At 52.8% G+C, this 57671-nt stretch carries 51 protein-coding genes (2 of these 51 only partly in view); 37 read left to right on the forward strand and 14 right to left on the reverse strand.

Translation table 11 applies throughout. The annotated features are described in order from the left end of the window. The 13 genes from I2D83_RS01720 to I2D83_RS01780 all read left to right on the forward strand — a co-directional run. Positions 1-615: the end of an alkaline phosphatase gene (locus tag I2D83_RS01720; protein WP_181845260.1), read on the forward strand. The gene continues 1131 nt to the left of window position 1, outside the view; only the last 615 of its 1746 coding nucleotides appear in the window; its start codon lies off the left edge, out of view; the stop codon is at positions 613-615. Positions 616-627: 12 nt separating this feature from the next. Then, the gene (locus I2D83_RS01725) at positions 628-1107 is read left to right on the forward strand and encodes a hypothetical protein (protein WP_015842016.1); all 480 of its coding nucleotides are present in this window, start codon (positions 628-630) and stop codon (positions 1105-1107) included. A gap of 8 nt (positions 1108-1115) precedes the next feature. Continuing rightward, positions 1116-1808, forward strand: coding sequence for an ABC transporter ATP-binding protein (locus I2D83_RS01730; protein WP_015842015.1), 693 nt, complete (start codon positions 1116-1118; stop codon positions 1806-1808). Beyond that, positions 1805-3238 (forward strand): FtsX-like permease family protein, encoded by a 1434-nt coding sequence (locus I2D83_RS01735; RefSeq protein WP_181847934.1) that lies wholly within the window; start codon positions 1805-1807, stop codon positions 3236-3238. The genes I2D83_RS01730 and I2D83_RS01735 overlap by 4 nt, the downstream gene beginning before the upstream one ends. A gap of 404 nt (positions 3239-3642) precedes the next feature. Next, positions 3643-4377, forward strand: coding sequence for a carbapenem biosynthesis transcriptional regulator CarR (gene carR / locus I2D83_RS01740; RefSeq protein ID WP_181830560.1), 735 nt, complete (start codon positions 3643-3645; stop codon positions 4375-4377). A gap of 180 nt (positions 4378-4557) precedes the next feature. Then, positions 4558-6069 carry a carbapenam-3-carboxylate synthase gene (gene carA / locus I2D83_RS01745; protein WP_205947439.1) on the forward strand — a complete coding sequence of 504 codons (1512 nt, stop codon included), beginning with the start codon at positions 4558-4560 and terminating at the stop codon, positions 6067-6069. A gap of 2 nt (positions 6070-6071) precedes the next feature. After that, positions 6072-6824, forward strand: a complete 753-nt coding sequence (gene carB, locus I2D83_RS01750) for a carboxymethylproline synthase (protein ID WP_180779322.1) — start codon at positions 6072-6074, stop codon at positions 6822-6824. Between the two features lie 14 nt (positions 6825-6838). Further along, positions 6839-7660: a TauD/TfdA dioxygenase family protein gene (locus I2D83_RS01755; protein ID WP_205947440.1), complete on the forward strand. Its 822-nt coding sequence runs from the start codon at positions 6839-6841 to the stop codon at positions 7658-7660. Positions 7661-7714: 54 nt separating this feature from the next. Beyond that, positions 7715-8845, forward strand: a complete 1131-nt coding sequence (gene carD / locus I2D83_RS01760; RefSeq protein ID WP_180779320.1) for a carbapenem biosynthesis protein CarD — start codon at positions 7715-7717, stop codon at positions 8843-8845. Further along, a complete protein-coding gene (locus I2D83_RS01765; RefSeq protein WP_180779319.1) occupies positions 8845-9123 on the forward strand; it encodes a 2Fe-2S iron-sulfur cluster-binding protein in 279 nt (92 codons plus the stop codon). Before carD ends, I2D83_RS01765 begins: the two co-directional genes overlap by 1 nt. 41 nt (positions 9124-9164) lie before the next feature. Beyond that, positions 9165-9983, forward strand: coding sequence for an SUMF1/EgtB/PvdO family nonheme iron enzyme (locus tag I2D83_RS01770; RefSeq protein WP_241007261.1), 819 nt, complete (start codon positions 9165-9167; stop codon positions 9981-9983). Continuing rightward, the gene (locus I2D83_RS01775) at positions 9973-10506 is read left to right on the forward strand and encodes a carbapenem self-resistance protein CarG family protein (protein ID WP_180779310.1); all 534 of its coding nucleotides are present in this window, start codon (positions 9973-9975) and stop codon (positions 10504-10506) included. The genes I2D83_RS01770 and I2D83_RS01775 overlap by 11 nt, the downstream gene beginning before the upstream one ends. After that, complete coding sequence (locus I2D83_RS01780; RefSeq protein ID WP_180779308.1) at positions 10503-11057, forward strand: carbapenem biosynthesis protein CpmH; 555 nt, start codon at positions 10503-10505, stop codon at positions 11055-11057. Before I2D83_RS01775 ends, I2D83_RS01780 begins: the two co-directional genes overlap by 4 nt. A 93-nt stretch (positions 11058-11150) precedes the next feature. On the opposite strand, the gene I2D83_RS01785 is transcribed toward I2D83_RS01780, so the two are convergent. The 5 genes from I2D83_RS01785 to I2D83_RS01805 all read right to left on the reverse strand — a co-directional run bounded on the left by I2D83_RS01785 (position 11151) and on the right by I2D83_RS01805 (position 18106). After that, the gene (locus I2D83_RS01785; protein ID WP_180779307.1) at positions 11151-12200 is read right to left on the reverse strand and encodes an asparaginase; all 1050 of its coding nucleotides are present in this window, start codon (positions 12198-12200) and stop codon (positions 11151-11153) included. Positions 12201-12498: 298 nt separating this feature from the next. Continuing rightward, entirely contained in the window at positions 12499-13335 is an 837-nt protein-coding gene (gene kduI, locus I2D83_RS01790; RefSeq protein WP_015842012.1) for a 5-dehydro-4-deoxy-D-glucuronate isomerase, read from the reverse strand. A gap of 12 nt (positions 13336-13347) precedes the next feature. Next, positions 13348-14304 (reverse strand): 2-keto-3-deoxygluconate transporter, encoded by a 957-nt coding sequence (gene kdgT, locus I2D83_RS01795; protein ID WP_181830556.1) that lies wholly within the window; start codon positions 14302-14304, stop codon positions 13348-13350. 451 nt (positions 14305-14755) lie between these two features. Next, positions 14756-15544 (reverse strand): IclR family transcriptional regulator, encoded by a 789-nt coding sequence (locus tag I2D83_RS01800; protein ID WP_015842010.1) that lies wholly within the window; start codon positions 15542-15544, stop codon positions 14756-14758. A 228-nt stretch (positions 15545-15772) separates the two neighbouring features. After that, positions 15773-18106, reverse strand: a complete 2334-nt coding sequence (locus tag I2D83_RS01805) for a Tex family protein (protein ID WP_205947442.1) — start codon at positions 18104-18106, stop codon at positions 15773-15775. 397 nt (positions 18107-18503) lie between these two features. Here I2D83_RS01805 and I2D83_RS01810 point away from each other — a divergent pair, with 397 nt between their 5' ends. After that, positions 18504-19811 carry a citrate synthase gene (locus tag I2D83_RS01810; RefSeq protein ID WP_194431221.1) on the forward strand — a complete coding sequence of 436 codons (1308 nt, stop codon included), beginning with the start codon at positions 18504-18506 and terminating at the stop codon, positions 19809-19811. Positions 19812-19879: 68 nt separating this feature from the next. Here I2D83_RS01810 and I2D83_RS01815 read toward each other — a convergent pair whose 3' ends face one another. Together I2D83_RS01815 and olsF are read right to left on the reverse strand one after the other, a co-directional pair. Next, entirely contained in the window at positions 19880-21547 is a 1668-nt protein-coding gene (locus tag I2D83_RS01815; protein WP_194431220.1) for a methyl-accepting chemotaxis protein, read from the reverse strand. A gap of 295 nt (positions 21548-21842) precedes the next feature. After that, positions 21843-23558, reverse strand: coding sequence for a bifunctional ornithine lipid synthase OlsF (gene olsF / locus I2D83_RS01820; RefSeq protein ID WP_181847930.1), 1716 nt, complete (start codon positions 23556-23558; stop codon positions 21843-21845). 173 nt (positions 23559-23731) lie between these two features. On the opposite strand from olsF, the gene greB reads away from it, so the two are divergent. After that, a complete protein-coding gene (greB, locus tag I2D83_RS01825) occupies positions 23732-24211 on the forward strand; it encodes a transcription elongation factor GreB (protein ID WP_180779285.1) in 480 nt (159 codons plus the stop codon). An 84-nt stretch (positions 24212-24295) separates the two neighbouring features. Here the strand turns inward: greB and I2D83_RS01830 are convergent, their stop codons facing one another. Next, positions 24296-25177 (reverse strand): HpcH/HpaI aldolase/citrate lyase family protein, encoded by an 882-nt coding sequence (locus I2D83_RS01830; protein WP_180779278.1) that lies wholly within the window; start codon positions 25175-25177, stop codon positions 24296-24298. A 250-nt stretch (positions 25178-25427) separates the two neighbouring features. Here I2D83_RS01830 and I2D83_RS01835 point away from each other — a divergent pair, with 250 nt between their 5' ends. The 10 genes from I2D83_RS01835 to envZ all read left to right on the forward strand — a co-directional run bounded on the left by I2D83_RS01835 (position 25428) and on the right by envZ (position 38616). Next, positions 25428-27329 carry an IucA/IucC family protein gene (locus I2D83_RS01835; RefSeq protein ID WP_194431218.1) on the forward strand — a complete coding sequence of 634 codons (1902 nt, stop codon included), beginning with the start codon at positions 25428-25430 and terminating at the stop codon, positions 27327-27329. An 82-nt stretch (positions 27330-27411) separates the two neighbouring features. Next, positions 27412-29616: a TonB-dependent receptor gene (locus I2D83_RS01840; protein WP_205947443.1), complete on the forward strand. Its 2205-nt coding sequence runs from the start codon at positions 27412-27414 to the stop codon at positions 29614-29616. 41 nt (positions 29617-29657) lie between these two features. Then, positions 29658-31061, forward strand: coding sequence for a Y4yA family PLP-dependent enzyme (locus tag I2D83_RS01845; RefSeq protein WP_205947444.1), 1404 nt, complete (start codon positions 29658-29660; stop codon positions 31059-31061). A gap of 13 nt (positions 31062-31074) precedes the next feature. Further along, positions 31075-32091 (forward strand): PLP-dependent cysteine synthase family protein, encoded by a 1017-nt coding sequence (locus I2D83_RS01850; RefSeq protein ID WP_015842000.1) that lies wholly within the window; start codon positions 31075-31077, stop codon positions 32089-32091. A gap of 10 nt (positions 32092-32101) precedes the next feature. Then, entirely contained in the window at positions 32102-33259 is a 1158-nt protein-coding gene (locus I2D83_RS01855; RefSeq protein ID WP_205947445.1) for an NAD/NADP-dependent octopine/nopaline dehydrogenase family protein, read from the forward strand. Positions 33260-33296: 37 nt separating this feature from the next. Further along, positions 33297-34547 (forward strand): MFS transporter, encoded by a 1251-nt coding sequence (locus tag I2D83_RS01860; RefSeq protein ID WP_181830548.1) that lies wholly within the window; start codon positions 33297-33299, stop codon positions 34545-34547. Next, entirely contained in the window at positions 34540-35700 is a 1161-nt protein-coding gene (locus I2D83_RS01865; protein ID WP_205947446.1) for an ABC transporter substrate-binding protein, read from the forward strand. The genes I2D83_RS01860 and I2D83_RS01865 overlap by 8 nt, the downstream gene beginning before the upstream one ends. 62 nt (positions 35701-35762) lie before the next feature. Next, on the forward strand, positions 35763-36173 hold the full coding sequence (locus tag I2D83_RS01870; protein ID WP_205947447.1) for a ParB N-terminal domain-containing protein: 411 nt from the start codon (positions 35763-35765) through the stop codon (positions 36171-36173). 365 nt (positions 36174-36538) lie between these two features. Then, on the forward strand, positions 36539-37258 hold the full coding sequence (gene ompR / locus I2D83_RS01875) for an osmolarity response regulator transcription factor OmpR (protein WP_005969424.1): 720 nt from the start codon (positions 36539-36541) through the stop codon (positions 37256-37258). Next, positions 37255-38616 (forward strand): two-component system sensor histidine kinase EnvZ, encoded by a 1362-nt coding sequence (gene envZ / locus I2D83_RS01880; RefSeq protein ID WP_015841995.1) that lies wholly within the window; start codon positions 37255-37257, stop codon positions 38614-38616. Before ompR ends, envZ begins: the two co-directional genes overlap by 4 nt. 339 nt (positions 38617-38955) lie before the next feature. On the opposite strand, the gene pckA is transcribed toward envZ, so the two are convergent. The 5 genes from pckA to I2D83_RS01905 form a co-directional block, all read right to left on the reverse strand. Next, the gene (gene pckA, locus I2D83_RS01885; RefSeq protein WP_015841994.1) at positions 38956-40575 is read right to left on the reverse strand and encodes a phosphoenolpyruvate carboxykinase (ATP); all 1620 of its coding nucleotides are present in this window, start codon (positions 40573-40575) and stop codon (positions 38956-38958) included. 196 nt (positions 40576-40771) lie between these two features. Beyond that, a complete protein-coding gene (hslO, locus tag I2D83_RS01890) occupies positions 40772-41641 on the reverse strand; it encodes an Hsp33 family molecular chaperone HslO (RefSeq protein ID WP_015841993.1) in 870 nt (289 codons plus the stop codon). Between the two features lie 100 nt (positions 41642-41741). Further along, on the reverse strand, positions 41742-42152 hold the full coding sequence (gene hslR, locus I2D83_RS01895; RefSeq protein ID WP_015841992.1) for a ribosome-associated heat shock protein Hsp15: 411 nt from the start codon (positions 42150-42152) through the stop codon (positions 41742-41744). Positions 42153-42164: 12 nt separating this feature from the next. Beyond that, complete coding sequence (gene yrfG, locus I2D83_RS01900; RefSeq protein WP_181847921.1) at positions 42165-42851, reverse strand: GMP/IMP nucleotidase; 687 nt, start codon at positions 42849-42851, stop codon at positions 42165-42167. A 127-nt stretch (positions 42852-42978) separates the two neighbouring features. After that, a complete protein-coding gene (locus I2D83_RS01905; RefSeq protein WP_205947448.1) occupies positions 42979-45126 on the reverse strand; it encodes an intracellular growth attenuator family protein in 2148 nt (715 codons plus the stop codon). A 436-nt stretch (positions 45127-45562) separates the two neighbouring features. Between I2D83_RS01905 and nudE the strand changes: the two genes are divergently transcribed. Further along, on the forward strand, positions 45563-46120 hold the full coding sequence (gene nudE, locus I2D83_RS01910) for an ADP compounds hydrolase NudE (protein ID WP_015841988.1): 558 nt from the start codon (positions 45563-45565) through the stop codon (positions 46118-46120). 85 nt (positions 46121-46205) lie between these two features. Here the strand turns inward: nudE and mrcA are convergent, their stop codons facing one another. Further along, on the reverse strand, positions 46206-48761 hold the full coding sequence (gene mrcA, locus I2D83_RS01915) for a peptidoglycan glycosyltransferase/peptidoglycan DD-transpeptidase MrcA (protein ID WP_015841987.1): 2556 nt from the start codon (positions 48759-48761) through the stop codon (positions 46206-46208). A gap of 111 nt (positions 48762-48872) precedes the next feature. Between mrcA and pilM the strand changes: the two genes are divergently transcribed. The 11 genes from pilM to I2D83_RS01970 all read left to right on the forward strand — a co-directional run. Beyond that, complete coding sequence (gene pilM / locus I2D83_RS01920; RefSeq protein WP_180779261.1) at positions 48873-49724, forward strand: type IV pilus biogenesis protein PilM; 852 nt, start codon at positions 48873-48875, stop codon at positions 49722-49724. A gap of 1 nt (position 49725) precedes the next feature. Then, complete coding sequence (locus I2D83_RS01925) at positions 49726-50295, forward strand: PilN domain-containing protein (RefSeq protein ID WP_205947449.1); 570 nt, start codon at positions 49726-49728, stop codon at positions 50293-50295. Continuing rightward, positions 50288-50875: a hypothetical protein gene (locus tag I2D83_RS01930; protein WP_205947450.1), complete on the forward strand. Its 588-nt coding sequence runs from the start codon at positions 50288-50290 to the stop codon at positions 50873-50875. The genes I2D83_RS01925 and I2D83_RS01930 overlap by 8 nt, the downstream gene beginning before the upstream one ends. Beyond that, a complete protein-coding gene (locus tag I2D83_RS01935; protein ID WP_182100805.1) occupies positions 50872-51249 on the forward strand; it encodes a DNA utilization family protein in 378 nt (125 codons plus the stop codon). Before I2D83_RS01930 ends, I2D83_RS01935 begins: the two co-directional genes overlap by 4 nt. A 79-nt stretch (positions 51250-51328) precedes the next feature. Next, on the forward strand, positions 51329-52603 hold the full coding sequence (gene hofQ, locus I2D83_RS01940; RefSeq protein WP_413232273.1) for a DNA uptake porin HofQ: 1275 nt from the start codon (positions 51329-51331) through the stop codon (positions 52601-52603). A gap of 350 nt (positions 52604-52953) precedes the next feature. After that, entirely contained in the window at positions 52954-53475 is a 522-nt protein-coding gene (aroK, locus tag I2D83_RS01945) for a shikimate kinase AroK (protein WP_005969451.1), read from the forward strand. A gap of 52 nt (positions 53476-53527) precedes the next feature. Beyond that, positions 53528-54613: a 3-dehydroquinate synthase gene (aroB, locus tag I2D83_RS01950; RefSeq protein WP_015841981.1), complete on the forward strand. Its 1086-nt coding sequence runs from the start codon at positions 53528-53530 to the stop codon at positions 54611-54613. Positions 54614-54780: 167 nt separating this feature from the next. Further along, positions 54781-55797 (forward strand): SPOR domain-containing protein, encoded by a 1017-nt coding sequence (locus I2D83_RS01955; protein ID WP_205947451.1) that lies wholly within the window; start codon positions 54781-54783, stop codon positions 55795-55797. Positions 55798-55876: 79 nt separating this feature from the next. Continuing rightward, the gene (gene dam / locus I2D83_RS01960; RefSeq protein WP_180779247.1) at positions 55877-56689 is read left to right on the forward strand and encodes an adenine-specific DNA-methyltransferase; all 813 of its coding nucleotides are present in this window, start codon (positions 55877-55879) and stop codon (positions 56687-56689) included. A 120-nt stretch (positions 56690-56809) separates the two neighbouring features. Beyond that, positions 56810-57487: a ribulose-phosphate 3-epimerase gene (gene rpe / locus I2D83_RS01965; protein ID WP_015841978.1), complete on the forward strand. Its 678-nt coding sequence runs from the start codon at positions 56810-56812 to the stop codon at positions 57485-57487. Further along, a protein-coding gene (locus tag I2D83_RS01970) for a phosphoglycolate phosphatase (RefSeq protein WP_180779245.1) crosses the window boundary here: on the forward strand, positions 57480-57671 show its start. It continues 513 nt past the right edge of the window; only the first 192 of its 705 coding nucleotides appear in the window; its start codon is at positions 57480-57482; the stop codon falls past the right edge of the window. The genes rpe and I2D83_RS01970 overlap by 8 nt, the downstream gene beginning before the upstream one ends.

Consider the following 57671-nt stretch of genomic DNA (forward strand, 5'->3'; position numbering starts at 1 on the left):
GAATCCGCGCTGATCGACAAAGCCTCTCACCCGCTGGATTGGGAGCGCGCGTTTACTAACACCATCATGCTGGATCAGTCTGTCGCGATCGCCAAGAAGTTCGTGGAGAACAACCCAGATACGATGATTATCGTAACGGGCGACCATACACATGGCCTGTCTATCATCGGTACGGTAGATGACAGCAAGCCGGGTACCGAGATGCGTGAGAAAGTCGGTGTGTATGAAGATGCAGGCTATCCGAACTATAAAGACGCCAACAAAGACGGCTACCCGGATGACCTGAACGTTTCCAAGCGTCTGGCTGTGTTCTTCAACAACTACCCAGACTATTACGAAACGTTCCGTCCGAAGCTGGATGGCCAGTTCGTTCCTGCTATCAAGAACGAAAAAGATGAATACGTTGCCAACAAAGCCTACGAGAAAGTGCCGGGTGCGGTATTCCGTGAAGGGATCCTGCCACGCTCTTCCGATACCGGCGTTCATGCTGTTGACGATATGGTGATTCAGGCTAGCGGCCCAGGTGCAGAACGTATCCGTGGTTACATGGAAAACACCGACCTGTTCCGGGTCATTGTGGACGCGCTTGCGGTGAAACCGCAGGACAAAAAGTAATCCTACGACGCTATGAATAATGCGAAATGCAGCAAAGCGGGGGCAACCCCGCTTTTATTCTCCTGGCTGCGTGCGGTGCTGGTGCTCCTCCTCCTCGGTGGTATCGCCCCGGTGCAAGCCGCGCAGTCTGAACTCTCCTTCGATAAGCTGTACGCCTCTTATGGCGTTCTGGGTCTGGAATTCTCCAATGACGTCAAAGCGCTCTCCGGTAAACGGGTAAAGATGCGCGGCTTCATGGCACCGCCGCTCAAGGCGGAGTCACAGTTCTTTGTCTTAACCAAAATGCCGATGGCGCTGTGCCCCTTCTGCTCGTCTGATGCGGACTGGCCTGAAGATATCGTCGTCGTCTATCTCGCCAAGCGTCAGACCTTCGTACAGAACAACACCATGATTGAGGTGGAAGGTGTGCTGGAGCATGGATCGTGGACCGATCCTGAAACGGGTTTTGTCAGCCTGCTGCGACTGCGTGAAGCCACGTTCGATACCCTTTAGGAGCGCTGATGGCGGAGTTATTGATTCAACATCTGAGTGTGACCTTCCCCGATACGTCCGAGGCTGTTCTGGATATTCCTGCGCTGTCGATTCGTTCTGGCGAACGGGTCGCGGTGATGGGGCCTTCCGGTTCCGGTAAAACCACGCTGGTGAATGCCATCACCGGGATGGATCACAGTGGAACGGGTCATGTGCAGTGGGAAAAGCAAGATATCTGGCAGATGAACGAAGCGGAACGCGACCGCTGGCGGGCGCAGCATATCGGGCTGGTGATGCAGGATTTCCACCTTTTTCCCGGCCTGAATGCGCTGGAAAATGTCTTACTGCCTGCGCAGTTTCACCACTGGCGGATACCCGCGTCGCTCAGGCAGCGGGCGGCGGATTTGCTGGCACAGGTGGGGCTGAATACCGCGAAACGTCCGATTGAAGTGCTATCACGCGGCGAGAAGCAGCGGGTTGCCGTCGCAAGAGCGCTGCTCAGCCAGCCCGACATCATCGTTGCCGATGAACCCACGGCGAGTCTGGACGCGCATAGCGGTGAGCAGATTGCCGATCTGCTGGTGACGCTGGCACGCGAGAGTCGCGCCACGCTTATCGCGATTACGCACGATGCACGTTTGGCTTCGCAAATGTCGCGCTGTATTCAACTGGAAAAAGGACGCCTCGTGGCGGACACGCCGTATCAGGAGGATCGTACATGATTCCATGGCGTCTTATTTGGGTCGACTGGCGTCGGCTCTGGCCGGGTGTGCTGGTCGTGGTATTACTGATCGCGATGGCGACAGCGTTAAGTATTTCGGTGAGTTTGCAGGAAAGAGCGCTGCGCATGGGCAGTGCCAAAGCCGCAGATCGTTTCGATCTGGTGATTGGTGCGCCGGGGAGCGAAACGCAACTGGTGCTGTCGTCCGTGTTCCTGCAACCGTCTGCGCTGACGTTGATTCCCGCGCAGGTGCTGACCGATTTGGAAAAGAACCCGCTGGTTGCCTGGGCGGCTCCGGTCGCGTTTGGTGATTTCTATCAGGGGATGCCGATTGTCGGCACCACGCCGCCGCTGGTCACGGATAACGGTAAGCGGCAGCTCACCGCCGGACGTGTATTTAACGACGGTTTTGAGGCCGTGGTAGGCGCGCAAACGGGGCTGACGGTGGGGAGTACATTTAGCCCGATTCATGGTCAGGTGGGAACAGAAGGGGCGCACGCGCACGATGATGTTATCTACACCGTGGTCGGCGTACTGCCTGCCGACGGCAGCGCGTGGGATAAAGCGATTCTGGTGCCGGTGAACGCGGTATGGCGAGTACACGGTATCCATCCACCACATGGTGCGGATGATGTGCACCATGATGACCACGACCATGACGAGCATGCCGATCATGATCATGGCGCACATGAGCACGAAGGTGAACATGACGGCCATGCGCATGATGAAATCGCGCAGGCGGACGGCGAACAGCACGCTGATGAACATCACAACGAAGCCCATCCTACGGAAGGTGCTGCAAGTGATGATCATCACGCTGATGCCGCTCAACCGGTAACGGCTTCACATGCCGACGAGCATGGTGAGGAAGCAGCGCACGGGCACGCACATCAGGCGGGGTTGCCTGCTATCGTGGTTAAGCCGAAAACGATCGCAGGTGCTTATCAACTGCGTTCGCTGTATCGCAGCAACACGACGCTGGCGGTGTTCCCCGGTGAAGTGCTGGTGAAGCTCTACTCGATGCTGGGCGATATTCGTGAACTGCTGACCTATATCTCGCTGGGGACGCAGGGACTGGTGGGCGTCGCAGTGGCGATGGTGGCGGTGATCCACCTGCGGCAGCGACAGAAACAGATTGGCGCACTCCGTGCTTTTGGCGCGCCGCGCTACGGCATTTTCACGCTGATTTGGAGCGGGCTGATGTCGCTGGTGAGCGTCGGCGTGCTACTGGGCGTTGGTCTGGGCTACCTTGCCGCCCGCGCAATTGCAGTGGTCATGAGCGAAAAAAGCGGCTTTGTCCTGCCGGTAACGCTGGAATGGGAAGACATCCACTTCGTCCTGCTCCTGTTGCTGGTCGCTGCTGTTGTCCTGACGATCCCGGCGATGCTGTCCTACCGTCAATCTCCTGCTACGGCGCTGCGTGGGGAATAATGGGATAACTTGCTAATCTAGCCGCCTCACACCGGACGCGTTGTTTTGCGTCCGGTGCTATCTTTCCTTTCTTCCAGCTTGCACATACGCCCCGGCTCCTTCACGAAGGAAAATTGACTGCACCCATGCGATAGGCGATCTGCTCGTAGTGTGTAAATAACGAGCTGTAGCCGTATTACTATTATTTTTCTACAAAATAATCCCGATGATTATAATAATCATTTTAATTATTAAGGTTTTAGTTTTTGTATATAAAATGTTGACTGTTTGTATATTAATTGATAGCTTTCGACCTTGTTAAATCTTAGTGATTATATCTGATATAACTAAATATAATTATATTTACTCTCTGGGAGATAGTTGTTTTTTTTAATCGTTGAGCAAAGTCGGTAAGAGGGGTTAATATGGACCGTGAAATCCATTCCTTTATCAAAAGGAAGTTGAAAGGCGTTGGTGATGTCTGGTTTTCTTATTTTATGATGAGTAAAAACTCTACCAATCAGCCTTATATTATTTCGAACTATCCAGAAGCATGGATGAAGGAATATATAAAAAAAGAGATGTTTCTGAGTGACCCTATAATTGTTTCTTCATTAGCGCGTATTACGCCGTTTTCCTGGGATGATAACGATCTGGTTACGCTAAGAGCCAAGAATCAGGATGTGTTTATTTCTTCGGTACAACACGATATAAGTTCAGGTTATACCTTTGTTTTGCACGATCATGATAATAATGTGGCGACGTTGAGTATCGCAAACCATTTGGAAGATGCGAATTTTGAAAAATGTATGAAGAATCATGAAAATGATTTGCAGATGCTGCTAGTGAACGTACATGAAAAAGCGATGGCCTATCAGCGAGCTATCAACGTTCAAGACAAACCCCCCGATAACTCAAGAAATGCCTTACTCTCCCCGCGTGAAACCGAAGTACTTTTCCTGGTTAGTAGTGGGCGAACTTACAAAGAAGTTTCTCGTATATTAGGTATTAGTGAGGTCACCGTTAAGTTCCACATTAACAACTCAGTCCGTAAATTGGATGTTATCAATTCCCGCCATGCTATAACTAAAGCACTTGAGTTAAATCTTTTCCACTCCCCTTGTGAACCTGTAATGATGAAGCATATTGATGCCCGTTAGTCTGTATCAATCATTGCCAATAGGGAGGAACCTATCCAAAAGAATAGTTACTCCCTATCTAAAAGAAATCGATTAGCTGAACTTTTACACGGTTAATATTTATCTTTGCCTTTTCTATGATATGTGACGAATTCAAACGTTATTTTCTCTCATGTTGTTATTAAGGTAAGGGTTATTACTGTGAGCAATAGTTTTTGCGTTGTTTATAAAGGTTCTTATGCCGATATAAATAATATCCAACGCGACTTCGACGGAAAGGGCGAAGCATTATCTAATGGCTATCTTTTTATCGAACAGAATGGCCATTATCAGAAGTGTGAGATGGAAAGAGGGTCGGCCTACCTGATAGGGTCGCTGTACAATCGGACGTTTCTGATCGGATTGGCCGGGGTGTGGGAAGGCGGGGCTTATCTGGCGAATGATGCCGAGCTGCTGGCGTTGCTGTTTACTCGTCTGGGAGCGAATGCGCTGGCGTTAGCTGAAGGTGACTTCTGCTTTTTCATTGATGAACCAAACGGCGAATTGGCGGTGATTACCGAGTCGCGTGGTTTCTCACCGGTTCATGTCGTTCAAGGAAAAAAAACCTGGGTCACCAACAGCTTGAAACTGGTGACTGCGGCAGAAGGTGAGAATGCGCTGTGGTTCGAAAGTGAGGAGTTGGTGTGTCAGTCGCTGATGCGTGCGGATACGTATACGCCAGTGAAAAATGCGCAGCGCCTCAAGCCAGGGGCCGTACATGTCCTTACGCACGACAGTGAAGGTTACCCCTTCGTTGAAAGCCGTACGCTGGCCGTTCCTGCCAGCAACCAACTGCTAGCGCTCCCGCGTGAACCGTTGCTGGCGTTGATTGAGCGTTACCTGAATGCATCGCTTGAAGATTTAACGCCGCGCTTTGATACGGTGGGGATTCCGCTGTCCGGCGGTCTGGATTCCAGCCTGGTAACGGCGCTCGCCAGTCGTCATTTCAAGCAGTTGAATACGTATTCGATTGGTACGGAAATCAGCAATGAGTTTGAGTTTTCTCAGCAGGTTGCCGATGCACTCGGGACGCACCATCAGGTGAAAATTTTGTCCGAAACCGAAGTGATCAACGGCATCATCGAATCCATTTATTACAACGAAATATTTGACGGCTTATCCGCTGAAATCCAATCCGGGTTGTTCAACGTCTATCGTCAGGCCGAGGGACAGGTGTCCTGTATGCTTACTGGCTACGGTTCCGATCTGCTCTTTGGCGGCATACTGAAACCGGGGGCGCGGTATGACAATCCGAATCAGCTGCTTGCCGAGCAAGTGTACCGTACGCGTTGGACGGGGGAGTTTGCCACACACGGAGCTTCCCGCTACGGCATTGATATTCGCCACCCCTTCTGGAGCCATTCTTTAATCACGCTGTGCCATGCGCTACATCCTGATTACAAAATTTTCGACAACGAAGTCAAAAACATCCTGCGCGAATACGCCGATACGCTTCAACTGCTTCCGAAAGACATTGTCTGGCGTAAGAAAATTGGCATTCATGAAGGTTCCTCTGTTAATCAAGCCTTCGCGAATGTTCTCGGCTCAACGGTTGATAACTACCAGACCAAAAGTCGCTTCACCTACCGTGTTTATCAAGCCTTTCTCCGTGGCCGTCTCTCGATTGCAGATGTGACGCCATCTCAGCTTAAAGAACTGATTAAAAAGGACTAACTATGGTTTTGGAAGAGAATGCCGGTGAGGTTCGGGTGATCACGCTGGATCATCCTAACAAGCATAACCCCTTTAGTCGCTCACTGGAAACCAGCGTGAAAGACGCATTAGCGCGAGCCAATGCTGACGACAGCGTACAGGCGGTCGTGGTGTATGGAGGAGCAGAGCGTTCCTTTTCCGCTGGCGGAGATTTCAACGAGGTGAAGCAGCTTTCGCGCAGCGAAGACATCGAAGAGTGGATCGACCGCGTGATTGATCTGTATCAGGCCGTACTAAACGTGAATAAACCGACGATCGCCGCAGTAGACGGCTATGCGATCGGTATGGGATTTCAGTTTGCTCTCATGTTCGACCAGCGGCTGATGGCATCGACTGCAAATTTTGTGATGCCTGAACTCAAGCATGGCATTGGCTGCTCGGTCGGCGCAGCCATTCTGGGCTTCACACACGGGTTCAGCACGATGCAGGAGATCATTTACCAGTGCCAGTCGCTTGATGCCCCCCGCTGTATGGACTATCGGCTGGTTAATCAGGTGGTAGAGAGTACTTCGCTGTTGGATGCCGCCATCACACAGGCGCACGTGATGGCCAGTTATCCGGCTTCTGCATTTATCAATACGAAACGAGCGGTCAACAAGCCGTTCATCCAACTACTGGAACAAACCCGTGACGCTTCTAAAGCTGTCCATAAGGCAGCGTTCCAGGCTCGTGACGCTCAGGGACATTTCAAAAATGTCCTTGGCAAAAAATACTGAGGATAAGGAAGAAAATGAGCGAAATAGTGAAATTTAATCCGATCATGGCGTCGGGTTTTGGCGCGTATATCGATCATCGAGACTTTCTGGAAGCCAAGACAGAAACGATTAAAAATTTGCTTATGCGTCAGGGTTTTGTCGTTGTTAAAAATATTGATATTGATGGCGACACCTTCCGCGATATTTACTCGGCGTACGGTAAGATCGTGGAGTATGCAGATGAGAAAATCGGCGTAGGTTTCGGCTACCGCGATACCTTAAAGCTGGAAGGGGAAAAAGGAAAAATCGTCACAGGCCGTGGCCAACTTCCTTTCCATGCTGACGGAGGTCTGCTGCTGTCTCAAGTGGATCAGGTTTTCCTCTACGCTGCGGAGATTAAAAACGTCAAGTTTCGCGGTGCGACGACGGTATGTGACCATGCTCTGGCCTGTCAGGAAATGCCCGCTCACCTTCTGCGCGTACTGGAAGAAGAGACATTTGAAGTCCGTGTACTGGAGCGGGGCTATTACGTTGATGTTTCTCCTGATGGCTGGTTCAAGGTGCCGGTCTTCACCGATCTGGGATGGGTCAGAAAGATGCTGATTTATTTCCCATTTGACGAGGGACAACCTGCCAGTTGGGAACCGCGGATTGTGGGGTTCACCGATCATGAAACTCACGCGTTCTTCCAGGAACTCGGAGCGTTTTTAAAACAGCCACGCTATTACTACAAACACTTCTGGGAAGATGGTGACCTGCTGATTATGGACAACCGTCGCGTCATTCATGAGCGTGAAGAGTTTAACGATGACGACATTGTACGTCGCCTGTATCGCGGACAAACCGCCGATATCTAACTCTCATGATTCCGGCGCGAAAACGTGCCGGATTGATATGGATCTGGAACCATCATGTCGAACGATCTTTACGCTATTTACAATCGTTACACGTCAAGGACTCTGTTTTTTAAATACTGTGCGACAGCAACGCTAACGCACAGGCTGACACGTCGGCTGTCACTTTTTACGTTGAAAAAGTGCCTTACTCGGCCACGGGGACGTCTTTTTTCTCTGGTTAACAGCATTTATTTTGGCGGAGAAACGCTGGAGGAGGTGCAGAGTACGGCAACTTTTCTGGCGCGGTCTGGCATTGCTTGCGTGTTGGACTATGCCGTGGAAGGGGAAAATGACGAGAGGCAGTTCGATAAGGCGATGGAAAATACGCTGCGCCTTATCGAGATGTCGCAGCAAACAGAGAGCCTGCCTTTTGTCGTGATCAAACCGTCGTCGCTAGGTAGTGTTGCCGTGTATGCCCGGCAAAGTGAAGGGGCCGCCTTGGATGAGGCATCCGCTAGCGCGTGGTCACGTATCATCGCGCGTTTCTCACATCTGTTTGACTATGCCCGCTCCCATGGTGTGCGTGTGATGGTTGACGCGGAGCAAACCGCGATTCAGCCCGCGGTAGATCGTCTGGTTCTGGACATGATGCGTGAATTTAACCGCGATAGCGCGGTGATCACGCTGACGCTGCAATTTTATCTGAAGGATCAACTGCGTTTTCTCGACGAGTGCTATCAGCGAGCTTGTCAGGATAACTTTCTGCTTGGCGTGAAAGTGGTACGCGGTGCTTATCTGGAAGAAGAAAAGCGAGTGAACGGGGGTGAGTGCTGTTTTGCGACTAAACAGGAAACGGATCGTAGTTATAACGCGGCGGTGGACTATATTGCACTGCGTCTGGATCGAATTGCCCCGTTTTTCGCCACTCACAACGAGGAAAGTCTCGCTTTGATTATGAAGAGTGAGTCGCTACGGACGGGATGCACCTGGGTAGGCCAGCTTTACGGGCTAGGCGATCATATTACTTATTCGCTACTGCAAACCGGTTTTCGCGTTTGCAAATATCTGCCTTATGGCCCGCTCGACAAGTCGTTACCCTATTTACTCCGCAGGATTGAAGAGAATGCGGTTGCCTCGGCAACCTTCAAAAAGGAAAATAAGCTCTTGCAGAAGGAGTTGCTGCGCCGTCTTGTGGGAGGGAAGTAATGCCAAAATTTCACTGTCATATTCGCGATACTCATATCGATTTTCCTGTGTCGGAGAACGAAAGCGTGCTCAGTTCGGCCTATGAGGCTGGTGTAGAACTGCCTTATCGCTGCGCTTCCGGCTACTGCGGCGTATGCAAAGTGCGTCTGACGTCCGGCAACGTCAATATGGATCATTCGGGTGGGATCTCACGTAAAGATATTGCTGATGGTTACATTCTGCCTTGTTGCTCCGTACCACTCTCTAACCTCGAAATTGAGCCTGTATCGCCATGTTGAAGAAGACTGTAATCGTTGGATTGTGCTGTGCTTTTCCCCTCTTGGCAGCTCAAGGAGCGAATGCTGTTCCCGATGAGGTGGTTGTCAACGGTGGCAATTTCTATGTTGGATCGGTCTTCGGCTCTGAAAACTATGCCGCCCATGCCAATACCTCTATAGCGTCTTTTGCTATGACGAAAACGGAAATCACCTATCAGCAGTACCATGCGCAGCAAGAGTGGGCGGAAGCGCACGGCTATCAGCTCAGCGGCGGTTGTAATGGCGCCACCTTCGAGGATTGCCTGTCGTCTGAACAGGATGGCGGCCTTCATCCCGCCACGAATGTGTCGTGGTGGGATGCGGTGATTTTTGCCAATGTGCTCAGCGAACGACAGCGGCTGCAACCCTATTATCTTACGATCGATGGTAAGACGTTGAAGAGTGTGCCGGAAGACGATAATGGCAAACTCATACGCGAGAATCCGCAAGCATCGGGTTACCGGTTGCCTACACTAGCTGAATGGCAAATTGCCGCCAGAGGTGGAAAAAAGGGACTGACGGAGGGGACTTACGGACAGCGCTATGCGGGTAGCGAACAGCCGGAGAGTGTGGCGCATTTCCCCTCTGATTCATCCTCGTTCGGTACGGTGCCTGTGGCATCCAAGCGTCCTAACGCGCTGGGGCTTTACGACATGAGTGGTAATGTATCCGAGTGGCTGAATGAATCTTATGCAGTGGAGGGCGGCAAAACGATGTACTACTTTTGCGGCGGAAGTTATCTCGAACGGACTCACAGTCTGGCAAGCTGCGATCTGCACACGCCCGGTTTTTTCATGCCAGATATTGGTTTTCGATTAGTAAGGACACTTGATGCGGAATAAATTTATAGGGTGGTTGGCGCTCTGTGCTATCAGCAGTACGGCTGCTGCGTTATCTCCAGTGGCGTTGAAAGACGGCATCAATCGCGTGGATCTCAATCAGGACGGCGAGAAAGATTATGTCGTTGTCGCTCAGTTTGACAACAATACGTCTCACCCTAATCTTGGGATGACTTTTTTTGTCCGACGCCCAGATGGTGGGCATAGCATCATGCCGGTAGCCAACAGCAATACATTTACTTGGTTCGACTATCGACTATCCGCCGCAGCGGATTTTCTGGTGCAGGATAATCGACTGTTCCTATCTGGAAAGCATTACTTTCTGGTGACGGCAAGGAAGCAAGGGGAAAACGTCTTTGATCCAACAAAAGTTATTTTGACGATTTATGATTTTAAAGCCTCGCGTGACGATCCCGGAGTGCCGCTTTATGAATGGTCGGAACGCAAGCGTGTGGTAACGCAAATGCCCTACCAATCGGTCAATGAGGCCTACAAAGAAGTGGATGAGGCGATGCTGGCAAAATGAAAACATCGTTATTAATCGCATTAGGACTATTGGCTCCCTTTGGTGCGTGGGCGCAGCTCAGTGAGCAGGATTACCAGCAACGCATACAGGAGTTTTTTGATGCGGAGCCGCCGCTGTGTCTGGGGGAGAAACAGTGGCCAGTTCACAGTCCTAAAGGTGATTCGCCCTGGAACAGTGGACGTTTATATGCACTGGTGGAGGCGGGGCTGGCACATGGGGCGCCTGAAGGAGCTGGCACGGTATACCATTTATCGCCTGTCGGTGAGAAGAATTGGCGTCAATATGGCGACTTGTGTTACGGCCGCATGCAGGTGAGTCGCATTGAGAAAATCGATCGGGTAAATCAGGAATTGACGGTAGTGTATTTCACTTATCATCTGACACCGTTGGAAAATTGGGCTCACAATCGTTCGTTACGTTTTGCCTTCAGCGAGTTGGATAATCTTGTCGGTGGAATGGAAACCACGCGCTATTCCGCCACGATTCGTGAGACGTTAGGCGGGGCTGCTAAATTGCAGGATTATCCCGTGCCGGTAGAGCTGGATTACTAACTCGATCTTTGTGAAAATAATTCATTGTTTTGAAAAGGTATCCCGACAGACTCACACTGCGGGATACTTTACTATTAGCGTCTAACCCTGTGATTACTGCTCGAAATAGCTGCGGATTTTCTCGATATCGTCGCCGTTAGACAACGCCAGAGAGAGCAGAATGCGGGCTTTCTGCGGATTGTAGAATCCACTGCCGATAGCACCGTCTTTCTTCTTATCCGTTACATAGCCGTTGCCAGTGCGTGTGCTGATCACCACCGGAATACCTTTGGCTACCGCTTTCTTGATGTCTTCTTTGATACGCGTTGGCGTAGAACCGTTACCGCTACCCGCGATAATGATCCCTTTTGCGCCCTGTTCAATTGCGGCATTCAGCAGGCCGCTGTCTTGATCCTGATAGCCGTACAGAATGTCGACCTTCGCCAGCGCTTCCTTATTACTTACGTCAAAGAACGGCTTGTTTTCGGGAGCGGCTGGCTGGTAGAAGAAGCGCGGAACGCCACCGTAGAAGGCACCGAGATAGCCTTGTTCATTGGCTTTGAACGTGTCCAGCGACGTGGCATTGGTTTTGGTGGTATAGAAGGCGGAACCGATGCGGTCGTTGAGCAGCACCATCGCGCCGCGTTTTTCCGCGTTCTTGCTGGTCGCCAGCGTAACGGCTTCCAGCAGATTCATGGAACCGTCCGCGCTGATGGCGGTGGCGGGACGCATCGCGCCAACGATCACCACCGGTTTCTCACTTTTTACCGTCAGATCCAAAAAGAACGCCGTCTCTTCCAACGTATCGGTGCCGTGAGTCACAACGACGCCGTGTGTGTTTGCGTCGCTTAACTGTTTGTTAATCGCTTTGGATAGCTTCAACAGAATAGCCTGATCGATATTTCCGCTGGCGGTGTTGGCGATTTGCTCACCGGTTACCGTCGCGACATCGCCAATAGTGGGTACAGCGTTCAGCAGTTCCTGAATGCCGATCGCGCCCGCCTTATAGCCTGTCGTATCCGTATTAGATTCTGCCTTTCCGGCGATGGTCCCCCCTGTTGCGTATATCGTAACGCCAGGTTTGGCGTCATCGGCCAGCAGTACATGGGATGATAACATCAGGCAAGCGGCGGTGATGGTGCGAGCGATGAATGAGAGTTGCATTGGCAGGTCCTTGTTTTTGTCATTGGAAAGCAAGAACAAAAGCAACTTCTATACCAATGCTTATTCATCTATTACCAAGCTAATTAATCACGGAGAGTCTTTACTTTGGTGCACAGCGTGGGGCGCTGGCGGCTGTATTGCACTGCTATGGTGAGCACGCTGGCAGTGAATGTGATGAGAGGGAAACCTGTGGCGATAATCTTGAATGACGTCATTCGACGTCTTACCGACTCTGTATAAAAAACAGGGTGAACGTGGTTCACCCTGTTGCGTTTTGTTCTCGTGATGCCAGAGAGGATTAACGTAAATCCAGCATCGCGATATGGTCCATATCGTCAAACGTCAGGTTTTCGCCGATCATGCCCCAGATAAAGGCGTAGTTTTTCGTACCGACGCCAGTGTGAATCGACCAACTGGGGGAGATCACCGCCTGTTCGTTATGCAGCACCAGATGACGCGTTTCATGCGGTTCACCCATCATATGGAAAATAATGGTGTCTTCCGCCATGTCAAAATAGAAGTACACTTCCATTCTGCGTTCATGAGTATGCGTCGGCATGGAATTCCAGTTGCTGCCTTCCGCCAGACGCGTTAATCCCATGCTCAACTGACAGGTTTCCACCACTTCCGGCACCAGATACTTACAAATCGTCCGCTTGTTGCAGGTTTTGACGTCTCCCAACGGTGCTTTGATTGCATCATCCTGCGTAATGATGCGTGTCGGGTAAACGGCATGCGCCGGTGCGCTGTTATAATACAGTTTTGCCGGTTTGGCTTTGTCCAGGCTGCTGAATGCTAAGGCCTTGGCGCCTTTTCCGACATAGAGCGCTTCTTCATGGCCAACCTGGTAGCTTGTGCCGTCGATAACGATGTTGGCCGGGCCGCCGATATTGATCAGCCCTAGCTCGCGCCGCTCAAGAAAATAGTTCACGCCAAATTGCTTACCGATGCCGTCATCAAACGTGATCTCGCCATCTACTGGCATGATTCCGCCCACCACAATACGGTCGATATGGCTGTAAGTCATGGTGTACTGGTTTGGCGTAAATATCTTCTCAATCAGAAATTTCTTTCTCAGCTCAGTGGTATCAAGCGTTTTCGCATGTTCACTGTGTACACTTTGTCGTACGTCCATTTTGCTACCTTCTTATGCGTGTTTAGGTGAAAAGCGTTTTGCCCATAATGCCGTGATGATGGGCACCAATACTGACGTCACGATGACGCTGGTCGCGACTAACGCTGTCGCCTGTTGAGCGACCGGTGCGAATTCCGGCGCCATATTCGCGATGAGCAAAGGCGTGGCGACGGCGGCACCCGCGCTGCTGGATGCGGCCACACCTGCGGTACCATTACCGCCGCCGATAAATTTATCGGCGATAATCAATGGAATGCCGGTGACAACAATCACCAATACGCCGAGGAAGATTCCTGCGAAGCCTGTTTGGAGGATCACCGCTAAATTAATGGTATTACCCAACGCAAAGGCAAAGAAAGGAATCAGAGTTTGTACTGAGTTACCGAACAGTTTTCTCAGATCCGGATCCAGGTTACCCAGCGTAAAGCCAATCAGGAAAGGCAGGACGGCACCGACAAATAGCTGAGGTTCAAAGGTCGCGATACCGCTGGCCCCCAGAATAACCATAGTCATTAACGGGCCGGATTCCAGAGACATCAGCACGAACGCGCCTGCTTCTTCTTTCGAACCGTATTGGTTCATCAATGCGGCATACAAACCACCGTTTGTCATGTCCATTGCCGCGACCAGGGCCAACACGGAGATCCCGGCCAGCAAGCCGTTTTGGATACCATCCCCCGGCAGGAACGTGCCTGCGATCAGCGCGACAACCCAGGCGGTGGCGAGTTTGGTTATCACCAGAACGCCTGATTTTTTCAACATTGTTCCCGTCGCTTTAAGTTCAATGGACGCGCCCATGCAGAAAAACCAGACCGCCAGAATGGGGATCGTGCCGGTAATCAGGCCGTTGCTGAAAGACCCTAAATATTTCCCTGCGCCTGGCGTAAAGGTATTACAGAGTGCGCCCAAAAAGAGCGGCACCAGCATTAATCCCCCTGGGATTTTATCAATAGCTTGTTTGATTTTCATAAAAGACCTCATTAGAAGATAAAAGCATGTTCAACCCGCTTTCAGTGAAAGCAGAAAGATGTTTGATATAAAGTAATATATGTAAATAAAATCTAAGCGGTTATTACCCGATTCCATTAAATAGTGAAGATGGTTACCCTTATTATTAAATTGATAATGAATACTCTTCGTTTTTCTGATAATTATGTAATTAGCCATTTTTCAGGTATAGATGGCCTTTCCGTAATGCGTAATTCGCGCTTACAGTTTTTATGTCGTGACGATTACTGAATGACGTTCAATACGTCACTCATTAAAATTGACTATACCCGTCATACTTCAAGTTGCATGTGCGTTGGCCGCGTTCAGTCACCCGAATCACTTACCTGAGTAAGCTCATCGGGATTCCTTCTCTTGCCGCCTTCCTGAAACTCGAATTATTTAGGGTATATGGCTGTTCTTGAGCAATAAATTATCTGATATCAATATTCCGGCTATTAATATGAGCGGTAATTGCTTTGCTGGTTTTAATCAGGCTTGCCAGATGCTTCTCTTTTTTTCCATTCGCATATTGTGATTGCATACCGTTAACGCCGATGGCGGCAATCACTTCACCGTTTTGATTAAAAATCGGCGCGGCCATGCAGCAGATTTCTTCTATATCTTCGCCGTCATCTATGGCCCAGCCCTGTTCTTTGACGATTTTCAGGTGCTGTAGGAACGCTTCTTTATTGGTAATCGTCCGGGGTGTCAGATACTCGAAGGTACAATCGGCAATGAGCGATTCAATTCTTTCCTGTGGCAGCCAGGCTAATAACACTTTTCCCAGAGACATACGGTTAAAAACAATTTTCTTACCTTCCCAGGATGTTTTTACAATAGCCTTGGGAGATTCCACTTTACTCAGGAAGAAACCGTTATCGCCGTCCAAAATACCGAGATGGCAGGTTAATTCCGTCTCTTTAACTAATTCATGCATAAAGTTAATAGTGTCTTTACGCAGATCGATATTCTTTATGACCAAACCGCCCAACTCAAACAGTCTCAATCCTAAAACATAACGTCCGTCGGCACGCTGACGCAGCAGTTGAGTGACCACCAGCACTTCCAGTAGATGATGTACGCTGCTTTTCGGGATAGATAAATCAGTACAGATCTCAGTGAAGCTGGCTTCGTCGCGTTTGGCGATGTAGTCAAGAACCATCACTAAACGGACGGCCGCAGGCGCTTTACTGTGTTCGAGTTGTTGGAATATATTCATGATTGTTCTATATATAAAACTATGGTTTCCTATATAGAACAATAATAACGCAACGGTAATTTATTTACCTAGATGCAGATCACAAAATAACCGTGAAATGGTTGAATATTTCAATATAAATGAAACGTAGTTTTATTAGGGAAACAAAATAGCGATATTTTGGCGGGAAATATTCCTGACCTTATTTTCACAAGGTCAGGAATGTCTTAAGTAGTAGAAGAACGAGGATTAACGTTTTTTAAAGGCGGCGGCTAACGCATCACCCATCGCGCTATTACCTGTAGCCGGTGTATTCGCTGGACGAGGACGTGATTTGCCTGTCGACTGACGCGGTGAGGCGTTGTTATCACCGCGAGCTGTGCCACCGCCACGGCGTGATGACGTCTCACCCGGTTGCTCATCAAGGCGCATGGTCAGTGCGATGCGCTTGCGCTGCAGGTCCACTTCCATCACTTTCACTTTCACGATGTCGCCCGCTTTCACGACCTTGTGTGGGTCATCAACGAAATGATCGGCCAGTGATGAAATGTGTACCAACCCGTCCTGATGAACGCCGATATCCACAAACGCGCCAAAGTTGGTGACGTTGGTGACCGCACCTTCCAGAATCATACCCGGCAGCAGATCGTTTAAGGTTTCTACGCCCTCGGCGAAGCTGGCGGTTTTGAACTCAGGGCGCGGATCGCGGCCTGGTTTCTCCAGCTCTTTGATGATGTCGGTCACCGTCGGTACGCCGAAACGCTCATCGGTGAAATCAGCTGGTTTCAGGTTACGCAGCGCGTTTGGATTCCCCATCAGCGCCTGCAATGCCTGTTCGGTCGCGGCCAGAATGCGTTCTACGACCGGATAGGCTTCCGGGTGAACGGTAGAAGCATCCAGCGGGTTATCGCCGTGGTTAATACGCAGGAAGCCCGCGCATTGCTCAAAGGCCTTTGGCCCCAGCCGGCTGACTTTCAGCAACTGTTCACGGTTGTGGAAGCGGCCGTTCTCATCACGCCAGGTCACAATATTTTGCGCCATCATGCGCGTCAGCCCTGCAACACGTGTCAGCAGCGCGACGGAGGCGGTGTTCAGATCAACGCCGACGGCGTTTACGCAGTCTTCGACCACTGCATCCAGTTTCTTCGCCAGCAGGCTTTGGCTCACGTCATGCTGATACTGACCAACGCCGATGGATTTCGGATCGATCTTCACCAGCTCCGCCAGCGGATCCTGCAAACGACGGGCGATGGACACGGCACCGCGCAGTGATACATCCAGATCGGGGAATTCCTGCGCGGCCAGCTCGGACGCGGAGTACACCGACGCACCAGCTTCACTGACGATCACTTTCTGCGCGTTGATATCCGGGAACTGTTTCTGTGTATCGAGGAAGAAACGCTCGGTTTCACGTGAGGCGGTTCCGTTGCCAATCGCCACCAGCTCAACCTGATATTTGCGGCACAGCGCGGCCACTGACGTCGCCGCTTTAGCCGCCTGACCGGTATGTGGATAAATCGTGTCGGTCGCGACCAGCTTGCCAGTGGCATCCACCACCGCAACTTTTACGCCAGTACGCAGGCCAGGATCGAGACCCATCGTGGCGCGCATGCCCGCCGGCGCGGCCATCAGCAGGTCGTGCATGTTGCGGGCAAAGACGTTGATCGCTTCGTCTTCGGCTTTTTCACGCACGCTGCCCATCAGTTCGGTTTCAAGGTGCAGCAGGACTTTAATGCGCCACGTCCAGCTAATCACGGCGCGTCGCCAGCTGTCTGCTGCCGCATTCCCCAAACGCAGATTCAGGTGGTCGATAATAATCTGTTCGCAGTAGCTCTCACGCGGCGCTTCTTCATGTTGCGGATCGGCGTTCAGCGCCAGTTGCAGCACGCCTTCATTGCGTCCACGGAACATGGCCAGTGCGCGGTGTGAAGGCACCTGAGCAATCGGTTCGTGATGATCGAAATAGTCGCGGAACTTCGCACCTTCTTCTTCTTTCCCTTCCACGACGCGGGAAACCAGATGCGCATTTTTCCACAGATAATTACGCACTTTTGCCAGCAGCGTCGCGTCTTCGGCAAAGCGCTCCATCAGGATGTAACGTGCGCCATCCAGTGCAGCTTTCACGTCCGCCACACCTTTCTCGGCATCGACATAAGCCTGTGCCGTCAGTTCCGGATCCTGGCTCGGGTCTTGCCACAGGCCGTCGGCCAGCGGTTCCAAACCGGCTTCAATCGCGATTTGTCCACGCGTGCGGCGCTTAGGTTTATACGGCAGATAGAGATCTTCCAGCTCGGTTTTGCTCAGCGTGCCGTTAATGGCAGTCGCGAGCTGTGGGGTTAATTTTCCCTGCTCGTCGATGGATTTCAGAATAGTCTGGCGTCGATCTTCCAGTTCACGCAGGTAGCCGAGGCGCGTTTCGAGCTGGCGCAACTGGGTGTCATCCAGCCCGCCGGTCACTTCTTTACGGTAACGGGCGATAAAAGGGACGGTATTTCCTTCATCCAGCAGACGGACTGCGGCGTCCACCTGCTCCGTACGCGCCTGCAATTCGCTGGCGATGATGTGGCTTAATGAATCATTCATAGGTCTGATATCAGTCGTCATCACATTAGTGGAATAAAAAGTAGTGGAGTAAATAAGTCGTGGGTGAAACAAGTGAGGACAGTTATACGGATTGAGCGTGCAAAATGCCAGCCGTCACCGTCTGGAATACGGGGACGATGACGGCGCTGTTCGCCGGATTACGATCGGTGAAGGGGAAAGAGGCGCGGTAAAATTTACCTAAATCAATATTCCGTCAGATTCTTGCAATCCACGCACGATTTTAGCGTATGACATACGTTGGCTTGTTTCACGGTCAATTGAGTGCCGTTTTGTATTGAGCGTCGCGTTAATCAGGGTGTGTAGCACGGAATAACCTATCCAGAAGCCCGTGAGAGCGAACGAGAACAACATGATTAATCGGGCAGGAGAAAGGTTCATGACAGTCAGAACGTCCACGTTGACGGCAGAAGGGCAGGCGAGTATTACGCTGGAAATGCGTTCCGGCGTGCTGGGGAAAACGGCGGTGGATATCCGCCCACTCGGTGAACATGGGCTGTGTAGCTATGATCCCGGTTTTGCCAATACGGCAGGGTGTGAGTCGGCGATTACCTATATTGATGCGGTAAATAGTGTGCTGCTGCATCGGGGTTTTCCTGTCGAACAGCTTGCTGAACAGTGTGACTTTACTGAAGTCTGTTACATCCTGCTGCATGGCGAAGCGCCTTCGGCGGACGCCTATGCGAAATTTGCCGACAACATTACCCGCCATACGCTGGTGCATGAGCAAATTTCCCGTATGTTCAGTGGCTTTCGTCGCGATTCTCACCCGATGGCGCTGATGTGTGCGGTGGTGGGCGCGCTGGCTGCGTTCTATCATGATGTATTGGATATCCATAATGCGGAGCATCGCGAGCTGGCGGCGGTGCGGCTGCTGTCGAAAATGCCGACGCTGGCGGCGATGTGCTACAAATATTCCATTGAGCAGCCGTCCGTCTATCCGCGTAATTCTCTCTCCTATACCGGCAACTTCCTGCACATGCTGTTTTCGATTCCGGCGGAAAAATATGAAGTGAATCCGGTGCTGGAACGGGCGATGAACCGTATCCTGATTCTGCATGCCGATCACGGTCAATGCCCGTCTACGATGGCGGTCAGAGCGTCTGGTTCTTCCGGTGCGAATCCGTTTGCCTGTATTGCTGCCGGTCTGGCATCGATGTGGGGGCCGCTGCACGGCGGGGCGAACGAAGCCTGTATGCGCATGCTGGAAGAGATCAAAACGGTCGATCGGGTTCCAGAATTCGTACGACGTGCGAAAGATCGCTGTGATTCGTTCCGTCTGATGGGATTCGGCAACTCTGTCTACCAGCATTTCGATCCCCGCGCGGCGATTCTGCGTAAAACCTGTTACGAAGTGCTCAATGAACTTGGTACGGAAGACAGCCTGTTGCAGGTGGCGATGGAGCTGGAACATATCGCCATGACCGATGCCTATTTTCTGGAGAATAAACTCTATCCTAGCGTCGATTTTTATACGTCGGTTATTCTGAAAGCGATGGGGCTGCCACCGTCAATGTTTACGGTGATTTCCACCGTCGGCAGGACGATTGGTTGGATCGCGCATTGGGATGAGATGCACAAGCAGGAAGAGATCAGCATTTACCGTCCGCGCCAGGTTTATACCGGACAGCCGCGCCGTGATTACGTTTCCAAAAAAGACTGGCATTTCCAAAAAGTTTCCAATTAGGGCAATGATGTGATGATCACCATGATGCCTATGCTGTGGCATCATGGTGATGGCAGACAGGGATAAGCCTAGAATTTTTCCCAGTTATCCTGTGTGTTGCCGACCGGCGCGAGTGCTAAACGGGCCGGTTGTACTTTCTTCGCCGTCGGTGCCGGACGTGTTGCTGGCGTGCCGCGTAGGTGGAAATGGTTCATGAGCGTCACCAGATGCGATGACTGTTCGCGCAGGCTGGTTGCCGCATTGGCGGATTCTTCCACCAGCGTCGCGTTCTGCTGAGTGACTTGATCGAGCTGGTTCACCGCATCATGAATTTGCGAAATGCCGGATTCCTGCTCCTGCGTTGTTGTCCCGATCTCGCTGATTAAATCTGCCACGCTGCGTGCCTGATGTACCAGCTTATCAATGGTGCTGCCGGTATCTTCAACCAGACGGTTGCCCGCTTCCACTTTTTCGACGCTGGTGTTGATCAGCACCGCGATTTCTTTGGCGGCAGACGCGGAACGCTGTGCCAGCGAACGCACTTCTCCAGCGACCACGGCGAAGCCGCGGCCTTGTTCACCTGCGCGTGCGGCTTCGACTGCCGCATTCAGCGCCAGAATGTTGGTCTGGAAAGCGATGCCGTCAATGACGCTAATAATGTCGCGGATTTTGTGTGAGCTGTCGGAGATCTCTTTCATGGTAATCACCATATCGCCGATCGCCTCGCCGCCCTTGGTCGCCGTTTCGCTGGCCTGGCTGGCAAGTTGAGTGACGCTACGTACGGTATGCGCATTTTGACGAATCGCCTGGCTCATCTGCTCCATAGACGCTGCTGTTTGCTGCAAGCTGGCTGCCTGCTCTTCTGTACGTTGGCTGAGATTCTCGCTGCCAGCGGCGATTTGGCTGGAACCGGAAGCGATGGCTTCGCTGCTCTGTCGCACTTGCTCGACGATATCACCGAGGTTATTACTCATGTGATGCATGGTGGCTAACAGGCTGCTGTGGTCGTCCGGCTTGATGTGGATATCGACGGCCAGATCGCCATCGGCCACCTGTCGGGCAATGTGGGTCGCGTAGAGCGGTTCGCCACCCAGTTGGTTTTTCAACGTGCGGGTAATCAGCCAGGCTACGACGGCGGCCATCGCGGTAGCGGCAAGAGAGAGAACCAGCATGATGACGCTGCCGGACTGTGCGCCATGCTTGGCGTGGCTGACAATCTCGTTGGTATCCTGTTGCTGTGAGGCCATCATCGCGTCCAGCACTTTGAACAGCGCGTTTTGTGCCGTCTGCATCTCATTGAGAATAATCGCGTTACCCTGTAAACGCAGTTGTGGATCGGTGGATTGCACCAGATCCATCGCTTTCAAAAAGGCCGCAAGGTACGGCGGGCGGGTATCCTGAAACTGTTTCAGCAGCGCGCTGGTGCCTTCGGTATCCAACTGCTGTCCCAGCTTTTTCAGGTTGGCAGTATTACGGGCGATTTGCTCATCGACGAACTGCTTTTCCTGCCTGATTTGCTCAGGGTTAGTGCTGATTGCAATGTTACGGATCAGGCGAGCATTGGCGTCAAAACCGGCTTTCACTTCCTGAATCAATAACATATTCGCTAGCGTGGTGCCGGAAAGGCGGTCGATGTCGTTACCCAGCCCAACCAGTTGGAGTCGTCCGAAGAATGCCACCATCAGGCAGATGATGATAACCAGAGAAAATCCCATACCCAGCATCTTGCCGAGTTTGATTCTGTTCAGCATATTCATAAACATCCTTAATTTTTTGACATGCTATGAAGGTATAACGGAGAGGGCTTGCTATCGTAACCGATGCAAGTAATGACAAGGTATTATAGCTATGTTTCGCATTTTCGGGATACATCGGCCACTCCCGCGCTCAAAAACATATAGATAAGAATATCTTTAATATCGGCAGGAAAAGCGTTCAGTTGATCACGTAAATTACGGCAAGCGGGATTTCGTATGAAATGTGTGATCTGAGAGACAAAATGCGCGGGGAAGCGTGGTGCGTTAGCCCTTCAGAGGCTAACACACCGGCCAATCAAGAGGCTTTATCGCTGATAAAAGGGGCGATATAGCGCTGATAACGCTGTGGTTTAAAGCGGGAGATATCAATTAACACTAGACCGTCGATGCAGTTATTGAAATCGGGGTCGATGCCGAAGTCGATAAACCGCACGCCTCCGGGTTCACACAGCTCCGAATACTGCTTGTAGAGTGTTGGAATGGCGCACCCCATATTGCTGAGCATGCTTTTCAACCGTGTGAGATCCTCTTGATAGTCGGTACCTCCAAACTGTTTTAAGACATCGGGTAGCGAGGCAGGGTAGGGGCGGCGTGATGTTGCCATTGGCAAATCTGGCGAGAAGTGCAGCCGATAAAAAGCGACCAGCAAATCGCGGGCATTTGACGGTAAGGTGCCAGAAAGTGACACAGGACCAAACAGATAGCGGTGTTCCGGGTAACGCGCCAGATAGGCGCCAATGCCTAGCCAGAGATAATCCAGTCCGCGCTTACCCCAGTATTTGGGCTGAATGAAACTGCGTCCCAGCTCAATGCCTGAGGCTAGTATCGGATCCATTTCGTCACCATACTGGAATAGACTGTGACTATAGAGGCCGCTTTTTCCTTTTTCGGCGATCAGGCTTGCCGTCGAGACAAAGCGATACGCCCCAACAATCTCCAGCTCGCGATCGTCCCACAGAATAAGATGCAGATAGTCATCGTCATAGCTGTCCAGATCGCGGCGCTGGCCGGAGCCTTCGCCCACGGCGCGGAAGGCGATTTCACGCAGGCGTCCAAGTTCGCGTAATAGCGGCACGTAATCCTCTTCACCGCGACGGTACAGATAGACCACTTTGCCATCCGGCGTGGTACCCAGCGTTTCGCATGCTGACAGTGCGCGCTTCAACTGCACGCGATCTTCGGCCAGTGCAATGGGTTTTTCACCGGAAAAGCAGCCGGGCTTTCCTTGTCCCAACCGATAAACGTGACGCCGGAAACGAGCCGCCAGATCGTTGGCGTTCCACTCGCCCTGACTCCAGGATGCATAGGGAATTCTGGCACCGATACGCAATTTGAGCGTTTGGTCACGCTGACCAAACATCTCTCTCACCAGCAGAAGGGTAGACAGCGGGCGGTAAACCATGGACGAGAGATAGAACAGCGCGCTGTTACGCCCGCTGATATGAATGGGTACCACGGGCGCACGGGCTTTGCTCGCCATGCGGATAAAACCGTTATGCCAGTGGCCGTCGCGAATGCCTTGCAGGCTGGCGCGTGAAACTTCACCCGCCGGGAAGACGATGATAGCGCCGTCGCCTTCCAGATGCTGCTGGATGGCGCTGATTTGTTGGCGTTTGGTGCGGTTATTGAAGTTATCGACGGAAAAAAACAGATTTTTGAGCGGGGCGACATAAGAGAGTAGCTGGCTGGCGACGATGCGAACATCGGGCCTGACGCTGGCGACGGTGCGTAGCAGCGCCAGACCGTCCAGTGAGCCAATCGGGTGGTTGGCAACCAGCACCACCGGTCCCTGGCTGGGGATATTTTCTAAATCCCCTTCGACCATTTCACAATTGAAGTTGAAGTAATCAAGAATCTGCTCGACCAGATCCAATCCTTTCAAATGCGGGTAACGCCGCGCAAATTGCTGCATTTCATTTTCAAATAGCAGAGAACGTAAAACCGTTTTCTGCCAGGGTGGCGTATGGCGATGCGGGGCAAGATCTTGCAGAATGGCGTCTAAGCTAAACATAAATCGTTCTCCGTAGCTCTCCGTGGCTAAAAGTACGGGATAGAAATGACATATTTATGTCTGTTGATAAATTATTAGCCAAAATTGTAAATCTGTGTATGAACGTGTGATTTTTATACGTGGAAATATCGAAGATATGTTGTACGCGCTAGAGCGCTAACGGGGTTAATGACTTGAAAACCAATCTGATTACCCGCGAGGGGTATGACAAACTGCGGGCAGAGCACGATCATCTCTGGAATGTAAAGCGCCCGGAAATTACCAAGATTGTTTCCTGGGCGGCCAGCCTGGGGGATCGCTCGGAAAATGCAGACTACACCTATAACAAACGTTTATTACGCCAGATCGACAGGCGTGTACGCTACCTGAGAAAATGCCTGACGGAATTGAAGATCGTTGATTATTCCCCGCAGCAGGATGGCAGCGTATTTTTTGGTGCCTGGGTCGAGATCGAAAATGAGCAAGGGGATGTGAAGCGTTTGCGGATTGTCGGCCCGGACGAGATCTACGGTGACAATAAAGACTACATTTCGATCGATTCCCCGATGGCGCGCGCCATGCTGAAAAAAGCGGTTGATGAGGAATTTACCGTGAATACGCCGGACGGCCCGCGTGAGTGGTTCGTCAATTCGATTGATTACGTTAAGTCATAATCGACCCGGTAGCGGCACGTAGGGGAACGCGCGGCAAGCTGTGCAGGCGCATTTCCCCCTTCGTGTCCTAGCGGCGCCAGAGGTTTAGTCATCTACATTTTGCGCTCGTAATAGCTGTCTGGCCTGCTCAATGACGGGTAAATCCACCATTTCGCCGTTTATCTGGAAAGCGTAGCTGTGTTCGGCCGCTTTCAGCACCTGTTTTGCCCAATCTAGTTTACTGCGATCTGTCGCGAAAGCCTGCTGAACAGCATCGATCTGTGAAGGATGAATGCAGAGTTTGGCGGAGAAGCCGAGCGAACGTGCATGTAACGCATCGGCTAACACGCGATCGTGATGTGTGAAGTCAGGGTTGACGCAATCTATTGGCGGGGGCAAGTCGGCCAATCTGGAAGCCAGTACAATACGGCTTCTGGCATACAGCAAGGCATACAGGGATTGATCGCAGTGAATATCGAGCGAGAAATCCAGCGAGCCAAATGCGACTCTTTCTACCCCTGCCGCACAAATCTCCTCTGCATTATGTAACCCCCGTGCGGTTTCAATAATCGCAATAATATTCACATTATCCAATCTATTACGATTTATCATTTCCCGCGCGTCATTCAGCATTTCTGCGGATTCTATTTTAGGTAAAACAATTTCCCATGTGACTATTTTATGTCTGGATTTTGCATTATTTCTTAATTTCTCTTTATTGTTGAGTTTATTTAGAAACTCGATGTCTTCCCTGAACGCTACTGAATCAAATTTATTTAAACGTATATATCTTTTGCAATTTATTTCAGAGACGGGCGTATCGTTTTTATCCCACTGGATAATATTCTCTCTGGCCTGGTTTTTCTCATCAGGATGAACAGCATCTTCTAAATCAAATATCACAGCATCGGCACCACAGCTGACGGCATGTTGAAAGCGGTGGGGCGCATTACCAGGCACAAAGAGATAGGTTTTAGCGTGTTCCATGCTGCTCTCCTTTATTTAATTCATTGATTAAATGACATTTTATTAAAATGTAACTAATTAATTGCGAATAAGAATGATACCTATTTACATTGACATTAGTGATATGCTAGCTTTCCGTTCATTATTTTTCAATCCATCTATCGCGACATTTTTATTAAGTTTCGGGACGTGTTAACCCGAGATTTAATGACGCCCTTTTATACGTTACAGCAATCAATTTTTACTTGTTTTATCGGTATGAGGAGTGGTTATGAATATCAAGTCAGAGGAAGTTAAACACAGGGATATACATCAGGATACAGATGATTTTCTCTCTGATTACTCAAATAAAAATGCGTTAAGGCGATTGATTCGCTGCTTTTTTGCAGAAGGAATTTTAAATAAAAATGACCTGGGTTTTATTGAGGATAATTCCAGGGGAGCGACGCTGGCTTTGCAGGATGGCAAAGTTGTATTGAAATTTGATGATATTTCCCCAGCGCCAGCAAACACCTATATTAATAATGGAAATATTTATCTGATTAATTCGGATGGCACATCTTTCCCCGTCACCGGCCACGAGCAGTTGATTGATGTACTTCGTGATAGTTTCGATTTCCACCCGGAAGAGAGCGGCATCCTCGGTCTGAAAAAAGATGTGGGTAACAGTATTCGTAATGATACCCATGCCCGTCGCTATCGTCGCCAATGGCGTGCTGAGGTGGCTGACGCCATGCAGCGAGATGGGCAGAATCATTTCACGCTGTGGCTGCGTCGGCAGCTAAGTATTCGCGATGCCGCGATGTTGCTCGATCAGTGGGGATCGCTGGAAGGCCACCCCTACTACCCAACCTGGAAATCCCGTCCGGGACTGAGTGACGAAGACGTCCAACAGCTATCACCCGAATTCAATGCCCGCGTGCCGCTGCGTATTACCGCGCTGCGTCGTGATATGGCGTATGTGGAATGCATGCCGCACGTCGATAATTTTCATCAGTGGTTTGCTCAGGCGTTCCCCGCGCTCTGGCAGGACTGGAAGCAGCGCCTGAACCAACAAGGGCTGGATGAAACACAGTGGCTCCCGCTGCCCATCCACAGTTGGCATCTGGAAAATTGGGTGAAATCCCATTACGCAGATGAGATCGCCGAAGGCATTCTGCTTACTGACGGCCCCGATCTCATCACCTTGCCGGGGATGTCGTTCCGTACGGTTTTGCCTGTTGAACCGCCTTCTTCTCCCTTCATCAAGCTGCCTGTCGCCATCTGGATGACCAGCGAAATGCGCAGCCTACAGGCGAAATCGATCCACATGGGGCCACGTATCAGCACCATTATCGAAGCGATTTTGGCGCAGGAAGGCGGATTTGAGCAGCGGCTGGAATTTTTCCGCGAAGAGGCGGCGTTCCACTACAAGCACGCGGTTCATCAGGATGACGCGCCGGGCAAACATCTCTCCGTCGTGTTCCGCGATGCGCACGCCTATGAACGCGCTGACGGCGCGCTGCCCGTGACCGTCGCCACGCTGTTTACGGCGCTACCTCACCGCGACCAGCCGTTATTCACCGAGCTGGTGGCGCTGTCCGGGCTTGGTCCCGAAGCGTGGTTCCGCCAATACGTTCGCGCCGTGACCCGACCCGTCATCGCTATCTATCTGCTGTACGGCATTGGGCTGGAAGCGCATCAGCAGAATAGCCAGATCCTCTTTTCACCGGAAGGCGTTGCACAGGGGCTATTAATTCGCGATTTCGGCGACGGGCGCACCTACGCACCGCTGCTGCGTCAGCGTGGCTATCACCTGCAACCTTACGTCTGGCCCGGCATTCTGCCCACGGTGTTTGAAGGCGATATCGAGCCGGTGCGGATGTTTGTCGTCGATGCCTGTTTCGTCAGCCACCTGCATGAACTGGCGCTGGCACTCAGTGCGGAATATGGCTTTGCCGATGCCCGGCTGTGGCAGGTGATGAAAGAGGAAACCGCCGCGGCGTTTGACGCGGTGAAGTCGCGCGTTGATGGCGAGCTGTGGCAGACCGAACGCGACATGTTTTTGACCCAGCCCTGGTATACGCGTTCGCTGCTGCGCATGCATATCCAGGAATATCGCGACTACCGGATTCAGCACGGTCTGAGCAATCCCTTCCTTGTGGAAGGGGAAGACACCCGCATCAGATCGTGATGTATGGCGATGCTCCCGCCTTACAGGCTGAAAAACGGGAGCATCTTTTTCATTCCTCATTTTGAGATGGATAACTTAGTTGATGAACGCCAGGAAGAACTTCACTCCACCTACCGGGAAAACGCGTTTTCCTATTCCCTCCGCGTTAGCCGTCGCCGTCACGGCGGCAATGACTGTGCTAAGCGGTATCGCGATACCCGCCCTGGCTGAAACGGGCGAGCGCGATGATTCCACTATCGTGGTTGAAGCCAAAGATGCGGAAGCCGTACAGGGGCTGGTGGCGGGCGGCATGTCGGCGCGTTCGTCCAGTACCGGGCTGCTGGGCAAAAAGGATGTCATGGATACGCCGTTTAACGTCAGCAATGTGACCTCCGCGTTTATTGAAAACAAGCAGGCACAAACGCTGGGGCAGGTGGTTGCTCATGACGCATCGGTACGTGTGAGCAGTTCTCAGGGCGGTCTGCTGGATTCTTATTACATTCGCGGTTTTCCACTCAACGAAGGAAACCTGAGCGACATCGCCATGAACGGCGTCTACGGTGTTGCCCCCAACTATCAGCTGATGACCGATTACATCGAGCGGGTGGAAGTGCTGAAAGGGCCGTCGGCGCTGCTGTATGGGTTGTCGCCTAATAGTAGCGTGGGCGGCGTGATTAACGCCGTCACCAAACGCCCAACCACCGTAGGCAATCTGACCCGCCTCACCACCAGCTGGCAGTCTGATTCCCAACTCACGCAGCATGCGGATATTTCCCGCGTCTATGCGCTGGAAAATAACAATCTGCTCGGCGTCCGTTTTAATGGCAACTATGGCTATGGAGACACCGTGTGGAATGGCAGCGACAAGCGCACACAGGTCGGCGCGCTTGGGTTGGATTTCTCGTCAGAACGTTTCCGTGCCACGTTGGATCTCATCACGCAGCACCTGAAAACGCGTGCGCCGTCGCGGCCCTATTCGTTTGCGGCGGGAGTGACCGTACCCGACGCGCCGGATGGCAACACCAATATTTCCCAACCGTGGGGCTTCTGGCACTCCAAAGATCAGTCGGTGCTGCTGCATACCGAATACGATCTGGCGGATAACGTCACCTGGTTTACCGATTTAGGCGGTTCCAGCGCACACGTGAGCCGACTGTCGGAGCAGGTGCCGCAGGTGACGAATAACAACGGCGATATTCGCTCCAGTGTGGGGAATTATCGCTTTACTACCAGTCGCTACACGTTGGCGACCGGTGTTCGCGCGGATGTGGAAACGGGCTCGGTGACGCACAAGCTGTCGGCACAGACCAGCTACTATCGCGATCGTCAGGCTACAGGCATAGTCAGCGATCCAAATGTTAATTTCATTAACTCGAATATTTACAATCCAGTTTCTTCACCCGTGCAGAATATCGCCGCCCCTGCAACGATTAGCAAACGCTCTTCCACTGCGCTGTCAGGTATCGCGCTGGCGGATACGCTCGGCTTCTGGAACGATGCGCTGCAAGTCACGGGTGGGCTGCGTTATCAGCAGATCAAGTCGGATAACTTTGTTCCCGGCAATAGTGCGCCATCATCGTCCTACGACAAAAATGCGATCACGCCAATGGTCGGTGTGGTGGTGAAACCCTGGCAGCACGTCTCGCTCTACGCCAACTACATTGAAGGGCTGAGCAAAGGAGATATTGCGCCTGCGAATGCGAGCAATCCGGGTCAGGTGCTTGCGCCGTATAAGAGCAAGCAGTACGAAGCCGGGGTGAAAGTGGACGCGCTGGGGACGATCTCCACGCTGAGCGTTTTCCAGATCACCAAACCGAGCGGTGCGCTGGTTAACGGCACGTTTGTTGATGCCAACGAACAGCGTAATCGGGGTATTGAACTGGATGTGGTCGGTTCACCGCTGGAAGACCTGCGTCTGACGGGCGGCGTGATGCTGCTGGATGCCGAGTTGACCAAAAGCGTGACGCCGGGGGCGCAGGGCAAGCGTGCGCCGGGCACGTCGCGTTTTCAGGCTAACGCCGGCGTGGAATATGACCTGCCGTTCCTGCGCGATCTGACGCTGAGCACCAACGTCACCCATAACGGGAAGCAGAACGTCAACACCATCAATACCCAGTCCATTCCTTCCTGGACCACAGTTGATTTCGGCGCGCGTTACAAGACGCGAATCTACAACGCGCCCACCACGTTCCGCGCGGATGTCCTTAACGCCTTTGACCGCAATTACTGGTCTGGCGTGACGTCGTTCAGCACGGTATCGCAAGGAACGCCGCGGACGCTGATGCTGTCTGTGGCGGTTGATTTCTAAGGATAGGCATTTTTCAGGAACCGAACGTTAAGGAGATAGCGATGAGCAACCTGTTTAGCTTTGCCGCAGTGTCTTCCCCCGCTGTCGCGCAGGCCCACTGGCCTGAGAGACTGACGCCTTATCTGGATAGTGAGATTGAGCAGTTTCTTTTCAACTCGCCGCAAAGGTTGTCATGGCTGGTTGAGCAGTATGGGTCGCCGCTGAATATTGTCTGGCCGCACACGGTGGCCAACAATATCGCGGCATTGCGAACGGTGTTGCAGCGCCACGATGTGGACTGCCGCCTGTACTACGGCGCGAAGGTGAACAAATCACCGGGGCTGGTGCAGGCGGCCGTTAACGCGGGCGTCGGCGTGGATGTTTCCAGTTTACAGGAGCTGAAAGATGCCCTGCGGGCTGGCTGTGACGGCGCACGACTGTGCGCCACTGGTCCAGCGAAAACGCGCGAGTTCCTGATGACGTTGGTTCATCACCGTGCCCTCATCGTGTTGGATTCGCCGGAAGAGTTCGACGAGGTGCTCGCGCTGGCGGATGTGCTGCGCGTGACGGAGCCAGTACGCGTTTTGCTGCGCTATCGCCCGTCGTTCGCACAGGCCAGCCGGTTTGGCATGCTGGCCGATGAGGCCGCACGCTGTCTGGAGACACTGAGCATCAGACAGGATGCGCTTCGGCTGGAAGGCTTTCACTTCCATCTGGGCGGTTATGAGCCCGATACCCGTGTGGCCGCATTGTCTGAGGTGCTGCCATTGCTAGAGCAGGCGCGCGCAAAGGGATTGCAGCCCGCCATTATTGATATCGGCGGTGGATTACCGATTCAATATCTTCCGGCCTCACGCTATCAGGATTATTTAGCGAAGCAGAATGGGGTGGATTATCGCCACGGTCAGGTGCCGACCTCGTTTTACCCATATGGCGGTGAGTGTTCAGCAGCTGATTATCTTGAGGCATTTCTGTCAGCCTCAATCGGGGATACCCGTGTGGCAGAGGTGCTCAAACAACACGGCTTGATTCTGGCGATTGAACCGGGGCGCAGCCTGGCTGACCAAAGTGCCATTACGGTATTTCGCGTGACGCGAACGCGTCGCCAGCCAGACGGCAACCACGTTGTGTTTGTGGAAGGCAGTAGCTTCAGCGCCTGTGAAACCTGGTTTAACTCTGAGTTTTTGATTGATCCTCTGCATGTTTTTTCCGTCAAAAAAGACACCCCTCCGACGCCGGGCAAAGCCTGGATCGCCGGACACAGCTGTCTGGACGACGATGTCATTACGAACCGATTGATTCATTTTCGAACCGTGCCGCAGCCAGGTGATTTACTGATTTACGCGAATACGGCGGGATACCAGATGGACCTGCTGGAGAACGCGTTTCATCGACATCCGCTGCCTGCGCGCTTGTGTGCGTTCAAAGGTAAGAAAGGTGAGCTGATTTTTTCCAGTGATAACTGAATGGAGCAGAACCATGATCCTGAATAAAGTAACTGATTTGATTGGTAATACCCCCGTTATACAAATTCCGGTTCCCTATGGGGATACGCGTTTGTTTTTAAAAGTGGAGAAGAACAATCCCGGCGGCAGCATGAAGGATCGAATGGCGCGCAACATGATTGTCGCCGGGCTGAAGTCAGGCAAAATTCGCCCCGGCGGCACCATCGTCGAGTCGTCGTCGGGTAATACCGGTATCGGGCTGGCGCTGGCGTCGATCGAATATGGCCTGCGCTTTATCGCCGTGGTCGATCATCATGCGGCACAGGACAAAATTGCCATCATGCGCGCGCTCGGCGCGGAAATTCGCTACGTCTCCGGCGACTACGGTGAAGATGAAGTGGCGGTGGTGGAACGTCAGCGCATGGCGGCACAGCTGGCACAGGAAATTCCCGGCGCGGTGTTTATGAATCAATCGGATAACGCGGCGAATGCGGGCGGCTACGCTGATTTTGTGCGTGAGCTGTTCAGCCAGATTGGCAAGATCGACGCGTTTGTCGGCTGCGTGGGCACTGGCGGATCGATGACCGGTATTTCTCACGGCCTGAAAGTCCATAACCCGGATATTACGACCATTGCCGTTGAGCCTGTGGGTTCTATTGTCTTCGGCCACCCCGGCAAACCTTACTACCAGTCTGGCACCGGTACGCCAGCGGGAGATACCGTGGGGCTGGTGCTGGATTATAGCTGCATCGACTGTGGCGAGCAGGTTTCGGATGCGCAGGCGTTTGAAACCGCACGCTATATCGCGCGGCACTATGGTTTGCTGGTCGGCGGCTCGACGGGCGGGGTGATCTATAAAGCACTGGAGTTGATCTATCAGGATCGCATCGGCGGCAACGTTGTACTGGCGATTGCCGACGGTGGTGAAAAATACCTGCATACGGTGTTTAACGAAGAGTGGCTGGCGGCGCGTAATCTGACAGATAGCGGCGTATGGCACGATCTGGATCGCTGGCTGGGCAACGCGATTTCTCTGGAGCAGGCAAGCTAAGGAGTTAAGGATGACCGAAGCGCTAAGCGGGCAGCCGCTTAACGTGGTGATTTGCGGGGCCGGTAAGACCGGCCATCTCGCCACGGTACTGTTTACACAACTACCGGATGTCAGGGTGACGCTGCTGGGTAGCCATCCGCGCCTGCCGGAAGCCTATCAGCAGCACGGTAAACGGCTACATGCCCTGTTGCCGGATGGCGAGACGCTGACGGCCACGCCGGACTGCGTGACCTGCGATCCGGCGGAAGCCTGCCGCGATGCGGACGTCGTTATCATCACCGTTCCCGCTAACTTCCGCGCCGATCTTCTGGCGCGGATTGTTCCTCATCTGCCCGCCAACAAACCGGTTTATGTTGGCGCCATTCCCGGTTTTTGCGGTTTTGACTGGCTGGCTGAACGCGAGCTGGCCGCTCGTCCGAACGCGGTGATTTGGGGCATGAAGGACGTTGCGCACATTGCGTTTGATTTGCTGCCGGGTCAGTCGATCAAAATGGGCGGCGAAAAGGCCACGCTGTATGTCGCCACGCATCGGCGTGAAACGGCTGCGAGCCAGCAGGCGCTGATGGCACTGTTGCAACGACTCTATTCTGCACCAGTGGTGCTGTTACCGGATTATTTGGAGATCACGCTGACGCCGGGTAACCCGATTATGCACAGTGCGGTGATTTATGGCCTGATCGGTCCCTATGGACAGTGGCACGCCCGACCGCTCTCACAGCCGCTGTGCTGGTGGAATGATTGCCCGGAACTCGGTGCCTATTATCTGGAACGTATGGACGAGGAGAACCAACGGCTGTGTGCAGCGCTGGAGGCGCGGCTTGGTGTGCAGTTGGATTCGGTGCTGCCGCTCAAGCAGGAGATTATCGATGCCTATGGTGAGCAGATTACCGATGCGCACACGATGCTCTCTGTGCTGCGCACCAATCAGGCTTACCACGGCATCGGTCTGCCGCTGCGAAAAGATGGCGCGGGCGGGTATGTGTTTGATACGCAGCATCGGGTGTTTCAGGAGGATATCGCTTACGGCCTGAGCCTGCTGGTGACCATCGCGGAGAATCTGGCTGTTAGCGTGCCGTACATTGAGGAAGTCTACCGGTGGTGCAGCGATTATATGGGCACTTCCACGCAGGATCGTCCCGACTATTTCCCGCGACAGTGGTTGAAATGAGACGGGGTGACGCCGTGAAAGCAGAAGGAATTGACGCATGCGCTTGAGTGGGCAGGTGGCGTTTATCATCCACTTTATGTTTGTCGTACAACTGGTGGCGATGGGGGCGATGGAGATGAGCGGGCCGTTTTGGCCGCTGCATCTGGAAAGTATGTCATCCGGTGCGGAACTGAGTATCGCGGGGATTGCCGTGTACATCGGGCCGATGCTGGGCATTATGCTGACCAGCGCCTTCTGGGGACGAATGGGCGATCGGCTGGGTAATAAAGCCATGATGATCCGCGCGCTGTTCGGGCTAGCGTTAACCCAGCTTGGGCTGGCGTGGGCCAATGACATCTGGACGATCGTCGCGCTGCGTTTTATTCAGGGCGCCTGTGCGGGGTATATCGCGCCCGCGCAGGCCTACGGCGTCGCGGTCGTCAGTCCGTTACAGCGTACGCGGCTGTTCGCCTGGCTTCAGGTGTCTACCAACGTCGGATCGCTGCTGGGGGCGATTGTCGGCGGGCTGATCCTCGACTACCTGAACTTCTTCTGGATCAACCTGAGCGCCGCTATCCTGTGTGCGCTGTGCGGCATTACTGTGGCGCTGTTCCTGCCGCATGTCGCCCCCGATGTCCCTGCGGTTCCGCCTGCGGATGCACAGGAGAAAAGTACACCGCGCAGTCGGCTTTGGGCGCTGTCGCCGATTTCCGGCCTGCTGCTGATTTCCGGCCTGTTGCTGGCCAGCCGCATGATTCCGCAAACGCCGTTTTCCCTGTATATGGATGGCATTTTTCAGGTGGATAAATGGATTATCGGCCTGTGCTATGGCTTGCAAGCGACCGGTGTGATTGTCTCTGCATCGCTGTGGGCGCGCTATTTTGAAAACCTCTCGCTGTCCCAGACGCTGAGCCGCTTGTGTGTGGTCATGCTGGCCTGCGCCATCATCACATTGACGGCCGCCACGATCCTGAATATCGCGATTTTCATCCCACTTTATTTCCTGTGGGGCGTCCTGCTGGGGGCGACGACGCCAGTTCTGATGGCGCTGATTTCTCGTGCGGCTGGTGCCGGACAGCAGGGTTACATACTCGGTGTGGCGCAAAGCGTCAGCCAGTTTGCCTCGATTCTGGGCATTGCTTTGGGCGGATTGGTGCTCTACTCCCCCGGACTACGTTCGCTGTTCTTCTGCGTTGGCGCCGCGTATCTGGTGACCTTCCTGGTCTCGCTGATGCTGCTACGACACCTGCGGAAACAGGCGGAAAAACATGACTCTCTCTCGACGAAGGGAAATATCGAAAATGTGTAATCGTTGGACGCGGCAATATTGCCGTCGGTTATTGCTGAGTGCGCTGTTGATGGTCGGTCTGTCGCCGCTGGTGGCGCAGGCTGAGCAAACTGCGCAAACCTCAACGCTTATTAAGGATGTGCTGGGGCGTGAGGTGAGGGTCAACACGCCGGTGCAGCGCGTCATGTTGGGGGAAGGACGTCAGCTTTATCTGGTCGCGATGCTCGACAGGGAAGATCCGGCGAAAAGGATCGTTGCCTGGCGGCGCGATCTGATTCAGTCCGATCCGGCAACGTGGCACCAGTACCGCGATCGTTTTCCTCAACTGGCGAAAATTCCGACGTTCGACGGCACGGAGAAAGGGACGTTTGACGTGGAACAGGCGGTATCGCTGAAGCCGGACGTCATCATTATGAATATTGAGGCGCAGCGGGCGATTGTCGATGCGGGCTATGACCGGATACTGGATAGCGTCGGCATTCCGATTGTGTATGTCGATTTTCGCTATCACCCGCTGGAAAACACCGCGCCGACCCTGCGTCTGTTCGGCAAGCTGTTTCATCAGGAAGCGCGCGCCGAGGCGTTTCTCGCGTTCCGTGAGGCGCAGCTAAAACGTGTTTCCGACGTGCTGGCGGCGAAAAAGCCGCGTTCACCGCGCGTTTTCATTGAGCGGCTGGGGGGCTACACCGATGAATGCTGCCTGACCTTCGGTCCGGATAACTTCGGTAAGTTCGTGCAACTGGCTGGTGGCGATAACGTTGCGGCAAAAAATGCGCCGAGCACTTTTATGCAGATGCATCCTGAACAGGTGATTGTGGAAAACCCGGAAGTGGTGGTGATCACCAGCGGCAACTTTGAAGCCTTCGTACCCGGCGGGCGCTGGATTGGATTGGGGCCGGGGCAGGATGTGGTTGAAGGACGCAAGCGGCTTGAATGGTTTTTGGGACGGCCTGCGTATACCAACACCCTCGCGAAGCAGAAACGCGCGTTCCATGCCATCTGGCATCAGTTTTATAACGGGCCCTATGATTTCATCGCGATTCAGCAATTGGCTGAGTGGTTTCACCCCGATCTATTCCGCGATCTCAACGCGGATGACACTTTCCGCCAGCTTCATCAGCAATTTTTACCGGTGGACTACCAGCCGGGCTATTTCGTCAGTCTTGCGCCGTAAATGAGAGGCAGCTCCGACGTTACGTCGGAGCTGTGCGTAACCGTTACGTCAGGAGGTGGATAATGTTTGAAGGTATGACCTACCAGATCGCTCTTACGCCCGTGCAGTTCCTGCTTCCCTCTGAAAATGTTGATATGTCGAACGTGGAATGTCTGATGGAGGACATTTGCCGCTGTGGCTGCTGGACGACACCAGTACCCATAGAGAAAAAAACCGGAATTATCATGGATGGCAATCATCGGCTACGTGCGGCTACCGAGCTGGGATTGAAGCACATCCCCTGCGCGTTGCTTGATTATGAGGATCCTCGCGTGTCCGTTTATCACTGGAAGACCGGGCAACCTTTTTGCAAAAATCTGATTATGCAGACCATTGTGACGGAAAAGGGCCTGTTTCCCTACAAGACCACACGTCATCTTTTCCAGCCTGCGCTGCCGTCGGTGAGCGTGGTGCTGGATGAACTGATGCGCTAATTACGGCTATGTGTTAACCACGGCTATGCATTAACCACTTTACGTTGCCGCTCTGGATCCGGGGGGCAACGCCCTTTCTCTTCTCTTTTCTCCTGCTTTTGCCACTACCGTGCCTTTTTATTGTCGGCGGCGTTACTATAATCTCCGTAAACGATAATCTTCGTAAACGACAATCTTCGTGAGTGACAACCACCGTAAATCGCCGATTATTTTATGACTGACGGCAAAGGAAATGATTGATTACACGAATTTTAATATGCTTTGTAACAATTTTGCCTAGAATGTATACCAGAAACGACTGTCAGTAATTCGTGTGTTTCTGAACAATAGCAGCGTCGGCGCTATTACGCCTTTGGAGAAAGAGAATGCAAGAAAACTATAAAATTCTGGTTGTAGATGACGACATGCGGTTGCGTGCGCTATTAGAGCGTTATCTGACTGAGCAGGGTTTTCAGGTACGTAGCGTAGCCAATGCTGAACAGATGGACCGTTTGCTGACCCGTGAATCCTTTCACCTCATGGTGCTGGACCTGATGCTGCCGGGCGAAGATGGTTTGTCCATCTGCCGTCGTTTGCGTAGCCAGAGTAACCCGATGCCGATCATTATGGTGACGGCCAAAGGGGAAGAAGTCGATCGTATTGTCGGGCTGGAAATCGGCGCGGACGATTATATTCCTAAACCTTTCAACCCGCGCGAACTGCTGGCTCGCATCCGTGCGGTGCTGCGTCGTCAGGCGAACGAACTGCCGGGCGCGCCGTCGCAGGAAGAAGCGATTATCGCGTTTGGTAAATTCAAGCTGAATCTGGGCACGCGCGAAATGTTCCGCGATGATGAACCGATGCCGTTAACCAGCGGCGAGTTTGCCGTGCTTAAGGCGCTGGTAAGCCACCCGCGTGAGCCGCTGTCTCGCGATAAGCTGATGAATCTGGCCCGTGGCCGTGAATACAGTGCGATGGAACGTTCTATCGACGTACAAATTTCTCGTCTGCGCCGCATGGTGGAAGAGGATCCGGCGCACCCGCGCTATATCCAGACCGTATGGGGTCTTGGCTACGTGTTTGTCCCGGACGGCAGTAAGGCATGATGCAATGGCGCTTTTCTCCGCGCAGCTCATTTGCACGGACGTTGTTACTGATTGTCACGTTGTTGTTTGTCAGTTTGGTCACCACCTATCTGGTGGTGCTCAACTTCGCTATTTTGCCGAGTTTGCAGCAGTTCAATAAAGTGCTGGCATACGAAGTAAGAATGCTGATGACGGACAGTCTGCAACTGGAAGATGGCTCCACGCTTGAGGTGCCGCCTGCGTTCCGGCGTGAGATTTACCGCGAATTGGGTATATCGCTGTACACCAATGCGGCGGCGGAGGAAAGCGGCCTGCGTTGGGCGCAACACTACAAGTTTCTGAGCGACCAGATGGCGCAACAGCTGGGCGGCCCGACGGATGTGCGGGTTGAGGTCAGCAAAAATACGCCGGTGGTGTGGCTGAAAACCTGGCTGTCACCGGATATCTGGGTGCGTGTTCCCCTCACTGAAATTCACCAGGGCGATTTCTCGCCGCTCTTTCGCTATACGCTGGCGATAATGTTGCTGGTGATTGGCGGTGCGTGGTTATTTATTCGGGTGCAAAACCGACCGTTGGTTGAGCTGGAGCATGCGGCTTTGCAGGTCGGTAAGGGCATTATTCCGCCGCCGCTGCGGGAGTACGGTGCCTCCGAAGTGCGTTCCGTGACCCGCGCCTTTAACCAGATGGCCTCCGGCGTGAAGCTGCTGGCCGATGACCGTACGCTGTTAATGGCGGGCGTCAGTCACGACCTGCGTACGCCGCTGACGCGTATTCGTCTGGCGACTGAAATGATGGGTAAGGAAGATGACTATCTGGCGGAGTCGATCAATAAGGACATTGAAGAGTGCAATGCGATTATTGAGCAGTTCCTCGACTACCTGCGTACCGGTCAGGAAATGCAGACGGAAGTGGCTGATCTGAACGCCATTATGGGTGAAGTTGTCGCATCGGAAAGCGGTTATGAACGCCAGATCGACAGCGAATTCGCGACTGGCGAGCTGCTGGTGCGCATCAGTTCGCTTTCGATAAAACGTGCGGCACTGAATCTGGTGGTGAATGCGGCGCGTTATGGTAATGGCTGGATAAAAGTCAGTACCGGGCGCGATCTACAGCGCGTCTGGTTTCAGGTCGAAGATGATGGAGAAGGCATTGCGCCCGATCAATTGAAGCACTTGTTCCAGCCGTTCGTCCGTGGTGACAGTGCGCGAACCACCAGCGGTACCGGGCTGGGGCTGGCGATTGTGCAGCGTATTATTGATGCGCACAATGGCGTGCTGGACGTTGGCAGCAGCGAACGCGGTGGGCTCTGTGTCCGCGCGTATCTGCCGCTGCTCTCGGAAGTTGCGGTAGCGGATAACGGTGCTGCAAAAGAGTCATAAGTATTTTGGGCAGTCTCAGTATTAAGAGGAAAGGCGTAATTCCGCGTCTTCAGACCGTTGACAATCTATTTGCCGAATGGGAACGGTAGTAACGGAATAGAAGAGTAAAGCGTTTGCGCCATGGACAAAAACGTCAGGAACGTTTTTGAACGTCGCTAGCGACGGCCCTGCAAGGGTGAATCTCAGGGATGAGATTCATATCTGCGCAATCCGAGCGCACAGGGATGTGTTCACAGCGTCTTTACGATCTATCCGTTACTACCGCTCGACAGTCCCTGTAGTAATCTTAAAAGGCGCGGAATCCGCGCCTTTTTCGTTATGGGTTTTCCTACAAGCCGCTTAGCGCTTCGGCCCTGCTTTCACCAGCGCGGCACCTGCTGGTGCATCGGTGTATTTATCGAAGTTGGTGATAAAGCGCTGTGCCAGATCGTCCGCTTTTTCCTGCCACTGTTCGACGCTCGCGTAGGTATCACGCGGGTCGAGAATGTCAGGATTAACGCCGGGCAGCGACGTCGGGATGGCCAAATCGAAGACCGGCAGCGTCTGCATTTCTGCATCATCAATGCTGCCGTTCAGAATGGCGTCAATAATCCCGCGCGTATCTTTAATGGAGATACGTTTACCGCTGCCGTTCCAGCCAGTGTTCACCAGATAGGCCTGTGCACCAGCCGCCTTCATGCGTTTTACCAGCACTTCAGCGTACTGCGTTGGGTGCAGCATCAGGAATGCCGCGCCGAAGCAGGCGGAGAAGGTCGGTGTCGGTTCCGTCACGCCGCGTTCGGTTCCCGCCAGTTTGGCGGTAAAGCCGGACAGGAAATGATACTGCGTTTGATCGGACGTCAGGCGAGAAACAGGAGGCAACACGCCGAATGCGTCAGCCGTCAGGAAGATCACTTTCGTCGCATGTCCGGCTTTGGAGACCGGTTTAACGATATTCTGAATGTGATAAATCGGATAAGAGACGCGGGTGTTCTCGGTTTTCGAACCGTCGTTGAAGTCCACTGTACCGTCTGCCAGTACCGTGACGTTCTCCAGCAGTGCATCACGTTTGATCGCACCGTAGATATCCGGCTCTGCCTCTTTGGATAGTTTGATGGTTTTGGCATAGCAGCCGCCTTCAAAGTTGAAGACGCCGTCGTCGTCCCAGCCGTGTTCGTCATCGCCAATCAGCTGGCGTTTCGGATCGGTGGACAGCGTGGTTTTGCCCGTACCGGACAGACCAAAGAAGACCGCGACATCGCCTTTTTCGCCGACGTTTGCCGAACAGTGCATAGAGGCGATGCCTTTCAGCGGCAGCAGGTAGTTCATGATGGAGAACATCCCTTTCTTCATTTCGCCGCCGTACCAGGTGCCGCCGATCAACTGGATGCGTTCTGTCAGATTGAACGCGACAAAGTTCTCGGAGTTCAGCCCTTGTTCCTGCCAGTTCGGGTTGGTGCATTTCGCGCCGTTCATTACGATGAAGTCTGGCTCAAAGCCCTCCAGTTCCTCATCGCTTGGGCGGATAAACATGTTTTTGACGAAATGCGCCTGCCACGCCACTTCCGTGACGAAACGTACGCTGAGGCGGCTGTCTGGATTCGCGCCGCAGAAGGCATCGATGATGAACAGGCGCTTGCCGGAAAGCTGTGTGGTAACAAGCTGCTTCAGGTGCGTCCAGGTTTCCTGACTCAGTGGGTGGTTATCGTTCTTACCTTTACCCTGATCGGACCACCACACGGTGTCGCGGGTTACATCATCGCGCACGATGTATTTGTCTTTCGGGGAACGGCCGGTAAAGATGCCAGTATCGACGGCTACCGCACCCAGTTGGGTTTCGATGCCGCGTTCATAGCCTTGTAGGGTAGGAGAGCGTTCTTCTTCAAAAAGCAGTTCATAGCTGGGATTGTAGACAATATCGCGGACATCGTGGATTCCATAAGCCGTCAGGGCTTGCGGGGTAATACCGTTGATCTGCATGTTGCTACTCCTCAAGTTATAGTCGTACTACTAAACATTGTAGGGAGTGAGCTTATTTTAACCGCGATAGCAATCATAAAATTAAATAAATTCATTAATAACTTTGCTTATTTAGGTGTTTGAAAAATAATCACGGCGGTTTATAGATGGGAAAATAAGCAAAATAAAACGGGTACTTTCGTACCCGTTAAAACGATTAATGCAACAGATTTCCTGATGAATCGTGCCGTATGGCGCGGATGTCCAGCGAATTAAACAGGTAGTGCGTACCGCAATAATCACAGTGCATATCGATTTCGCCATCTTGTTCGATCATCTCATTCACTTCCTGATCGGACAGCGTCATTAATGCATCGGCGCAACGATCGCGTGAGCAGTGGCAGCGGAATTCGACATCCTGCGGCTCGTACACGGTAACCTCTTCCTGATGGTAAAGGCGGTACAGGACTTCGGTGGCGGGCAGGGAAAACAGCTCTTCGCCTTTGACCGTTGTGGTGAGCTGCGCCAGATGATCAAAATCATCACGATCGGCATCCTGAGCAGGCAAGACCTGAAGCAGCATGCCGGCGGCCGCCTGCTTGCCTTCGTGCTGTCCGGTACGGATAAACAGCCGCGTCGGCAACTGTTCGGACTGCTGGAAATAGCTTTCCAGACATTCAGCAACGGTTTCACCTTCTAAACCGACAACGCCCTGATAGCGCTCACCTTCCGTCGGCGTAATGGTAATCACCAGGTAGCCATTGCCGACCATCTCTTTCAGCGAACTCCCTGGCGCGATATCTCCTTGCAGGCGGGCAACGCCGCGCATTTGCTGCTGATGATTGCCGTTAATCACCGCCAGTTTCAGTGGGCCATCGCCCTGAAGCTGAACGGTAATATCGCCGCTGAATTTCAGCGTGGCCGTCAACAGGCTGGTGGCAACCAGCATTTCACCCAGCAGTGTTTGCACCGCAGACGGATAGTCGTGGTTGGTCAAAATACGTTGATACGTTTCATTAACGGTTACCAGTTCGCCACGAACGGCATAATTTTCAAACAGATAACGATATAGTTGGTCGTGAGCCATAATGTTTTCTCGTCTTGGTACGGCGATGAGTGATGCGGCGATCGCTGAGTCTTCTTTCTATTGTCATCAGTTTGATGACCAACAAATGAAGGGCTGCGCGTTATTCCTGATCGCTGTATTTAAATTTAATCAGATCGCGGCGCTCTTTTTTATCAGGACGGCGATCGGGGTGTGGCATCGTTAGCGCATTCATTTTCCGCGCCTGCGCCAGCTTTTCTCGTTTCTCAATGCTTGCAGCCGTTTCCTGATACAGCGCCTGTGCTTCTGTCGCACTTCTGCGCTGGCCGCTAACGGCCAAAATAATCACGGTGCGTTCATCATTGCCCTGACGCAGTTTCACCTCGGCATTCAGTTCGACCTGTTTGCTCGGCTTACCGCGTTGCCCGTTATAGTGGACTTTGCCGCCGTCGATCATCTCGCGGGCGATAGCCCGGGTCTTATAGAAACGGGCGGCCCAGAGCCATTTATCCAGACGAACGGCGTCGTCGGCCTGCTCGGTAGCTTTCACCATTAATCCCCCTGATTACTCTGCGTTAACGGAGTGACGCAGAGCGGGTAGCAGCGCAAGATAGTCGTTCATTGACGGATGTTGCAGGAATACCTTTTCCTGCTCGCCGGAATCTGGATTACGCACGCCCAGACAGTAATGGATACCGAAGGTTTTTGCTGCATCCAGAATCGGCTCGCTGTCATCCACGAATAATGTTCTGGCAGGGTCGAAGCCGGTTTGCTGCTGGACGGCCTGCCACAAGCGCTGATTCTCTTTCGGATACCCATAAGTATGGGTGGAAAGCAATAAATCAAGGTGCTGATCCAGTCCGGTATGTTCGATTTTTACCGCCAGACTGTGTGGATGGGCGTTGGTCAGCAGAATCGTCTCTTTACCGCACTCGCGCAGCGCCGTTAAAAATGGCGTGGTGTCATCGCGCAAGCGGGCGCGCGTGCCGATATCTGTCGTCATTTGATAGATATCCAGATCGAGACGTTCTGACCAGTAATCGAAACAATACCAGTTTAGCGTGTGCTGAACCGCTTGATATTCTTGCCTGATAAGTTGGTGTGCCTGTTCAAGGCTGATATGGCGTTTTTCACTGATCGACTGGGGCACCAGTTGAAGCCAGAAATAGCTGTCAAACGCCAGATCGAGCAGCGTGCCATCCATATCCAGTATCACGGTGTCGATGTCGTGCCAGTTAACGTGGGGATTCATAACGACTCCAGATATCGCGCCGTGCTATAGGGAGGGTGAAGCAGGCGGCGCGCAATGCAATTATGACAATAGCGATGGGAAACCGATGCCGCTAGGTTAGCATAACTGCGGAACGGGGACGACGCCGTTAGCGGGGGAGCAAAGGGCGATTGTCTGGGAACGCATTCGTCATCATGTTGAACCGAGAAGCGTAATAACGCTGAATATCGGTCACGCGTTTCTGATTTTTACGCATTTTAATGCTGGTAAGAATCGCATTAACGATAAAGGTTGCAGAAAATAGCAGCAGCAGCAGGCAACTGCCGAGATAGCGCCAGACGGTAATGACGTCGGGCTCGCTGTGCAGGCTGATGTGCTGTGTCCCGTTGGCATCGGTGTTGAGTTGGGTGATAACGCCCGTGGCATTAAACGGCGTATGCAACAGCATCGCGGAAAGCCGCTGGAGTTCCTGCCACTGATCCGATGGGCGATATTCATTGAGCGGCATCGGAGGGAGCGGGTGGTTCACGAACTGTCGTCCTTCGTCGCTGCGAATCAGGAATCCACCCGGCGGCGGGCTGTTCAGCGATTCTGCCGCGTTATTGATTTCCTGATAGAAGAATTGATCGGTAGAACTGTTGACCAAGGCTTCCAGCGTTTCTGCGCTGACGGCGGGCAGCACCACATTCATACCTTTCAGCGTGCCGGAGTTGGCGTCTTTTACCAGCGTATTCCAGTTTTTGACATCGCTCAGATTCACCAGCGCATTTTTCAGGCGGGAGCAATCGTTTTCCTGTTTACACAAATCTTGTGTTCTCAGAACAACATCAGCGAAGTTTTTCATCAGGATCAGCCCTGACTTCTGGATGGTTGATGCCAGTTGAGAGTTGACCTGACCCTCTTTTTCCGCTTGCGGATGGAGCTGGCTGTTGACTGATTTCAGCAAGGCGGAGGCTTTTTCAATCGTCTCGGATTCTGGTAACGGTAACGGCGCAGCTTGATTCCAGTAAATGGCGGAGCAGTCGAACGGGCTGAAGGCGTAGGATGACGGCGCGGAAACGGGATGAATGCCTGCTGGCACATAGCACATGCCGCTGCCACGTACCGCCAGCGTATCGCCAATGCGGAGCTGAGCCTTTTCCAGATCGCTGACCTGCGTGACCTGAATGCGCTGCGCGCCCTGAAGCCAGGCCAGACTGAGCTTTAGCGGCAGTTCCAGTTGCACGTTCGTGACCAGTAAAATCAGGCTGAGCAGTGAACCAACGGACAGCAGCAGATTCCTGCCCCAGCGCTGTAGCGGGAAATTTTTCACTTCATCATGCAGCGAAAGATGTTCCCCCTGACGGATGACCTGTCGATTGAGGTAGATATCGACATCCGTTTTTCTGCCCAGATCTTGCGTGATGTAGGGTTGCCAGTGAGGCGGGTAAATCAGATCGATATTACCGAGCGAGATATTGCCGAGTGGCCCCTGATTGGATTCGCCAAACAGACCCAACCCCTGTGGCGTGCCGTGAAGGCAGTGTACATCCCGCAGCTCCTGAGCGGACGGCGAACGGAAAAGCTGCCATAGGCTCCAGCCTGCTAATAAGGAGGCAGTCCCGATCAGCCAGGGGAGTAGGGCGATAGGACTATTCAGGCTAATGAACAAGAGCAGAAAAGATACGCAGAGTACGGCTGTTTCCTTCAAACCCCGGGAGTGGTGCATGGCGTGTTCTTCACGTGTTTCCTTGCGAATCGTGACTAACTCGGCATGCTCACTGCCTTCCTGACGGATGGCGGCATTCGTGACAGGAATTTCGCTCGGTAGCGGAGCCAGGGGTCGATCGTCCAGACACTCTGTTAGCGAGTGCCCGTTCAGGGAAATGACCAGTGGGATTGATCGCGTCTTTATCAGTTCGACGGTATTGTTTTCGGTAATGAACTGTTCCCAACTGGGTGGCAGATGGATCTCTTGTGTATCAATGTAGTAGCGCCACTTATTCTGCGCATCGGTGCTCAGGCCGTAGCGTGTAATCGTATGGGTGACGGGGTAAACCCGATTACTTTGCAGGGAACGCGGCAGTTTTGGCTGCGCATTTGGGGTATCAAGCGGCGTGGTTTGCTGGCTGTTTTCCTGAGCCAGATAACGCTCAACGGCAATCCGTTCATCTTCAGTTAGCCGCCGGGGAAGCGATTGAGAAACGGGTAGTGGCGGAGTGGATAAGAAACGACGACGCATACGGTAACCGACAACACCTCCGATCGCGATCAGACAGGCAAGCAATATGGCCAATAAGGTAAATATTGTGCTCATGTCATCTCCCTTCCAAAACGCGAGGCTCCCTGTTTTCGTCGGAGTTTAACAAAATTATACAATCGATGATAACCCGTATGGCATTGTTTTCTTAGATTAATAACGTAATTATGAATGGAATTAATCGCATAAGGTGATGATAGTAACAAGCAAAAAATGCCTATTGAATGAGGATATTCCTATTTTTTTAAAGTTATTGACTTTTAGCGGCGGTTTCTCATACAGGATGTATCCTGTATGTTGCTCACACGTAAATTCATCGTCACGATAGTTGCAGCGAAGGCGACTGTTAACGCACAATGTGAACAGAATCAAAAAAGAATATTTACGATCTCCGCTTATCCAACAGCATGCCATATTCAGGTTGCGTTAAACGCAGTCTCTCATGTGTGTTGGGCTAAGGTGCCGTTCTGGTCGTAACGCTCTGGGGGCATCAATGAGTCATAACCTGCAAAAACCTAAAATCCTCAAAGTAGAAACGGTAGCGCGTTCGCGCCTGTTCAATGTGGAATCCGTCGATCTTGAATTCAGCAACGGGGTTCGTCGGGTTTATGAACGGATGCGTTCAAGCGGTCGGCAGGCGGTGATGGTTGTCCCGGTCATTGATGATGAACTGTTGTTGATCCGTGAATACGCTGTCGGCATTGAGGAATACGAATTAGGGTTCCCCAAAGGGCTGATCGACCCCGGTGAAACGGTCTTTGAAGCGGCTAACCGCGAGCTGATGGAAGAAGTCGGCTTTGGGGCGGAACAGCTGGAGTTGCTGGCGACATTAACGATGGCACCTTCCTATTTTTCCAGCCAGATGAATATTGTGGTGGCGCGCGGGCTGTATCCGCAAAGCCTGGAAGGCGATGAACCAGAGCCCATGCCGCAAGTCCGCTGGCCTGTGGATAACATGATGTCGCTGCTGCAAGAGCCGGATTTCCGTGAAGCGCGTAATGTCAGCGCGCTGTTTCTGGCTCACGACTGGTTACGTCGTACACCCCGCTAATTTCTATTTTATCGGCAATGACCAAAAGAAGAAGGTGCCACGTTGGGCACCTTCTTTGTTTTTGCGGCACGACATGATACGCCGACTAGAACAGCTCTTCGCTTTGTCCGTTATCCATCAGCGTGGTGCCGACTTCGTGCACTTCATATTCTTTCGGCTGTGTACCGTCAATGAAGTATTCGGAACGGCTGTTCCCGCCACCGTTGGACAATTTGCCGCTGCTGCGGTCAATGACGACGCTGACGACGCCGGGTGGTGGTGTTAGCGGCTGTTCCGGTACGCCATCGAGCGCGGATTTCATAAAGTCATCCCACGCCGGCTGTGCTGATTTCGCGCCGCCTTCATAACCGGAAATCTGATCTTTGATGACGCCAGATGCGCTGCTGGCCCCCAGATCGCGGCGGTGATCGTCGAAGCCGATCCAGACCGAGGTAACCAGATTCGGGCCATAGCCGGAGAACCAGGCGTCTTTGGAACTGTTCGTTGTACCGGTTTTACCGCCGATATCACGACGTTTCAAATCACGACCCGCACGCCAGCCCGTGCCCATCCAGCCTGGTTCACCAAAGACGTTGCTGTTCAGGGCGTCTTTAATCAGAAACGCCAGTGGCGTGCTGATTACATGCGGGGCGTAAGGTTGTGCGGCGCTTTGCTGTGCGGCCTCTGGTGTGACAGGTTCCAGCTCTGGCTGCGGCAAACCTTTCGGCGGCGCTTCGTTTGATGTGGCGACATCCTCAACGTCAGTCGTCGCCAGCACCGGTGAGCGTGGTGTTTCACCGTAGACCAGCGGTAAATTACAGGTATCGCAGACCACTTTCGGGGTAGCCGTAAAGACCGTACCGCCTGCTTCGCTCTCTATCTTGCTTATCAGGTAGGGATCGACCAGATAGCCGCCGTTTGCCATCACGGCATAGCCACGTACGACCTGTAGCGGAGTAAAGGAGGCGGCACCCAGCGCCAGTGATTCGGTATGGACGATATTCTGTTCAGGGAAACCGAAGCGTTGCAGATAATCCGCCGCATAGTCCACACCCATCGCACGCATGGCACGTACCATCACCACGTTTTTAGACTGACCCAGCCCCTGACGCAGACGGATCGGACCATCATAGGTTGCCGGTGAGTTTTTCGGCCGCCAGTCAGATCCGGCACCAGCATCCCAGCGGGTGATCGGCACGTCGTTCAGAATCGTTGCCAACGTTAAACCTTTGTCCATCGCTGCGGTGTACAGGAACGGTTTGATGTTGGAACCAATCTGACGCAGAGCCTGCGTCGCACGGTTGAATTTACTTTGGTTAAAGTCAAAACCGCCAACCAGCGCTTCTATTGCACCATCTTTCGGGTTGAGCGAGACGATGGCGGAGTTGACGTCCGGCACCTGTGCCAGCCACCAGTCATCATTCACTTTACGTACCCAGATCTGCTGGCCTGCCTGCACCACGTCCGTTACGCGTTTTGGTGTTGGCCCTTGCTGCGTATCGGAACGGTATGGGCGCGCCCAGCGCATGCCCGCCATTGGCAGGGCAATATTGCTGCCGTCAGACAGGATCGCAATGGCGTTGTCTGCTGTCGTGCTGGTGACGATAGCCGGAGAGAGTGGGCCGTAGACCGGCAGCGCTTTCAGAGCGGCAATCATCTTCGCCTGATCCCAAACGCCTTCACCCACTTTCCACAGCACTTTGCTCGGGCCGCGGTAACCGTGGCGCATGTCATAGGCCATAACGTTATTACGCAGGGCATCTTGCGCGGCAGTTTGCAGTTTTTTGGTGACCGTCGTGTAGACCTTATAACCATCGTTATAAGCATCTTCACCGTAGCGTTTCACCATCTCCTGACGCGCCATCTCCGCGACATACGGTGCGGAGAACGAAATCTCCGGTGCGTGATAATTCGCGACCAGCGTTTCGCTCCGCGCTGCGTCGTATTGCGCCTGCGTGATGTAGTTTTCATCCTTCATACGCGCAAGCACCACGTTACGGCGGGCAACGGCGCGATCATAGGAATAGAGCGGGTTGAACGTCGACGGCGCTTTCGGCAGACCGGCGATCATCGCCATTTCGCTCAGCGTCAACTGGTCAACGGGGCGGCCAAAGTACACTTGTGCCGCCGCGCCCACGCCATAGGCGCGATAGCCGAGATAAATCTTGTTCAGATAGAGCTCAAGGATCTCATCCTTGGTCAGCAACTGCTCAATACGGATAGCCAGAAACACTTCCTTGATCTTACGAATCAGGGTGCGCTCCGGGCTCAGGAAGAAGTTCCTGGCGAGCTGCTGCGTAATGGTACTCGCCCCTTGAGAGGCGTGACCCGACGTCAACGCGATAGATGCAGCGCGGATAATCCCGACGGGATCGACACCGTGGTGATCGTAGAAGCGGCTGTCTTCGGTCGCGATAAAGGCGTGTACCAACTCAGGAGGAATCTGGTCCAGCTTGAGCGGGATACGGCGTTTTTCACCAAACTGGGCGATCAGTTCGCCATCGGCGCTGTAGACCTGCATCGGCGTTTGCAGCCGAACGTCTTTCAGCGTGGCGACATTGGGCAGTTGGGGTTCGATATAGCGGTACAAACCGTATATCGAGGCAGCTCCCAGCAGAATGCAAGAGACTGCAAGGATGAATAGATACTTTACGAACTTCACCTGGGATTTTCCATTCAGTAGCGTTTGGACAGTTTATAAACAACCGGGCGCTAGTATAAAGGTAAGCCAGCACTGTGGATATGTTTATTGGATAAGGAAATCGGGTTGAACATGGCTTATCACATCTGGCGGGTTGGATTAGATATACAAAACGGCTTCATGCGCGCTCTGGCGGTTCAGCGTCGCCGCGATGGCTGGCAGCTTCGTCACTGGTGGCAATGTCCGCTACCAGACGATACGTTACGCACGGGTAGTCTACACCATACTGAGACGCTTTGTGAGGCCTTGCGCACATGGCGTCGTTTGCTGCCTGCACACATTTCGCTACGGGTAGGGTTTCCTGCTCAGTTGATTTTGCAGCAGCATCTACCGATGCCTGACCGGCGTTTACAGGAGCCCGGGCGCAGTCTCTATATTGAAACCATCGCGGCGCGTAAGCTGCCGGTTAGCAGCGAATCGCTGGCGATAGACTATCGGGAAGACCCGCAGGAGCAGGGCTCGCTGCTGGTGACGGCAGCACGCCGACAGGAAATCGATAACTGGTTGACATGCCTGAATAGCGCAGGGCTACGCCCTGATGTTCTTGATGTCTCAACGTGTGCGCTCCGAATGATGGCGCAGCTGGCAGGGCTTGAATCTAACCGTCTGTTGCTGCACCGCCTGTTGGATGCTTGGCTGTGGGTATCCCCGCTGAACCACGCTTTTCACTCAGGGGTTATACACCTTGATGAGCTGAACAGTGAAGCCGATATCTTATCGATTGTGAGCACTCGCTATCAGCATGACATCGACAATATCGCCTATTGCTCTGGCGTTTCGCCCGATTTACCCCACCAGAAAGCCGATATATTGCAGCCGTGGTCGCCATTAACGGTGTTTAGCCACCTACAGCCGCCGCTGCCGCGTTTTCCTCCGGCTTTTGCGATTGCGGGTGGGTTGGCATTGCGTCCTGAGGATGACTGACATGCTGCTGATTAACCTTTTGCCTTGGCGCAAAACCCGGATGCGCCAGCAGGCTCGTCGCTGGCTGGGGCTGCTGTGGTTACAGATAGGGATAACGCTCTGCCTGCTCGTCGCGAGTTACCTATTTGGGCTGCATCAGCAACAACAGGCGCAGGATGCACTCAATACGGTGTTGGCCCAGCAACAGCAACTGACGGCGTTATATCAACAAACGCATCAGGCGCGGGAAACGCTGCGCCGCTATCTGGAACAAGAACGGGCTCAGGCGGTTATTCTGCAGGACAATCATCGCAATCTCGGTTTGTTAGAACAGATTGCTGGCATCATGCCTGCGCGTCTGTGGTTGACGGAAATTGCCGATCGCGGATCGCATCTGCTGCTGTCAGGCGTGAGTGAAAGCTATCGCGATATCATTACGCTACAGCACGCATTATTGCGCCATGCTTCCGTCGAACGCGTACAACTCCTACATACGTCCCGAGAGCGTGGGGTGAACACCGGGCTGCGCTTTTCCCTTCAGGCTAACTGGCGTGATGTGAGCACTTCCTCACAGGGGGAAGGCCATGATTAATCAAACACTCATGATTGACGCCGTATTGAGCCGGCCGGGATTGATTAATAAACCACTCTGGCAGCAGATAGCTCTGCAATTGGCATGTGTCACCGCTGCCGGACTGCTGGCTGGTTGGTCGCTGATAGGCGAAGTCCGGCAGACGGTGACTGGCATAGAAGAGCAAATGATTCAGGCGCGTTTGGATATACAAGCACTCCAGCAGAAGCTAGACGTGATGCTGCCACTGTCGGCGCTACGCGAGCAATTAGCGGAGAAAACCGCGCAAGACACTCTCTTTCAGCCCGACAGACTGGCACAGCTTATCGCTGAGCCTCTGTCATTGGCCGGTGCTTCACTGCTGTCGTGGCAGCCTGTTCCGCGTCATGCTGAGGGGACTCATCATGAACGTTGGCAATTGGTGTTTAACGCAGATTACTCGGGGGTGTTGCAGGTGCTTCGTGAGCTGGCTGCGCTGCCTTATGTGCTGCGGATTGCGCAGTTGAGCATCAAGCCTGAAGCTGGTCTAACAGCGTCGCCGCCGGAAATACCCCGTCTTCAGGTTGAACTCACGCTGATTGGGCCGGAGGTGACGCCATGAGCCATGCCTCGTTTCGTCTCACATTCATGCTGCTAGTCGTGGCACATAGTGTGCAGGCGGAAAATCCCGCAGCACGTATCGATCCGTTTCAGCCGTTGGTCACCACGCGCTGTTTGCCCTCAGAGAGGCAGCCACCGTGGCAGCTAAAAGGTGTGATTGGTTCCGGTGAACACTGGGTTGGTTGGTTAGCGCGGCCTGAGGTCGGTTGGGTTCGGCTAGTGAGCGGCGAGACGCTCCCCCCAGGGAATTGGGTGGTCAGTCAACTGGATAAATCCGGTGCCACACTTGTCCCGACGCTGCGTGAGACGGAGTGTGACGGCCTGCCAGATAGCCTGCTGCTGGCTTCGCCGTTTATCAATAAACCAGAAGAATAGGTGAAATCTGCCTGACGGAGTGTATTCGTTTTTAACCGATTTCTTTTGACAGCAGCGTATCTCGATAACAAGGAAAGTTATGAAAATTAGTATGTTATTTCAGGTGCTGGTATGGGGCGGGCTGCTTTTTCTTGCCGCGTCGTTTCAGGCTCGTGCGGAAAATTCGGTATCAATGGCGTTTGAGGATTCGCCGATAGCGCGGGTACTCCAGGCGTTAGCCGAGCACCAGCAGCTTAATGTTGTGATCGCGCCGGGCGTGACGGGGAACCTGAGCGTAAGGTTGGCTGAAGTACCGTGGCAGCAGGCGCTGGATATTGTTCTGCGCATGGGTAAGCTTAGTGCGGAACGCAACGGTAATGTGCTGTTGGTTTTCCCTGCCGGGCACCTTGAATCCTTACAGAAGGAACGGGACGAACGTATGGCGGAACAGGAGCAAAAATTACCGCTGCACAATATCTCAGTCGCATTGCAGTATGCCGATGCGGCAGACGTGGCAGCCAGCGTTCAGGCTCAGCGTGGAACATTGCTCTCTGCACGCGGCAGCGTAACGGTGGATAAACGAACGAATACGTTATTGATTCGCGATACGGAAGACGCTTTGGCACAGCTCGAACCGTGGGTGAAGGAGCTCGATCTCCCTTTAGCGCAGGTGCAACTGGCCGCGCATATTGTCACCATCAGCAGTGAACACCTTCAGGAGCTGGGCGTTAACTGGGGTCTGGGTGAAGGGAGTGCGGCGAATAATGCACTCAGGCTGAATAATTTTAATGTCGGCCTGCCAGTGGATACGCCAGCAATCAATGCGGGGTTCCATTTAGCACGACTGAATGGCCGCTTGCTGGATCTGGAACTCATGGCGTTGGAGCAGGAAAGTCAGGTCGAAATTATTGCCAGCCCTCGGCTGTTTACCGCACACCAGCAGACCGCCAGTATTAAACAAGGTACGGAAATTCCATATCAGGTCTCCAGCGGCGCCAGCGGATCGACGTCTATTGAATTTAAAGAAGCGGTGCTCGGAATGGAGGTCACACCGGATATTTTGCGTGCCGGACGGATTACGCTGAATCTGAAAATCAGTCAAAACATGCCGGGACAGACGATTAAGCAGGGCGATAATGGCGAAGCCTTAGCGATCGATAAACAGGAGATCCAAACTCAGGTGACGGTCGCCGATGGAGAAACTATCGTATTAGGCGGTATTTTCCAGCAGCAGAAAAAGAACAGCGACAGACAGGTACCCATATTGGGTGAGGTTCCCGTATTTGGTCACCTGTTCAGAAACCATACTCAACAGCACACGCGACGAGAATTGGTCATTTTCATTACGCCGACGCTGATACCCGCCTCATCGTGAGTAAAACCAGTCGCACACTGATGCCATACGGTTATTTTTTTCCTGACAGAGCGCAATATTTTATCGCGTTCGCGCTTATGCGTTTGACGCTGCGGCGGATTTAGCTTACAAGGGTTAGCGAATTGAGCACTGAAGTGTTGTTCCACCGAAAATGTCGATAAAACATACTGCATTGACCCTCTGTGGTCGGTGTGACATTTTATTCGGTTGCCAAACTACCCTGAGTCTTGAGATAATTTTTTGTCTGATTCTCGCACTATCGCTCATGAGGTTTCAGTTTAGGTCCCGCCGCTGGGTTGATTGGCGGGGCGGGTTATCATTAACGAATTGTCTTAGTAATACCAAAAAACATGGCAGAGAAACGCAATATCTTTCTGGTTGGGCCTATGGGTGCCGGCAAAAGCACTATTGGCCGTCAGTTAGCTCAGCAACTCAATATGGAGTTTTTCGACTCCGATCAAGAAATTGAGCGACGCACTGGGGCTGATGTGGGCTGGGTATTCGATGTGGAAGGCGAAGAAGGCTTCCGCGATCGTGAAGAGAAAGTCATTAATGAATTGACGGAAAAACAAGGCATCGTACTGGCGACAGGCGGTGGTTCAGTCAAGTCACGTGAGACGCGTAACCGTCTTTCCGCGCGCGGCGTTGTCGTTTATTTGGAAACGACGATCGAGAAACAGCTGGCCCGCACGCAGCGTGATAAGAAGCGTCCGTTACTTCAGGTTGAAACCCCTCCACGTGAAGTATTGGAAGCGCTGGCGAAAGAGCGGAACCCGCTTTATGAAGAAATCGCTGACGTTACCATTCGGACTGACGAGCAAAGTGCCAAGGTCGTTGCTAACCAGATTATCAATATGCTGGAAAGTAACTAAGAGCATACCTTTATCCGCATTGAGCGGATCCTGAACGGGTTGTTTAACGCGCATGGAAAGAATTACCGTAACACTTGGGGAACGTAGTTATCCCATTACGATAGCCGCCGGATTATTTGATGATTCGGCTTCTTTTATGCCGTTAAAAGCGGGGGAGCAGGCCATGCTGGTGACCAACCAGACCTTGGCCCCTCTGTACCTTGACCGCGTTCGTGGTGTGTTGGAAAACAGCGGCGTACATGTCGATCAGGTTATCTTACCTGATGGCGAGCAGTACAAATCGCTCACCGTATTGGATCAGGTTTTTAGCGCTCTGTTGGCGAAACCACATGGTCGTGATACGACGATTGTTGCCTTGGGTGGCGGTGTTATCGGCGATTTAGCCGGTTTTGCCGCGGCCAGTTATCAGCGCGGCGTTCGGTTTATTCAGGTGCCGACAACGCTGTTATCGCAGGTAGATTCCTCCGTCGGTGGTAAAACCGCCGTCAATCACCCGTTGGGTAAAAACATGATCGGGGCGTTCTACCAGCCCGTATCGGTTGTGATCGATCTGGATTGCCTGAAATCTTTACCGGCACGGGAATTGTCATCCGGGCTGGCGGAAGTCATCAAGTACGGCATTATCCTGGATCGCGATTTCTTTCTTTGGCTCGAAGAAAACATTGAAGCAGTGCGTGAATTACAGCCTGACGCGCTGGCTTACTGCATTCGACGCTGCTGTGAAATTAAAGCGGCAGTGGTCGCGGCAGATGAACGCGAAAGTGGTATGCGTGCTCTGCTCAATTTGGGCCATACTTACGGTCATGCTATCGAAGCGGAAATGGGCTACGGCAACTGGCTTCATGGCGAAGCGGTTGCGGCAGGCATGGTGATGGCTGCACATACGGCACGTCGCCTTGGGCAGTTCTCTGCTGAGGATGTTGAACGAGTCAAATCTCTGCTGGTTCGTGCTGGCCTGCCAGTGAACGGCCCGACGCAAATGGCGCCCGAAGCCTATCTTCCTCATATGATGCGCGACAAGAAAGTACTGGCGGGTGAGTTACGTCTGGTGCTGCCAACGGCAATTGGCCAATCGGAAGTCCGTGGCGGCGTAGCGCATGACATGGTGCTGGCCTCAATAGCTGATTGCCTGGCCTGATGCGATAACGCTACCGGGTTGTGAAAGACGATCGGTTATGAAAGATAAGTATTAACGACAGACACGCCCTGATGGGTTATGGTTAATAAAATACAATGCGTTACGATTCAATGATTCGCCCTGACGACGTCGCGGTGGATTCGAGCTTTTTAGTGGGGAGATGTTAAATGGATGAGTTCAAGCCGGAAGATGAGCTGAAGCCTGATACCAGTGACCGTCGACCTACTCGTCAGCAAAAAAGCAGCAACTTCGCGGTACCTAAAATCGCGCTTTCCAGACAGCACCTAATGATTGGTATTGGGATTGTAGTGCTGGTATTGCTGATCGTTGGTATCGGTTCTGCTTTGCAGGCACCTTCTCAGCCACAAACGTCACAGACGCAGAATCAAGCGAGCGGCGAGAGAAATATTGATCTCTCTTCCTCGTCCTCCATGACGCAGAACGTACAGCCTTCCTCACAGGGTGAAAGCCCTGCGGCAGTGTCCGGTGAGGCCAGTCATGGTCAAGCGTCAGGGCAGGCGTCTTCTCAGATGCCGACATCGCCTCAGACATTGAGTGCTCCGCCGATTTCCGGTACGCCGACGGATGCGCAGGTTCAGCAGCCGGTAGCAGGCCAGCAGCGTATTGAGCTGCCGGGCAATATCACCGATGCGCTGTCGCAACAGCAAGGGCGCGTGAGCGAATTCTCTCAGGGTGCGACAGGAAACTCGACGCTGCCGACGGCGCCTGCGACAGTCGCGCCGACGGGGAAAACGCCAGCTACCTCATCCGCTAAAAATACGCACAATACGGCGCCTGCGCACGCGAATAACACCAAGCTCGCTGTGAACAGCGCACCAAAAGCGCCAGTAGCCAGCAAGCCTGCAGCTAACGCCAAAGCGGCACCGGCGGCAGCCGGGCAAAATGTCTCCGTACAGAATGCGCCTGCCAGCCACTTTACTTTGCAACTGAGCAGCGCTTCACGCGCGGACACGCTGAAAGCCTACGCGAAACAGAACAATCTCACCCATTCGTGGGTGTACGAAACGAAACGAGACGGAAAATCCTGGTATGTGTTAGTGACCGGAGTCTATGCTTCTTCTGCGGAAGCGAAACAGGCGATTGCTGCCTTGCCCGCAGAAGTTCAAGCGAAAAAACCATGGGTTAAGCCGATCCGCCAGGTGAAGCAGGACTTGAATAAGTAACACCAATTTTAGCCCTGATGTGCTGTCTGACACAGAGTACAATCCGTGGCTCTGAAACGTATGAGTAACTAACGACGGCATGAAGAAGAACCGCGCTTTTTTAAAATGGGCTGGTGGTAAATATCCGCTGGTAGAAGAGATTCGTCGCTATTTACCCGCAGGAGACTGTCTTATTGAGCCCTTTGTCGGCGCGGGTTCCGTATTTCTGAATACGGAATACGATCGCTACATATTGGCCGATATTAATAGTGACCTGATTAACCTGTACAATATCGTCAAATCGAATGCCGATGAGTTTGTTCTCGATGCCCGTAAACTGTTTACGGAAGAGGTGAACACGTCTGAGGCGTTTTATCTGCTGCGTGATGAATTTAACCTTTGCAGCGACGCCTACCGGCGCGCGCTGCTGTTTCTCTATCTGAATCGCCATTGCTATAACGGCCTGTGCCGCTACAACATGCGTGGTGAATTCAATGTTCCTTTCGGGCGCTATAAGAAGCCCTATTTTCCTGAAGAAGAGATTCGCTGGTTCGCCTTTAAGGCGCAGAATGCCACCTTCGTCTGTGAGCATTATCAGGACACGCTGGAAAAAGCAGAGAAGGGATCGGTTATTTATTGCGATCCGCCTTATGCGCCGCTGTCTGCGACCGCAAATTTTACGGCTTATCACACCAATAATTTCAGCCGTGCCGATCAGCAGAGTCTGGCGCAATTGGCGCGCCGTCTGTCGGTAGAAAGCAAGATCCCGGTACTGATTTCCAATCATGACACGTTGCTGACCCGTGAGTGGTATCAGGAAGCCGTGCTGTATGTTGTTAAAGCGCGTCGAACAATTAGCCGTAATATTTTAGGGCGTAGTAAAGTAAACGAGTTATTAGCCCTCTATCGGTGATACCGTTGTATACAGGGTGGGGTAAACAGAGCGCAGTGAATCGGCCAATGGCGTGAAAGGCGTCATTAGCCGCGAACAGGTTACCCGCAGGCATTCAGACTTTACCGTTTGGAGAAATGAATGAAACCGTTTTTAATCGCGCCGTCCATTTTGTCGGCTGATTTTGCCCGTCTTGGTGAAGATACCGCTAACGTATTGGCTGCCGGGGCTGATGTGGTCCATTTTGATGTTATGGATAACCACTATGTGCCAAATTTAACGATTGGCCCGCTGGTACTGAAATCCCTGCGCGATTACGGCATTACCGCGCCGATTGACGTTCACCTGATGGTGAAACCTGTCGATCGTATCATCCCTGATTTCGCCAACGCGGGAGCCAGTTTCATTACCTTTCATCCCGAAGCCACCGATCACCTCGATCGCTCATTACAGCTGATCAAAGATCACGGTTGCAAAGCCGGACTGGTGTTTAACCCTGCGACGCCGTTAAGTTATCTCGATTACGTCATGGATAAGTTGGATATCATTCTGCTGATGTCGGTCAACCCCGGATTTGGCGGCCAGTCCTTTATTCCCAGCACGTTGGATAAGCTGCGTCAGGTGCGTCGTCTGATCGACGACAGCGGTTACGACATTCGACTGGAAGTCGATGGCGGCGTTAAAGTAGAGAATATTGGCGCGATTGCTGAAGCAGGCGCGGATATGTTTGTGGCGGGATCGGCTATTTTTGGTCATCCAGATTACCGTGCCGTCATTGATAAAATGCGTAATGAAATTTCAAGGACGAAACATGACTGAATTAACCGCGATTCGCGGATTGGCTTTTGATTTAGACGGGACATTGATTCACAGCGCACCGGGTTTGGCGGCGGCAATCGATCAAGCGTTAGTCGCGCAGTCGTTACCTGCGGCGGGCGAAGCCCGTGTCGCAACCTGGATTGGTAACGGTGCGGACGTGATGGTGGAACGCGCGCTGCGCTGG

This window comes from Pectobacterium aroidearum (assembly GCF_015689195.1).
GTDB lineage: Bacteria > Pseudomonadota > Gammaproteobacteria > Enterobacterales > Enterobacteriaceae > Pectobacterium > Pectobacterium aroidearum.

Bases quoted from the DNA above. Each gene is read 5' to 3' on its own strand.
- I2D83_RS01725 (WP_015842016.1), top strand. From the start codon at position 628: ATGAATAATGCGAAATGCAGCAAAGCGGGGGCAACCCCGCTTTTATTC.
- I2D83_RS01730 (WP_015842015.1), top strand. From the start codon at position 1,116: ATGGCGGAGTTATTGATTCAACATCTGAGTGTGACCTTCCCCGATACG.
- I2D83_RS01735 (WP_181847934.1), top strand. From the start codon at position 1,805: ATGATTCCATGGCGTCTTATTTGGGTCGACTGGCGTCGGCTCTGGCCG.
- carR (WP_181830560.1), top strand. From the start codon at position 3,643: ATGGACCGTGAAATCCATTCCTTTATCAAAAGGAAGTTGAAAGGCGTT.
- carB (WP_180779322.1), top strand. From the start codon at position 6,072: ATGGTTTTGGAAGAGAATGCCGGTGAGGTTCGGGTGATCACGCTGGAT.
- I2D83_RS01755 (WP_205947440.1), top strand. From the start codon at position 6,839: ATGAGCGAAATAGTGAAATTTAATCCGATCATGGCGTCGGGTTTTGGC.
- carD (WP_180779320.1), top strand. From the start codon at position 7,715: ATGTCGAACGATCTTTACGCTATTTACAATCGTTACACGTCAAGGACT.
- I2D83_RS01765 (WP_180779319.1), top strand. From the start codon at position 8,845: ATGCCAAAATTTCACTGTCATATTCGCGATACTCATATCGATTTTCCT.
- I2D83_RS01775 (WP_180779310.1), top strand. From the start codon at position 9,973: ATGCGGAATAAATTTATAGGGTGGTTGGCGCTCTGTGCTATCAGCAGT.
- I2D83_RS01780 (WP_180779308.1), top strand. From the start codon at position 10,503: ATGAAAACATCGTTATTAATCGCATTAGGACTATTGGCTCCCTTTGGT.
- I2D83_RS01785 (WP_180779307.1), bottom strand. From the start codon at position 12,200: ATGCAACTCTCATTCATCGCTCGCACCATCACCGCCGCTTGCCTGATG.
- kduI (WP_015842012.1), bottom strand. From the start codon at position 13,335: ATGGACGTACGACAAAGTGTACACAGTGAACATGCGAAAACGCTTGAT.
- kdgT (WP_181830556.1), bottom strand. From the start codon at position 14,304: ATGAAAATCAAACAAGCTATTGATAAAATCCCAGGGGGATTAATGCTG.
- I2D83_RS01800 (WP_015842010.1), bottom strand. From the start codon at position 15,544: ATGAATATATTCCAACAACTCGAACACAGTAAAGCGCCTGCGGCCGTC.
- I2D83_RS01805 (WP_205947442.1), bottom strand. From the start codon at position 18,106: ATGAATGATTCATTAAGCCACATCATCGCCAGCGAATTGCAGGCGCGT.
- I2D83_RS01810 (WP_194431221.1), top strand. From the start codon at position 18,504: ATGACAGTCAGAACGTCCACGTTGACGGCAGAAGGGCAGGCGAGTATT.
- I2D83_RS01815 (WP_194431220.1), bottom strand. From the start codon at position 21,547: ATGAATATGCTGAACAGAATCAAACTCGGCAAGATGCTGGGTATGGGA.
- olsF (WP_181847930.1), bottom strand. From the start codon at position 23,558: ATGTTTAGCTTAGACGCCATTCTGCAAGATCTTGCCCCGCATCGCCAT.
- I2D83_RS01830 (WP_180779278.1), bottom strand. From the start codon at position 25,177: ATGGAACACGCTAAAACCTATCTCTTTGTGCCTGGTAATGCGCCCCAC.
- I2D83_RS01835 (WP_194431218.1), top strand. From the start codon at position 25,428: ATGAATATCAAGTCAGAGGAAGTTAAACACAGGGATATACATCAGGAT.
- I2D83_RS01840 (WP_205947443.1), top strand. From the start codon at position 27,412: ATGAACGCCAGGAAGAACTTCACTCCACCTACCGGGAAAACGCGTTTT.
- I2D83_RS01845 (WP_205947444.1), top strand. From the start codon at position 29,658: ATGAGCAACCTGTTTAGCTTTGCCGCAGTGTCTTCCCCCGCTGTCGCG.
- I2D83_RS01850 (WP_015842000.1), top strand. From the start codon at position 31,075: ATGATCCTGAATAAAGTAACTGATTTGATTGGTAATACCCCCGTTATA.
- I2D83_RS01855 (WP_205947445.1), top strand. From the start codon at position 32,102: ATGACCGAAGCGCTAAGCGGGCAGCCGCTTAACGTGGTGATTTGCGGG.
- I2D83_RS01860 (WP_181830548.1), top strand. From the start codon at position 33,297: ATGCGCTTGAGTGGGCAGGTGGCGTTTATCATCCACTTTATGTTTGTC.
- I2D83_RS01865 (WP_205947446.1), top strand. From the start codon at position 34,540: ATGTGTAATCGTTGGACGCGGCAATATTGCCGTCGGTTATTGCTGAGT.
- I2D83_RS01870 (WP_205947447.1), top strand. From the start codon at position 35,763: ATGTTTGAAGGTATGACCTACCAGATCGCTCTTACGCCCGTGCAGTTC.
- ompR (WP_005969424.1), top strand. From the start codon at position 36,539: ATGCAAGAAAACTATAAAATTCTGGTTGTAGATGACGACATGCGGTTG.
- envZ (WP_015841995.1), top strand. From the start codon at position 37,255: ATGATGCAATGGCGCTTTTCTCCGCGCAGCTCATTTGCACGGACGTTG.
- pckA (WP_015841994.1), bottom strand. From the start codon at position 40,575: ATGCAGATCAACGGTATTACCCCGCAAGCCCTGACGGCTTATGGAATC.
- hslO (WP_015841993.1), bottom strand. From the start codon at position 41,641: ATGGCTCACGACCAACTATATCGTTATCTGTTTGAAAATTATGCCGTT.
- hslR (WP_015841992.1), bottom strand. From the start codon at position 42,152: ATGGTGAAAGCTACCGAGCAGGCCGACGACGCCGTTCGTCTGGATAAA.
- yrfG (WP_181847921.1), bottom strand. From the start codon at position 42,851: ATGAATCCCCACGTTAACTGGCACGACATCGACACCGTGATACTGGAT.
- I2D83_RS01905 (WP_205947448.1), bottom strand. From the start codon at position 45,126: ATGAGCACAATATTTACCTTATTGGCCATATTGCTTGCCTGTCTGATC.
- nudE (WP_015841988.1), top strand. From the start codon at position 45,563: ATGAGTCATAACCTGCAAAAACCTAAAATCCTCAAAGTAGAAACGGTA.
- pilM (WP_180779261.1), top strand. From the start codon at position 48,873: ATGGCTTATCACATCTGGCGGGTTGGATTAGATATACAAAACGGCTTC.
- I2D83_RS01925 (WP_205947449.1), top strand. From the start codon at position 49,726: ATGCTGCTGATTAACCTTTTGCCTTGGCGCAAAACCCGGATGCGCCAG.
- I2D83_RS01930 (WP_205947450.1), top strand. From the start codon at position 50,288: ATGATTAATCAAACACTCATGATTGACGCCGTATTGAGCCGGCCGGGA.
- I2D83_RS01935 (WP_182100805.1), top strand. From the start codon at position 50,872: ATGAGCCATGCCTCGTTTCGTCTCACATTCATGCTGCTAGTCGTGGCA.
- hofQ (WP_413232273.1), top strand. From the start codon at position 51,329: ATGAAAATTAGTATGTTATTTCAGGTGCTGGTATGGGGCGGGCTGCTT.
- aroK (WP_005969451.1), top strand. From the start codon at position 52,954: ATGGCAGAGAAACGCAATATCTTTCTGGTTGGGCCTATGGGTGCCGGC.
- aroB (WP_015841981.1), top strand. From the start codon at position 53,528: ATGGAAAGAATTACCGTAACACTTGGGGAACGTAGTTATCCCATTACG.
- I2D83_RS01955 (WP_205947451.1), top strand. From the start codon at position 54,781: ATGGATGAGTTCAAGCCGGAAGATGAGCTGAAGCCTGATACCAGTGAC.
- dam (WP_180779247.1), top strand. From the start codon at position 55,877: ATGAAGAAGAACCGCGCTTTTTTAAAATGGGCTGGTGGTAAATATCCG.
- rpe (WP_015841978.1), top strand. From the start codon at position 56,810: ATGAAACCGTTTTTAATCGCGCCGTCCATTTTGTCGGCTGATTTTGCC.